Origin of the sequence: Streptomyces sp. NPDC086554, from assembly GCF_040686095.1 — a bacterium.
GTDB lineage: Bacteria > Actinomycetota > Actinomycetes > Streptomycetales > Streptomycetaceae > Streptomyces.
Map to the genome: position 1 here is coordinate 57553 of NZ_JBFBJK010000013.1, position 57159 is coordinate 114711.

The window sequence follows — 57159 nt, forward strand, 5'->3', positions numbered from 1 at the left end:
GATCTTGTCGTCGAGAATCTGGCTGGGGTCCTCGAGTCCGGTCAGCAACCCCGTGCGGTTGTCCGCCCAGCGGTGACCGTGGACGTGGAAGGTGTGGTAGTACTCGCCGTGCGTGATCGAGACGAACTCGACCCGATCGCCCACCGTGGCCTCGAAGTTGGGGCTGTCGTGGCCGGCCTTGTTGTTGATCGTCATGTCGTTGAAGACGATCGTGAAGGTCTTGTCCGGCAGCAGGTCGCCCTTGCGGCGCACGATCAGCGCGCCGTAGAGGCCCTTGCGCACGCCGCCCGTGCCGTGGTCGGTGCCGACCACGTGGTCGTGGTAGTGCCAGTAGCCCGCCGTACCCGGGCGCCACGTGCCGTCCTTGCGGCGGCCCGGGGTGTGCGTGCGCCAGGTGTACGTGCGCTTGCCGCCCGGCTCGACATCACTCTTGGTGTGCTTCGTGCCGTCGCTGGAGATCTCGTAGTCCATGCCGTGGACGTGGAGGCTGGCGTTCACGTCCATCAGGTTCTCGAACTCGATGTGCAGCGTGTCGCCCTCGTTGAGCTCGATCAGCGGGCCGGGGATGGACGCCTTGCCCTTCTCCAGGCCGTAGCCCATCTGCCCGTCCGGCAGCTTCTCGGCGTACATCTTGATACGGCGCACCTCGCCGCCCGCCGGCGCGGTCTTCGGCCCTTCGGCCGTACTCGCCTCGGGCGCGGAGGCCAGCGACAACGATGTCACCCCGGCCGTGGCGGCCACCCCACCCACGAGCATCCGCCGGTTGAAGCTCCGTCTGTCCATGCCGAACTCCCCACTGCGGTACGGATGCTGACGGGGCAGAGGTTGCCCCCGGGACGGCCACACGGTACTGGGGGGATCTTCGTTTATCCACACTCAGGACAAAGTTGGCACTGTTGCGGTCATACCTATTGGCGAGTGACGAAAAGAGGTCTAGCTTCATCGGCGCTGTTGCTGTGACCGACGAGGGGTGGGTGTACTCATGCGGCTCACACCGCATCAAAAACCCTTGAGGGTACGAGGGTTGAGCAGACGCAGGGATCGAGGAAGACGCCGGTCGCACCGGGCCTGGGCCGCCGCCCTGCTCTCCGGAGCGCTGGTCACCGGCGCGCTCTCCGCACAGGCCGCCACCGCGCGGCCCTATCCGGAACCGCCGTTGACAACGATGTCCCTGCCGACCCCGCCCGGCGGGGCGAACGTCCGCGTCCTGGTCTTCCACGGTTCGGCGGCGGGCGGCGACGAGTCCCCCGTCGTCAACGCGGGCATCGAGGCCATCGAGAAGATCGGCCAATCCGGCCCGGCCGCCCAGCGGTTCAGGATCGAGGCAACGGACGACCCGGCGGTCTTCACCAACGAGGCCAAGCTCGGCAAGTTCAACGCGGTCGCCTTCCTGACCGGCGGCGGCGACATCCTCGAACCCGAGCAGGAGGCGGGCCTTGAGGCCTACATGGAGGCCGGCGGCGGCTTCCTCGGCATCCATGACGCGGCCCGCGCCGAGCCGTACTCGACCTGGTTCAGCGGACTGATCGGTGCCCGCCCTGCCGACTCAAGCCCAACGAACGTACAGCGGGCCACAGTTGAGATGGGCGACCGCCAGCATCCCGCCACCAAGGACCTGCCGCTGCAGTGGAAGCGCCCCGACCGGTGGCTGAACTGGACGAAGAACCCGTCGGGCGACGTGCACACCGTGGCGCGCGTGCGCGAGTCGACGTACCAGCCGGGCGAGAGCAAGAACGGCTGGGACCACCCGGTGTCCTGGTGCCGCGACTACGACGGCGGGCGCTCCTTCTACACCGGCATGGGCGGCACGGCGGACTCCTACGACGAGACCGACTTCCGTCAGCATCTGCGCGGCGCCCTGCTGTGGACGACCCGCATCGCGCGCGCCGACTGCAAGTCGACGATCAACGCCAACTACAAGGCCGAGCGCCTGACTCAGGCCAATCAGCCGGGCCAGAACGACCAGATCGGCGAGCCGCACGGCCTGGTCACCGCGCCCGACGGGCGGGTCTTCTACATCGGCCGCGGCGGCGCCGACTCCTCGCAGCCGGTGGTCACCGACTGGAACAACGCCGACATCGGCAAGGGCAAGGGCGAGATCCACGTCTACGACCCCAAGACCAAGAAGGTGACCCTCGCGGGGGCACTCACCGTCTTCGGCAACAAGGGCGGCGGCGATGAGCTGATCAAGGTCGAAGAGGGCCTGCTCGGCATCGAGTTGGACCCCGAGTTCGCGGAGAACGGGTGGGTGTATCTGCACTACACACCCCACTCGAAGATCAACCGCGATACGCACATGGCCGAGCGGTACGTCTCGCGCTTCACCCTCGACCAGGCCACGAACAAGCTGGACCTGGGCAGCGAGAAGGTGCTGCTCAAGTGGCCCGTACAGATCCACAGTTGCTGCCACGCGGGCGGCGGGATGGCCTGGGACTCCAAGGGCAATCTCTACATCGCGACCGGTGACAACAACTCCTCGCGGTTCAGCGACGGTTACTCGGGCAACAACCCGGAGCCGAACTTCAAGGGCGTCTCCTTCGCCGACGCGCGCCGCACCGCGGGCAACACGAACAACCTCAACGGCAAGATCCTGCGCATCCACCCGGAGTCCGACGGGACGTACACGCTCCCCGGTGGCAATCTCTTCACCGGCAAGGAGCCGGACGAGGGCGGCGGCAAGACGCGCGGCGAGATCTATGTGATGGGCGTCAGGAACCCGGCGCGCATCTCGATCGACAAGAAGACCGACACCCTGTACGCGGGCTGGGTCGGGCCCGATGCCGGTCAGCCGTCGACGACTTGGGGCCCGGCGAAGTACGACACGTTCGCCGCGATCACGCACGCCTCCAACCGCGGCTGGCCGTACTGCATGGGCAACAACCAGCCCTACCGCGACCGCAATCTGCCGGACCCGACGAAGCCGCTCGGCTGGTACGACTGCAAGAACCTCAAGAACGAGTCGCCCAACAACGACGGCCTGGTGAACATCCCGCCCGCCGAACCGAACAACATCTGGTACTCGCCGCAGGGCGGCGGCATCGACTACCCGCGCGACGCGAACGGCGTGCCGAGCTACAAGACGGAGGAGCAGAAGCAGCTCCTGCCGTGGCTCAAGGGCGGCGGCCAGGCCACGATGAACGGCCCGGTCTACCGCTTCGACGCGGCGAGCACGAGCGCGGACAAGTGGCCCTCGTACTGGGACGGCAAGTGGTTCGTCGGTGACTTCTACGACGCCGACCAGCCGCGGCACGCGGTGCTCACCGACCCCAGGACGGTCGGCAGCGGCGGCCTTCCGACGCACGCCGAGTCCCTGAAGAAGATCATCCCGATCGGCAACGACGGCATCAAGAACCTCATGGACTGGAAGTTCGCCGCCGACGGTTCGCTGTACGTCCTCGACTACGGCCGCGGCTTCTTCACCTCGGACCCCAAGTCGGCGCTGTGGCACGTCACTTACAAGGGCGGCGAGGCGACTCCGGCCGCCGACGACCTGGCAAGGAGGGCGGGATGAAGCCCGTCGTGCGCAAGCGAAGACTCTGGACGGCGCTGTTCGCGTCGCTCCTGATGGTGCTCGGCCTGACGTCGACGGTGGCCTTCGGGCGCGACGACAACTCGGGCCTGGCCGCCCAGACCTTGACCTGGACGGCGAACAACAGCATCGACAAGTACGCCTCCGCGCCCACCACGGCGGTCGCGGGTGCGACGACGATCGTCTTCGAGAACAGCGTGGCGACCGGCAACGACACCGGCATGCCGCACACGTTGACGTTCGACGTCTCGGACCCCGAGTACAACAACGACGTACCGCTGAACATCCTGGCCAACCCCAACGACGACCAGGGCGGCAAGCACACCGCCGAGGTGAACCTGACGCCCGGCCGTTACCGCTACCACTGCACGATCCCCGGCCACGGGGCGATGCAGGGCATCCTCGTGGTGACCGAAGGCGGCGCGGACACCACGGCTCCGGAGACCTCGGCGAAGGTCGAGGGACAGACCAACTCCGATGGCGCGTACATCGGTTCGGCCAGCGTGGCGGTGACGGCGACCGACGCGGGTTCGGGCGTCGACAAGGTCGAGTACGCGGTCGGCGCGGACGGCGCCTGGCAGCCGTACACGGCCCCCGTCGTCGTCGACCAGGTCGGCACCCACAAGATCCGGTACCGGGCGAGCGACAAGGCGGGCAACGTGGTGGCGGAGAAATCCGTCGACTTCACGGTGGTCGCGCCGCCGACCGACGACAAGACGCCACCGGAGACGTCGGCCACGGTGACCGGTGAGCAGAACGACCAGGGCCAGTACGTCGGGATGGCGACCGTCACGGTGACGGCGTCCGACACCGGCTCCGGCGTCAACAAGATCGAGTACGCGGTCGGGGACGGCGGCGCATGGACGGCGTACACGGCGCCGGTCATGGTCCACGCGGCGGGCGCGCACAAGATCCGCTATCGCGCGTCCGACAAGGCGGGCAACGTGGCGGCGGAGAAGTCCGTCCAGTTCACCGTGGTCACGCCGCCGGTCGAGGACAAGACGCCGCCGGAGACGGCCGCGAAGGTCGAGGGCGACAAGGACTCGGACGGCGCGTACATCGGCAGGGCGAAGGTGACGGTCACGGCGACCGACACCGAATCGGGCGTCGACAAGGTCGAGTACTCCCTGGACGGTGGCCCCTACCTCGCGTACACCGATCCGGTCGTCGTCGACCGGGTGGGCCGCCACACGGTGGCGTACCGCGCGAGCGACAAGGCGGGCAATACGGCGGCGGCGAAGGACGTCTCCTTCACGGTCACCGAGGGCGGCGGGATTCCGGCGCCCAACTGCCCGGAGTACGACGAGCGGTTGACGGTGTTCGTCGGCACCGTCGACACGGGCATCCCGAATCGGGTCACCAACAACCGGTGCCGCATCAACGAGTTGATCGAGGACGAGAAGGAGTGGACGTCGCACGCGCTCTTCCTGAAGCACGTCAAGAGCGTCACCGACAAGCTCCTGAAGGCCGGTGAGATCGACCAGCGCGAGTACAACAAGATCAACCGCGCCGCCAAACAGTCCGGCATCGGCAGGCCGGGCCAGACCGAGGGCTACCGCAAGATCTTCGACGGCACCCAGGACTCCCTGAACAAGTGGGAGCAGGTCGGCGGCGGCAAGTTCGGCCTGGGCGGCGACGGTTCGATCACCAGCTCCACCACCGTCCAGGGCATGGGCATGCTGTGGTTCCCGGAGCGCAAGTACGGCGACTTCTCGCTGAAGCTCCAGTGGCGGGACGACGCACCGGGCAATGGCAACGCCAACGCGGGTGTCTTCGTCCGCTTCCCGCAGGTCCACGACCACCCGGAGGAGCCGCGTCCGGAGTGGGTCGCCATCAAGTACGGGCACGAGGTGCAGGTGCTCGACCGTCCTGACGGCGACATGTACAAGACGAGTTCGATCTACGGCTTCGACCGGGTGGGCCTCGGCGGCGCCGGCGTCACCCCGAAGGGCACGTGGAACGACTACGAGATCCGCGTGGTGGACCAGCACTACTCGGTCTACCGCAACGGCGTCCTGCTCAACGAGCTCGACAACACGGGCGGCCAGGACTTCGTCCCGCCGCGCGGCGACGACCCCGGCACGGACGGGCGGCGGTTCGCGTCCGGCTATGTCGGGCTGCAGGTGCACGGGGTCACTGATGTGATCTCGTACCGGGACATCAGGATCAAGGAGCTGTAGAGCTGTGGAGCTGTAGAGCTGTAGCCACCGCCTGCCCGGACCGGCTTCGGCCCCCGCACCCCGACCTGGGGCGCGGGGGCCGTTGTCAGTGGCGTGCGGCATGCTTCTGATCAACGGAATCGAGCACGGCCGAGCACGATCGGGCACGGGGGAACAGGAATGGCTTTCACGGGGATCGACGACATCGACTGGGCGTCGATGGTGCATGCGTACGGAGACGCGTCGGACGTGCCGCGGCTGCTGCGGGGCCTTGCGTCGGCGGACCCGGCGGAGCGTGACATCGCGCTTGACGGTATGTACGGCGCGGTGCATCACCAGGGTGATGTGTACGACTCGACCGTCGCCTGCCTGCCGTTCCTCTTCGATCTCGTCGCCGACACGTCGGTCGCCGACCGGGGCTCCCTCGTGGGCCTGCTGTGCAGCATCGCGGGCGAGGAGGAACCCGACCCGGAGGAGATCGGCGGCCTCTTCGAGGACGAGGAGGAGGACGCGGACTGGGTCGGGAATTTCCTCGCCGCCAGTGCGACGGTCCGTGGACGTGCCGGGTTCTTCCTGGACCTCCTGGCGGACCCGGATCCGGACCTGCGCGAGGTGCTGCCGCAGGCGGTGGTCCAGCTGCACGACGACCCCGCGCGGGTGCTCGCCGCGCTGCGTGAGCGGATGGCCGTGGAGCAGGCGGATGAGGTCGTACGTTCCCTGGTGCGGGCGATCGGCATGCTGGGCACCCGGCACGCGCAGCTGCTCGGCGGCGAGGTGGGCGCCTGTCTGCGCGAGGTGATCTCGTCCGGCGGCGCCGACCCCGAGCTGCGCCTGACGGTCCTGGCGCAGCTGGCCCGGTGTGCTCCCGAGCTGCTGCCCGACGACTGTGTGGACATCGCCACGGAGGTGATGCGGATCGCGTACGAGTCGAAGAGCGAGCCCGGCGGCGCTTCCGACACCGCCGCCGACGACGAACGGCCGCGCACGAACACGATGTTGTCCCATCTGAGGGACCTGGAGGCTGAGCACCGCGCGAGCATCGACGCGACCCTCGCCGACGACCTCCTGGAGGATCTGCACGACGCGCTCGGCGACTCCACGGACGAGCGGTTCGAGCTGCTCAACGACCAGCTGTGCAGCCCCGACTGGGGACAGCGCATGGCGGCGGTCCGGATGAGCGGACGGCTGCTGACCGGCTGGCGCGCGCCGAACGACCTCACGGTCGCGCTGCTCGCGCGGCAGCTGGTCGAGCACGAGGAGCGGCTTTCCCGGGCCACGCTGCGCGAGTTGGGGTACGTGCATCCCATCGCCCATGTCACGGCGGATGTGCTGGAGGCGGCCCTCGTCGAGTGGGAGGACGAGTGGGAGCCGGAGGACTGGGAGTCCTCCCTCTTCGGCAGGGCGCTCAACGCGCTTGCCCTGCAAGGTGACGAGCGGGTCGTGCCGTATCTAGCGGCGGTCCTGGAGAGCGGCGGCGACATCCCCGAGTACCTGTCCCGGTGGGTCGGGGCGATCGGCCCCGCCGCGGCGCGCCTGGCGCCGGTGCTGCATGGCAGGCTGGCCACCATCGGTCCGAACGACTCACGGTCGGACTCCTCGCGTCTCGTCGCGGCCCTCGGCCGTCTGCACCCGGCCGATTCCCTCCCCCTGATCGTGCGCGTCCTGCGGGACAACCACGGCGCGCAGACCCAGTGGCCCGTGCTGAGGGCACTCGGCCGGTACGGTCGGGCCGCCGCCGACGTCGCGCCGTATCTGCGCGAGCTGGTGTCCGTCGGCTCCCCCACCACGAGCCACCAGCTGAAGGCGGCCGACGCCCTCCGGGCGGTGACGGGCGAGACCGAACTCCTGCTGCCCCTCCTGCGCGAGGCCCTGGCCGCGGACCAGCAGTACAACCGGAACCTCGCGACGCGCATCGCAGGATCGCTCGGTCCGCGGGCCGCCGAACTCGCGCCCCGGCTGCGCGAGCTGATGACCGACGAGGGATCGATGGAGGCGACGATCGCGCTCTGGAAGGTACGGGCCGAGGCGGCGGAAGTCCTGCCGACGCTCCTCGCCCAGTGGACGGCGAAGCCCGTCACCCGTCCGGCAACGGCCGCCTGCCTGGTCGCGATGGGCGCCGATGCGCTGCCCGCCCTCCCCCTGATACGCGCGGAACTGGCCGCCACGCGCCGCCACAACAACACCGGCTCCCGGAGCAATGTCCGCCATGCCTGCGCCGACGACGAGGCCCTGCTGAGGAGGTGCCGCCGCATCGCCGCCGCGCTCGCCCCGCAGGGCACCGGCTGACCTCCCTGTCGGGCAGGGTTCAGTCGTCCGTGTCGGTGACCGCGAGCACCGACACCCGCGTCCGGGACGGATCGAGCACCGCGAAGCCCAGGTCGGCAGCTACTCCTCGTGCCTCGCCCGGCTCGGCTGCACCCGCTTCGGCTCGCCCGGCATCTTCGGGTACTCGGGCGGGTACGGCATGTCGCCGAGGCCGCGGTCGTACTCGTCGCGGTCGGCCTGTTCGAGGAGCGCGTCGAGCGAGAAGGCGTGCTTCTCCATGTCCGCGTGCACATCGCCCACTTGGGCATACCGGTGCGGCATCGAGGCGATGTCGAAGTCCTGCGGGGCGGCGTCGTCGATCTCCTCCCAGCGCAGGGGCGCCGAAACGGGTGCGTTCGGCCGGGGGCGGACCGAGTAGGCGGAGGCGATGGTGCGGTCGCGGGCGGTCTGGTTGAAGTCGACGAAGATCCGCTCGCCCCGTTCCTCCTTCCACCACGCGGTGGTGACCGCGTCCGGCATGCGCCGCTCCAGCTCACGTCCGCAGGCGATCACGGCACGCCGTACGCCGGTGAAGTTCCACCGCGGCTCGATCGGCACGAAGACGTGGATGCCGCGCCCGCCGGACGTCTTGGGCCACCCTTCCAGCCCGAACTCATCAAGAACTGCCCGGAGTTCATGCGCGGCGCGCACCGCATCGGCAAAGTCCGTGCCGGGCTGCGGGTCGAGGTCGATGCGGAGTTCGTCGGGATGGTCGGGGTTGTCGCGGCGTACCGACCAGGGGTGGAAGGTGAGGGTGTTGAACTGCGCGGCCCAGACGACGGCGGCGACCTCCGTGGGGCAGATCTCGTCGGCCGTGCGGCCGCTGGGAAAGGCGATGGTTCCGGTGGGGATCCAGTCGGGGAGGTTCTTGGGGGCGCGCTTCTGGTAGAAGAACTCGCCGGTGACGCCTTCCGGGAATCGCTGGAGCGTCGTGGGCCGGTCCCGCAGGGCGCGCACGATCCCGTCGCCGACCGCGATGAAGTACCGGGCGACGTCCAGCTTGGTGAAGCCCCGCTCCGGAAAGACGATCTTGTCGGGGCTGGAAAGCCGCACCGTCCGCCCGCCCGCGTCGAGCTCCACCGCTTTACCCGCCATGCCGTCACGCTAGGCGCAGCGGGCGAAATTCGCATACCGGGCGGACAAGGGCGTACGGGATCAGAATCGAGCCATGGATCTGCCGGTGATGCCGCCCGTCAAGCCCATGCTCGCCAAGCCCGTGGCGAGGATCCCGCCGGGCATGCAGTACGAGGCCAAGTGGGACGGCTTCCGGGCGATCGTCTTCCGTGACGGTGCGGATCTGGAGATCGGCAGCCGGACGGGCAAGCCCCTCACCCGCTACTTTCCCGAGCTGGTCGAGGCCCTGCGCGAGCGGCTCCCGGAGCGCTGTGTACTCGACGGCGAGGTCGTCATCGCGCTGGACGGCCGGCTCGATTTCGACGCCCTCACCGAGCGCATCCACCCCGCAGAATCCCGCGTGCGGACGCTCGCCGAGCGGACCCCGGCGTCGTTCGTGGCCTTCGACCTGCTCGCCCTGGACGACGAGGCGCTGCTCGACACGCCCCTCACCGACCGGCGCGCCCGTCTGACCGACGTACTCGAAGGTGTCACGGCCCCGGTCCATCTCGCGCCCGCCACCACGGACCCCGGTCTGGCCCAGGAGTGGTTCGAGCGGTACGAGGGCGCGGGCCTCGACGGTGTCATCGCCAAGCCGCTCGACCTGCGCTACCGGCAGAACGAACGCCTCATGTTCAAGATCAAGCACGAGCGCACGGCGGACTGCGTGGTGGCGGGCTACCGCTTCCACAAGAGCGGCCCCGTCGTCGGTTCGCTGCTCCTCGGTCTGTACGACGACGAGGGCGCCCTGCAGCACGTCGGTGTCTGCGCCGCGTTCTCCATGCAGCGGCGCGCTGAGCTGGTGGAGGAGCTGGAGCCGCTGCGGATGGAGTCCGCGGAAGGCCACCCCTGGGCGGCCTGGACGGAGGAGTCCGCGCACCAGACGTCCCGGATGCCGGGCGCCCCGAGCCGCTGGTCGGGCAAGAAGGATCTTTCCTGGGTGCCGCTGCGCCCCGACCGCGTGTGCGAGGTGGCGTACGACCACATGGAGGGCGGGCAGCGCTTCAGGCACACGGCGCGGTTCCGCACCTGGCGACCGGACCGTACCCCTGACAGCTGTACGTTCACCCAGCTGGAGGAGCCGGTCCGGTACGACCTGGCGGATGTGCTGCGGTAGCCGGGTTCCGCCTCAGCGGGCCGGGCGCAGGAGTGTGTCGCGCGCCGCTGCTTGAACCGCCGGGATATTCGCATGGCGTCGAAACTGCCCACGGCACCGAGAGAGGGTCAACTCCCTTGCACCGTCGGCAGCACAATCACGCCAACATTCACGCCCGCCGCCTCGTGCGACTTCCGTGCCGTGGTGCGGTGACCGTATGCTCCTGCGCCTGATACGGGAGTTACCTACGGTAAGGGGGACGGGACATGGGGCGCTCGGGAGTCGGGGGCAGCACGAGGCGTACGTTCGTCGCGGGGGCGGCCGCGGCGGGTGGCGTGGCCGCGCTCGGCGTGGGGGCACTGCCCGCGGTGGCGGACGACCGGGCCTCGAAGGCGCGGCAGTCGGTCGCCGTACTCGGCGGTGGTGTCGCCGGTCTGACGGCGGCCCATGAACTGGCCGAACGCGGCTTCGCGGTCACGGTCTACGAGCGCCGGGCGCTCGGCGGCAAGGCCCGCAGCATGGACGTACCGAACAGCGCGAAGGGCAACCGCAAGCCGCTGCCCGGCGAGCACGGGTTCCGCTTCATACCCGGGATCTATCACAACCTCCCGGACACGATGCGCCGCATCCCGTTCCCGGGGAACGCGAACGGCGTGTGGGACAACCTCGCCGCACCCCGCGAGATGTCGTTCGCGCGCACCGGCCGCGAGGACATCCGGATGCCGATCCCCTGGCCGGGCAGCGAGCCGGAGCAGCTCACCCTCGACGACATCCGGCGGGCGCTGACCGCGCTGCTCGACACCGCCTTCAATCTGCCGGCCCACGAGGCCGCGTACTTCGTGAACCGCGCCCTGGTCTTCCTCACCAGCTGCGACGAACGCCGCGACGACACCTGGGAGTCGACACCCTGGTGGGAGTTCGTGCGCGCCGAGCAGATGTCGAAGGACTATCAGCGCATCCTCGCCATCGGCGTCACCCGCAACATCGTGGCGACCAAGGCCGAGGAGGCGAGCACCCGTACCGTCGGCACGCTCGGTGAGGCCTTCGTCTTCAACGCGCTCGGCCAGGGCGCGGACGGCCCGCCCGACCGGATCCTGAACGCGCCGACCAACGAGGCGTGGATCGACCCGTGGGTGACCCACCTGAAGTCGCTCGGCGTCGAGTTCCGCATGGGCTGGAACGTGCGCGACCTGGGGTTCGCGGGCGGCCGGATCACCAAGACCGTCGTCGAGGATCCGGACGGCGTACGCCACGACATCACCGCCGACCACTACGTCCAGGCCATGCCGGTGGAGCACGCGCGCAAGACGTGGAGCACCGAACTGAAGTCCGCCGACCCCCAGTTGGCGCGCTGCGACAAGCTGGAGACGGACTGGATGACGGGCATCCAGTTCTATCTGACGGAGCACCCGCCCGTCGTCAACGGTCACTTCAACTGCATCGACTCGCCGTGGTCACTCACCGGCATCGCGCAGGCAGGACACTGGCCGGACCGCGACTTTCCCGCGGACTACGGAGACGGCGTCGCGGTCGAGTGCCTCTCCGTGGACATCTCCGAGTGGGACAAGCCGGGGATCCTGTACGGCAAGACGGCCAAGCAGTGCACGCGCGACGAGGTCGCCAAGGAGGTGTGGGCGCAGCTCAAGGCCGCGCTCAACGACACCGGCAAGACCGTCCTGAGCGACGGCAAGCTGCACTCGTGGTTCCTGGACCCGGGCGTCGACGGTCTCGGGACGCCGAACCCGACCAACGAGGACGAGCTGCTCATCCACCCCGTCGGCACCTTCCACAACCGTCCGTCGGCCGAGACGAAGATCCCCAATCTCTATCTGGCGGGCGACTACGTGGCCGTGCCGATCGACCTGGCGACGATGGAGGGCGCCAACACCTCGGCACGCCAGGCGGTGAACGCCATCCTGGAGCGGGTGGGGTCGGACGCCGAACGCTGCACGGTGACTCCGCTGTACCGCGTTCCGGCGGTCGAGGCCCTCAAACGCCACGACCGCACCCGCTACCGGCTCGGCCTGCCGAATGCCCTGGATCTGGGATGAGGTCCTCGACGTAGGCTGAAGGAAGGGCCTGACGGGGTAGGTGGTCCGCATGGGACGGTGGACACACATCCGGCGTACGGCGGTGGCGGCAGCGGCCGTCATCGCCCTCGCGCCAGCCTGCACGTTCGGGGACGACTCCGGAGGCGACGGGACGGCACCGTCGGACGGGTCGGGCGGCGGCCCCGTACTCGCGGTGAAGATCGACAACGTCGGCCCGGCGCGCCCGCAGACCGGGCTCGACGCGGCGGACATCGTCTACGCGGAGCAGGTGGAGGCGGGGCTCAGCCGGCTGATGGCCGTCTACGGCGATCCGGAGCGGCTGCCGTCGGTCGTCGGTCCGGTGCGCAGCGCGCGCGAGACGGACCTGGAGCTCCTGCGCCAGTTCGACGACCCGGCGCTCGCGTTCTCCGGGGCACAGTCGCAGCTGCTTCCGCTGATAGCCGACGCACCGCTGCGGGGCCTGACGCCCGGCAAGGCGCCCGCCGACGCCTACTTCCGCGACGGCAACAGGGCGGCTCCGCACAATCTCTTCGTACGTCCGAAAGCCCTCGACCTGGAGCAGGGTGAAGGCGGCGGCCTGTCGAGCACGGGCTTCGTCTTCGGCCCGCGCCCCAAGGACGGCGGCACCCCGGAGCAGGAGCGCACGGTCCGCTTCCCGGCGGCCCGGTTCACCTTCACCTGGTCGACCGAGCAGGAGCGCTGGCTGATCGCCATGGACGGGGAGCGGGCCATCACGTCCGACGGCAAGGCCCTGGCGGCGTCGACGATCGTCGTGCAGTACACGAAGGTGCGCGAGTCCCGCTTCCAGGACCGCTCGGGGAACAACACCCCCTTCACCGAGACCGTCGGCTCGGGCGAGGCGCGGGTCCTGCGGGACGGGCGTGCGTACGAGGCGCGCTGGGAGCGGTCCGACGCGGAGGACGGCACGGAGTTCACCACGCCGGACGGCGAGCCACTGCCGTTCGCGAAGGGGCAGGTGTGGGTGGTGTACGCGAAGGCGTGACGGCGGCGGGGCGCGGTCAGCCCCTGATCCGCATCAGGCCTTTCCGGCGGCGAGGGGCTCCGCGGGATGGCGGAGGCCCTCCGCCGCGTCCGACACCCGCTGAACCAGATCGAAGAACACGGTCTGCTCGTCGGCGGAGAGCGGGCCGAGGAAGACCTGGTTCATCCGGGCCGTCCGCACGGTCAGCTTCCGGTGCGTGCGCTTGCCCTCGTCGGTGAGGTGCAGCAGATAGCGGCGGCCGTCCTGCGGATCGCGCACCTTGTCGAGCAGCTCGCGGCGGATGAGCCGGCTGATGACCTCCGCGATGGTGGAGCGGTCGAGGCCGACCCGCTCGCCGACGGTGCGCTGGTCCAGGCCGGGCTCGGCGACGAGCGCGTTCAGGACGGCGAACTGCGGAGAGGTGATCTCCTCGGAGACCATCGTGTTCCACAGCAGGTAGTGCGCCTGCTGCAGACGCCGGGCCAGGTGCCCGGGGTGGGTGGTCAGGTCCACCGCGGCCATGTGTGCCTCCATTTTCCGTTGGTGTACTGAACAATACTCGCCCTTGACGGCTTAGAGAGCGAGTGGCAGCGTAAGTTCAACCTCGTAGAAATAGTCAGTGCCCTGATTAATGGGCGGGACATCAAAGGCATCGAAGGCCTGGAAGAGATGGGGCTCGACGGATGGACAAGGTGGTGGCCTCGGCCGCCGATGCGGTGGCCGACTCACGGGACGGAGCGTCGCTCGCCGTGGGCGGGTTCGGCCTCAGCGGAGTGCCGAACGAGCTGATCCGTGCGCTGTACGAGCGGGGCGTCTCGGGCCTGAGCGTGGTGTCCAACAACTGCGGCGCCATGGAGACCGGGCTCGCGGTGCTGCTCTCGGCGGGCCGGATCGCCCGCGTCACCGGGTCGTACATCGGCGCGAACAAGGAGTTCGCCCGCCAGTACCTGGGCGGTGAGCTGGAGGTGGAGATGATCCCGCAGGGCACGCTCGCCGAGCGGCTGCGGGCCGGGGGCACCGGCATCCCCGCGTTCTACACGCCCGCCGGGGTCGGCACACAGGTCGCCGACGGCGGACTGCCCTGGCGTTACGACGGTCAGGGCGGGGTTGCGGTGGCATCGCCTGCCAAGGAGGTCCGGGAGTTCGACGGCGTCTCCTACGTCCTGGAGCACGGCATCCGGACGGACTTCGCACTCGTACGGGCCGCGAAGGGCGACCGGCACGGGAACCTGGTCTTCAACAAGTCCACCCGCAACTTCAACCCCCTGGCGGCCATGGCAGGCCGGGTCACGATCGCCGAGGTGGAGGAGCTGGTGGAGCCGGGCGAGATCGACCCGGACGCCGTGCATCTGCCGGGGATCTTCGTGCAGCGGGTGGTGGCGCTCACCCCGGAACAGGCCGCCGACAAGAGCATCGAACGGCGCACGATGTCCGCGCCTGAGGCACGAGGGACGGTGAGCAACTGATGGCCTGGACGCGTGAAGAGATGGCGGCGCGGGCGGCACGCGAGCTGCGCGACGGTCAGTACGTGAATCTGGGCATCGGCCTGCCGACGCTGATCCCCAACTATCTGCCCCCGGGGGTGGAGGTGGTCCTGGAGTCGGAGAACGGCATCCTGGGCGTCGGCCCCTACCCCGACGAGGAGCAGGTCGACCCCAACCTGATCAACGCGGGCAAGGAGACCGTGACCGTCCTGCCGGGCGCCTCCTACTTCGACTCCTCGCTTTCCTTCGGGATGATCCGCGGCGGTCACATCGACATCGCGGTGCTCGGTGCGATGCAGGTCTCCGCGGGCGGCGACCTGGCCAACTGGGCCATCCCCGGCAAGATGATCACCGGGATCGGCGGGGCGATGGACCTGGTGCACGGGGCGCGGACGGTGATCGTGGCGATGACCCACACCGCCAAGGACGGCTCGCCCAAGATCCTGGAGGAGTGCGCGCTGCCGCTGACCGGCAAGGCCTGCGTCAACCGGATCATCACCGACCTCGGTGTCCTGGACGTCACCGAAACCGGCCTGGAACTGGTCGAGTCGGCCCCCGGCGTCACCCCGGACGAGATCACTGCCAAGACCGCCGCCAAGGTCCACATCCCCGAGGCCATCGCTGAAGCCGCCTCTGAAGGAATCCCCTCATGAGCCTGCGTGACGTCTACATCGTCGACGCCGTACGCACCCCCGTCGGCAAGTACAACGGCGCGCTCGCGGGCGTCCGCCCCGACGACCTGGGCGCGCACGCGATCCGCGAACTCCTCGCCCGTACCCCGGACTTGGACCCGTCCCTGATCGGCGACGTCTACTTCGGCAACGCCAACGGCGCCGGCGAGGAGAACCGCAACGTCGGCCGCATGGCCGCCCTGCTCGCCGGTCTCCCCGTGTCCGTGCCGGGCGTCACCGTCAACCGGCTCTGCGCCTCCGGCCTCGAAGCCGTCATCCAGGCGGCCCGCGCCATCGCGCTCGGCGACGCCTCCATCGCCGTGGCGGGCGGTGTCGAGTCGATGACCCGCGCACCCTACGTACTCCCCAAGAGCGACCGCCCCTTCCCCGCCGGGCACACCGAGCTGTACTCCACCACTCTGGGCTGGCGCATGGTCAACCCGAAGATGGAACCGCAGTGGACGGTGCCGCTGGGCGAGAGCGCCGAACTCATCGCGGACAAGCACCGGATCACCCGCGAGCAGCAGGACGCCTACGCCCTCGCCTCGCACCACAAGGCGGCCGAGGCCCAGAAGGACGGCCTGTTCGATGCCGAGATCGCGCCGGTCGCCATCCCGCAGCGCAAGGGCGATCCCGTGCTCTTCGAGCGCGACGAATGCGTACGCCCCGACGCGTCCCTGGAGGCGATGGCCAAGCTCAAGCCGTCGTTCCGTACCCCGGACGGCACGGTCACGCCCGGCAACGCATCGCCGCTCAACGACGGCGCCGCCGCACTGCTCCTCGTCGACGAGGAGGGCCTGAAGGCGACCGGCCGCGAGCCGCTGGCCCGCGTATCGGCGACCGGCGTCTCCGCGGTCGAGCCGCACTACTTCGGTCTGGCGCCGGTCGAGGCCGTCAACCGCGCGCTCGCGAAGGCGGGCAAGGGCTTCGGCGATCTGTCCGTGCTTGAGCTCAACGAGGCTTTTGCCGCACAGGTGTTGGGGTGCGCGGCCGAGTGGCCCGATCTCGACCCGGACGTCCTCAACCCGCAGGGCGGCGCCATCGCGCTCGGGCATCCGCTCGGTGCGTCCGGCGCGCGACTCGCCGGAACCGTCGCCCACCAGCTCGCCCGGCACGGCTCGGGCACGGGCGTCGCGACCCTCTGCATCGGCGTCGGACAGGGGCTCGCCCTCGTCCTCGAACGCTGATCCATCGCCCGTCACCCGTTCCGCCCATCACCCGTTCCACGCCGAACTCACGCTCACGGAGCCGAGAGACATGACCCTCACCGAACCCCTGCCCGACGGGCTGAGCCAGCGGGAGATGGACACGGAGGTCGCCAAGGCGCAGGCCTCGGCTGCGCCCGCCGACCACCCGCCGCGCGACTATCCCCCCTACCGCAGCAGCCACTTCCGCCACCCGAAGCAGCCGCTGATCCCGCTGCGCGACCCGGAGGCGGTGGAGCTGAGCGGGCCCGCGTTCGGCGTCTCCGACATCACGGCGCTCGACCGCGATCTGACCCGCAAGGGCCAGGGCGAGCCGCTGGGCGAGCGGATCACCGTGTCCGGCCGGGTACTCGACCGCGAAGGGCGCCCGGTACGCGGCCAGTTGGTCGAGCTGTGGCAGGCCAACGCATCGGGGCGGTACGCCCACCAGCTCGACCAGCACCCGGCGCCGCTCGACCCGAACTTCACGGGCTTCGGCCGCTGTCTGACGGATGACGACGGGGCGTACTCCTTCACGACCGTCAAGCCGGGCGCGTACCCGTGGCGCAATCACGTCAACGCGTGGCGCCCCGCGCACATCCACTTCTCGCTCTTCGGCACGGCGTTCACGCAGCGTCTGGTGACGCAGATGTACTTCCCGGGCGATCCGCTGTTCCCCTACGACCCCGTGCTGCGGTCGGTGACGGACGAGGCGGCACGGCAGCGCCTGGTGTCGACGTACGACCACGATCTCTCCACCCCCGAGTGGTCGCTCGGCTACCGCTGGGACATCGTCCTCGACGGCCCGTCCGCGACGCTCTTCGAGGAAGGCGACCACCACTGATGTCGTACGCTCCGACGCCCTCCCAGACGGTCGGCCCGTTCTACGGCTATGCGCTGCCCTTCCCGCGGGGCGGCGAGGTCGCGCCGGCCGGACACCCCGACACGATCACCCTGCACGGGTACGTGTACGACGGCGCGGGAAACCCCGTGCCCGACGCCCTGATCGAGACCTGGCAGCCCGCGCCCGACGGCTCCCGCACGGGAGCTCCGGGATCGCTGCGGCACGACCCGGTCACGGGCGAGGTGATCGGCCGCGACGGCGTCGCGTTCACCGGGTTCGGCCGCGTGCCGACCGACGCGGACGGCCACTGGGCGATCCGTACGCTCCCGCCGGGCGGTGTCTCGTACATCGCAGTCGCGGTCTTCGCGCGCGGCCTGCTCCACCACCTGTACACGCGCGCCTACTTGACCGACGAGCCGGGCGATCCGCTCCTCGGCTCGCTCGACGCGCGGCGGCGCGCGACGCTGGTCGCGCGCCCCGAGGCGCACCGCACGTACCGTTTCGACATCCGCCTTCAGGGCGAGGGCGAAACGGTGTTCCTGGAGTTCGAGTGAGTTCAGCGGAGTACGACAACGGCCTGCTCGCCCCGGGGCGGGCGGGCTCCCCCGCCGAGGCGGCCACCTCCGACACGGCCTTCCTGCAGGCGATGCTCGACGCGGAGGCGGCGCTGACCCGCGCCCAGGCGGATGCGGGCCTCGCCCCTACGGATGCGGCCTCCGCGATCGGCGCCGCGGCGGACGCCGCCCGCTTCGACGTACGCGACATCGCGCTCCGCGCGCGGGCCGGAGGCAATCCGGTGATCCCGCTGGTGGCGGACCTGACGGCGGCGGTGCCCGAAGCGGCGGCGCCCTATGTCCACCGGGGCGCGACGAGCCAGGACATCATGGACACGGCGATGATGCTGATCGCCGGGCAGGTCCTGGACCTGGTCCTCGACGACCTGGCCCGCACGGAACGGGCACTGGCCCGCCTCGCCGCCGAACACCGGAACACCGTGATGCCGGGCCGCACACTGACCCAGCACGCGGTCCCGACGACCTTCGGCCTGAAGGCGGCGGGCTGGCGCTCGCTGGTCCTCGACGCACGGGACAGGGTGGCGGCGGTACGCGAGTCGCTGCCGGCCCAACTCGGCGGCGCGGCAGGGACATGGGCGGCCTTCGAGGCGTACGGAGGGAGCGCAGGGCTCGTCGCGGCCTATGCCCGGCAGTTGGCGCTCGCCGAACCCGCGCTGCCCTGGCACACCCTGCGCACCCCGATCGCCGATCTCGCATCGGCCCTCGCCTTCACCGCGGGGGCCTTGGGAAAGGTGGCGGTGGACGTCCTCACGCTCGGGCGCACGGAGATCGCCGAGGTCTCCGAAGGTGCCGGCGGCGGCTCCTCCGCCATGCCCCACAAGGCAAACCCGGTACGTTCCACCCTGATGGCAGCAGCGGCGCGCCGTGCGCCCGCCCTCGCGGCCACGCTCTACGCCTCGATGGCCGCCGAGGACGAACGCCCTGCGGGCGCGTGGCACGCGGAGTGGGAGGCCCTGCGCGACCTCCTGCGCACGGTGGGCGGGGCGAGCCGGGACGCGGCGGAGCTCACCGAGAACCTCCGGGTGCACGCGGACACCATGCGCCAACACCTCGGCCTCACCCACGGGTTGATCGTCTCCGAGCGCCTGACGGCTGAGCTGACGCCGGTCGTCGGCCGGGCGCGCGCGAAGGAACTCCTGACGTCGGCGGCACACCGTACCCGGGACGATGGCCGGTCCCTCGCGGATGTGCTGGCCGAGGAGGCGCGGCTCAAGGACGTGGACCTCGCGGGCATCGACCTCGCCGAACTCACCGACCCCACCCGATACACCGGCTCCGCCGACGCCCTCACCGACCGAGCCCTGGAGCGACGTTGAGCACCAAGCTGCCGCACCACACCATCGAGGGCGCCCCGACCGCGCCCGCCCTTCTCCTCGGCCCGTCCCTGGGCACCTCCACCACCCTGTGGGACGCCGTGGCGCCCGAACTCTCCACCGCTCACCGGGTCGTGCGCTGGGACCTGCCCGGCCACGGAAGGTCGCAGGCCGATCTGATCGGCCCGGGGGCGACCGTCGCCGACCTGGCGGATCTCGTCCTGGCGCTCGCCGATTCCCTCGGCATCGACCGTTTCGCGTACGCGGGTGTCTCGCTCGGCGGCGCCATAGGTCTGCATCTCGCGGTGCACCACCCGGAGCGGGTGGAGAGCCTCGCCGTGATCTGTTCGTCGGCGCACTTCGGCGGGTCCGCGCCGTGGCAGGAGCGCGCGGCACTCGTACGCCGCGAGGGCCTCGCCGCGCTCGCGGAGACCGCGCCGCAGCGCTGGTTCACTCCCGGGTTCACAGTCCCCGGCCTGGTGGACGACCACCGGAACACCGACCCCGGCGCGTACGCCGCGTGCTGCGACGCGCTCGCGGCGTACGACCTCAGGGGCGCGCTGTCGCAGGTCGGCGTGGTCACGCTGGTCATCGCGGGACGCGAGGATCCGGCGACACCTCCGGCCCACGCGCGCGAGATCGCCGACGCGGTGCCGGGCGCGTCCCTCACCGAGCTGGCCGGGGCCTCGCATCTGGCCCCTGCGGAACGTCCCGACGCGGTGGTCGCCGCGCTGCGGGGGCACTTCGGCAAGGCGGCGGCGAGCGGGATGGCGGTGCGGCGTGAGGTACTCGGGGGCGCGCACGTGGACCGTGCGCAGGGGAACACCACGCCCTTCACGGCGCGCTTCCAGGACTTCATCTCCCGCTACGCGTGGGGCGAGATCTGGACCGATCCCACGCTGGCGCGCCGCGAACGCAGCATGATCACGCTGACGGCGCTGGTCGCACACGGCCACTACGAGGAACTGGCCATGCATGTACGAGCGGCACGCCGCAACGGCCTTACACCCGAGGAGATCGGGGCGGTGCTGATGCAGACCGCGGTCTACTGCGGGGTCCCTGCGGCGAATTCGGCGTTCGCGGTGGCACAGAGGGTGCTGGCGGAGGAGAGCAACGCATAGCCCCCCTACGCCCTCCTACGCCCTCCTACGCCCTCCGACTTCCTACGTCGCACTGCGCTCGCTCGCTTCGCGATACCTCCGCTCCAGCTCCCCCACAAACGCCTCCTCCCCCGGCCGGCCCGCCCGCAGCAACTGCCGCCACCGCTCCGCGCTCCAGTCGGCGGGCGCCGTCTCCCGGACGAACTCCTCCACAAGACCCACAAACCGCGCGGGATCAGAGTGAAAGGGAAAGTGCCCCGCGCCTCCGAAGATCTCCAGGCGGCTGCCCGGCATCGCCTGATGCGCGGTGAACGCGTGGTCGACCGGCAGCACGCTGTCCCGGTCGCCCCACACGAGCATCGTCGGCATCCCCTCGGCCAGGTAGCAGCGGTCCAGCATCGTCACCACCTGCCCCCGCCAGTCGACGACCGACCGCAGTGTCCTGATGAACGCGGTCCGCGCCCAGACGTCCGGCAACGCCTCGACCAGGCCCATCAGTTCGGGTGCGTCCTGCCCGAGGCCGGTGTCGAGGAGCCGCAGCAGCCCGACGACCGCCCGCACGGGCAGGTCAGCGCCGGGCAGTTCGAGCAGCGAGAGGAGCAGCGCGGCACCGGGCAGCGAGACGCCCCGCAGCACGGGGCTGACCTGCGGCCCCACTCCTCCCGTGCTGACCAGGACGAGCCGGTCGACCCGCTCGGGAAACTGGTAGGCGAACTGCATCGTGACGCCACCGCCGAACGAGTGCCCGACGAGCGTGACCCGCTCGATGCCGAGTACGCCGAGCAGATCGCGGATTCCGTTGGCGTACGCCGCCACGGAGTAGTCGGCGCGCGGCTTCTCGGACGCGCCGTGACCGAGCAGATCCGGGGCGATGACGGTGTGCGTACGGGCCAGTGGGGCGATCAGCGGTGCCCAGGTCGCCGATGACGCGCCGATGCCATGGATCAGCAGGATCGCGGGCCCCTCGCCCGCGATGCGGTACGCACGCCGGTAGCCGTGCACCGTACGGAACCTCAGCGTGCCCCCGCCCTCGTCGTCGGTGGGAAGCAGCCGGGACTGGAAGGGCAGGATCCGCGCCATGGGCCGGAGTGTAGGCAGGCGGGACGTTGGGGTGGTTTCGGATGGGTTTCAGGTGGCGTAACTCGGGTGCTGATCGGCGCCGTAGCACCCCAGGAACATGTCGACACCGGCGACGATCAGGCGCTCCGTCAGATCGTCACTGATGTCGGTGCCGTACGAACCGAAGACCAAGTGCGGGAAGACGAGGAGGGCGTACAGCTGGATGACCGCGGCCTCCATGTCCGGGACGACGAGGCGGCCTTGGTCGGCGAGTTCGCGCAACGCGCCCGCGATCGCGGGGTGATGCCCCTCCGGGCCGTGGTGCTCCCACGCCGTGCCCAGCGAGGGGAAGCGGTGGATCTCCCTGGCGACCAGCTGGCGCAGCGCCTTCATCTCCTGGTCGCCGCGGACCGCGTCGACCCAGATGCGGGCGGCGTTCAGGAAGGCCCCGCGCAGGTCGTCCGCCGCGGTGAGACCGTCGAGGGCGGCCACCGACGAGGACGCCGCGAGGGGTTCGTCGAGCGCGCCCGCGATGACCGCGGTGAACAGCGCTTCCTTGTTGCCGAAGTGGTTGTAGACGGTCACCTTGGACACGCCCGCCTCGGCGGCGATGGCGTCCATGCCGACGCCGAACCCGTCACGGAGGAACAGTGCGCGGGCCGCCCGGACGATGGCCTCGCGCTTGCGTTCCGCGCGCGGCCCGGTGGGCCTCTCACCCCGACCCGTGCTTCTTCCCTTCCTGACCTGTAGGCGTGACTAGGCATGACTAAGTGGTTCGACTAGGCGTGGCTTGACGCGGCTGAACTGTATCGCCATGACGCATCCTCACCCGCCCCCGGCCGCCGAGCACCATGCGGCATCCCCGCCACCGACGGGCCGCCGCCCCTGGGTGGCGCTCACCCTCCTCTGCCTGGCCCAGTTCATGCTGGTGCTCGACGTCACCGTCGTGAACGTCGCGCTGCCGAGCATGGCCGCCGACCTCGACCTCGACCGGACGGCCCTGACCTGGGTCGTCACGACGTACACCCTGTGCTTCGGCGGCCTGATGCTGCTCGGCGGGCGGCTAGCCGACGTCCTCGGGGCACGCCGCACGCTGCTCGCCGGGCTCGCCCTCTTCACGGTCGCCTCGCTCGTCACCGGGCTCGCGTCGGACGCGACGACGCTCCTCGCGGGACGCACCGCCCAGGGCATCGGCGCCGCGCTGCTCTCCCCTGCCGCCCTCGCGATCGTCACCACGTCCTTCCACGGTCGCGACCGCCATCGCGCGCTCGGCGTATGGGCGTCGATCGGCGGCGCGGGCGCGGCGTTCGGCGTCCTGCTCGGCGGGGTCCTGACCGACGGCCCGGGCTGGGAGTGGATCTTCTACGTCAACGTGCCCATCGGCGCGGCCCTGCTGGTCACCGCCGGTACGGGCGCGCTCATCCAGGGTCTGGTGGCGGCGGGCGACACCGGCTGGTCGGATCTCCGGACGCTGGTGCCGGTGGCGGTCGCGGTGGCGGCGTACGGCGCGTTCGTCGCCGTCGAGCGCGCGCAGCGCACACCGCTGATCGACCTGGCGGTGCTGCGACGCCGTCCGGTCGTCGTGGGCTCGTATCTGATGCTGGTCGCCACGGCGTTGCTCATCTCGCTGTTCTTCCTGGGGTCGGTGTTCCTTCAGGAGGTACGCGGATACAGCGCCCTGCGGACCGGGGTGCTGTTCCTGCCGGTGGCCGTCGCAACGGCGGTCGGAGCGCATCTGGGCGGCCAGTTCGTGGGCCGGCTCGGGGCGCGGACCACGGCCGCGGTGGGGCTCGGGCTCGCGGGCATCGGCACCGGCCTGCTCACCGGCGTCGGCCCTGACGGCAGTCCGTGGGCGGTGGTGGCGCCGGGCATGTCCGTGGCGGCGCTGGGGCTCGGTTCGGTGTTCGTGGCGGCCACGACCACCGCCCTGGGGGTCATCGCCCCCGAGGAGGCGGGCGTCGCCTCCGGTGTGGTCAACACCTTCCACGAAGTGGGTGGCTCGGTGGGCGTCGCCGTGGTCTCCACCGTGGCCGCGGCCGGCATCGAGGGCGGGGCGAGCGGCGGGTTCACGGACGCGTTCCTGGTGTGCGCCGTCGCGGCCGCGGTCGGAGCCGCCGCCACCTGGGCGCTCGTGCCGCGCGGGAAGCCGCGGTTGACGGGTGGGCCACACGCGCACTGACCGTCGCCGGGCGTGAACCAACGCCGAGCTTGAATCATTGGCCACGCCCGGCACAAATGCGCCACGTACGCATAAGCGAAGGGCGACTATCGAGTCATGTCACCACCCGGTCACTCGGGTGACACATTCGGGCGGTTAAGTTACTTGGTGACCATGGGAGTTACGCAGCCACGTGAGGACCACACCACTGTGACGCGAGCAGGAGTGCGCCGAGGGGCGCTGTTCGCTGCGCTCGTCGCAGTGGTCCTCATGGTTGTCCAGTTCTTCGCGAACGGGGTCAACGAACCCGCGTCCGGCGCGGAGTCCCGTACGGCACCGACCACGGCTCCGTACGCGCACTGCGACGACGACGCGAGCCCGGAGGAGACCTCCGAGCACTTCCGGGCCCGTGGCCGTCCCAACTGCCGTGACCTCTCCCCCGACTCCGTCCCGCGCCCCGACTCCGGAACCGTCACACCCCTGGACGCCGCCACACGCGCGTACCACCCGGTCGCCTCCACCCACCGCGAGACAAGACCCGCGGGCCGCGGCCTGCCCGCACTCCTCCAGGTCTTCCGCTGCTGATCGGCCTCTCCGGCACGAAGACGTCCGCGCACGCGGACCGTCCGGGCGCCACGCGCGCGTGAACCATCCGCACGTCGTCGCCCTCGCCGGAACCGATACGTCCGCGTCACACCGATGCGCCCCCCACGGCGCTCAGGAGTCATCGACATGCAGCATTCCCCTGCCTCCCCACTCGATCGCGCCCGCTCGCTCTTCCGGTTCCCGGGCGGCGCGCGGCACGATTTCGCCGCCTCCGTAGTCGTCTTCCTCGTCGCACTTCCTCTGTGTGTCGGCGTGGCCGTCGCCTCCGGGGTGCCCGCCGAACTCGGCCTGATCACCGGCATCGTCGGCGGCCTGGTCACCGGCCTCCTTCCCGGCAGCAGCCTCCAGGTCAGCGGCCCCGCCGCCGGACTCACCGTCCTCGTCTACGAAGCCGTCCAGGAGTACGGCATCGCGGCGCTCGGCGCCCTCGTGCTCGCCGCAGGAATCCTCCAGCTCGCCATGGGTGCGCTGCGGCTCGGCCGCTTCTTCCGTGCCATCTCCGTGGCCGTCGTCGAGGGCATGCTCGCCGGCATCGGACTCGTCCTGATCGCCGGGCAGTTGTACGCCATGGCGGACCTCGAAGCACCCGCGAGCGGGCTCGGCAAGATCGCCGGTCTTCCCGGGCTGCTCGCCGACACCTTCGGCTCGGGGCGCGCGCTGACCGCCTTCGGTCTCGGCGCGGGCACCATCGCCGTCCTCGTGCTGTGGCGCAGGCTCCCCGCGAAGGTCCGCGTGGTGCCCGCCCCGCTCGCCGCCGTCGCGCTCGCCACGGGTGCCTCGCTGCTCTTCTCGCTGCCCGTGGCCACGGTCGAGGTGCAGGGGCTCGTAGAGGCGGTCCAGGTGCCGGACGCCGCAGCCTTCGAGGAACTGGCCGGAGTCGGCGCCATCGGCACCGTGCTCGCCTTCGCCCTGATCGCCTCCGCGGAGAGCCTGTTCAGCGCGGCCGCGGTGGACCGGCTGCACGACGGTCCGCGTACGTCGTACGACAAGGAACTGATCGCCCAGGGCGCGGGCAACACCGTGTGCGGGCTGCTCGGCGCGCTGCCGATGACCGCCGTCATCGTCCGCAGCGCGGCCAATGTGCAGGCGGGGGCGCGGACCAAGGCGTCCCGCGTCCTGCACGGCGTGTGGCTCCTGCTCTTCGCCGCGCTGCTGCCCGCCGCGCTCGGCATCATCCCGGTCGCCGCGCTCGCCGGTGTCCTCGTGCACGCGGGCTGCAAGCTGGTTCCCGTACGGCAGTTGGCGCAGCTGTGGCGTGAGCACCGCGGCGAGGCGGTCGTGCTGGCCGTGACGGCCGCGGCGATCGTCTCGGTCAGCATGTTCGAGGGCGTCCTCATCGGTCTCGCCCTCGCCGTGATCAAGACGGCCTGGGAGACGTCCCACGTGCATGTGGACGTCGTCGACAAGGGAGCCGGGCCGATCCGGGCGCACCTGTCCGGCAACGCGACGTTCCTGCGGCTGCCGAAGCTGCTCGACGCGCTGGAGGCGCTGCCCCAGGACCGGCCGATCGAGCTGGACCTCACGGGGCTGCGGCATCTGGATCACGCGTGCCGGACGTCCCTGGAGAACTGGGCTGCGCGGCACAGTTCCGATGGCACTGAGCCGGTGAAGGTCGCCTCGGGCGGGTAGCCGCACCTGGCGGTCGTACCCTGCGGCCTCAAACGCCGGCCGGGCTGGAAAATCCAGCCTGTCCGGCGTTTGAGGACGAGCTCGGCGGAGCCGGTGAGCCCCTACCTCGCCCCATACACCGGCTGAGGAACCTCCGCCCGCGAGAGCAACTTCCGCGTCGCCTCCCCCGCCTCCGCCGGACTCCACCGCGCCCCCTTGTCCGCGCTGGGCCCCGGCCGCCACCCCTCCATCACGGTGATGCGCCCCGCCTCGGCCTCGAACACCCGCCCAGTGACACCGTCCGACACCTCGGAGCCGAGCCAGACCACGAGCGGTGACACGTTCTCCGGGGCCATCTCGTCGAAGCCCCCGTCCTCGGGCGCGGCCATGGTCTCGGCGAAGGTCTGCTCCGTCATCCGCGTCCGCGCGGCCGGCGCGATCGCGTTCACCCGTACTCCGTAGGAGGCGAATTCGGCGGAGGCGACCATGGTGAGGCCGAGTATCCCGGCCTTGGCCGCGCTGTAGTTCCCCTGGCCGACGCTGCCCGACAGGCCCGCCCCGGAGCTGGTGTTGACCACGCACGCGTGCCGCGCACGCCCGGCCTTCGCCTCGGCGCGCCAGTACGCCGCCGCATGCTTCAGCGGCAGGAAGTGGCCCTTCAGATGGACGCGCATGACGGCGTCCCAGTCGTCCTCATCCAGGTTCACCAGCATCCGGTCACGCAGGAACCCCGCGTTGTTCACCAGGGTGTCGAGCCGCCCGTACGTGTCGACGGCGGCCGCGACCAGGGACGCCGCCCCCTCGGACGTGGCGATGTCCCCGCCGTGCGCGACGGCCACGCCGCCCGCCGCGCGGATCTCCGCTACGACGTCGTGCGCGGGCCCGCCGGACGCCCCGGAGCCGTCAGGCCCCACACCGAGGTCGTTCACGACGACCCTCGCGCCCTCGGCGGCGTACGCGCGCGCGTGCGCCCGCCCAAGGCCGCGCCCCGCACCCGTGACGATCACGACACGGCCCTCGCAGATTCCGTTCCTGGCAGTCATGGGGGGAACCCTTTCCCTTGCCGGTGGCTACTTGCTGGTGGCTACTTGTTCGCGGACGCCGCGTCGAGGAACGCCGGGCGCTCACCGCCCCCGTGCAGATGCAGCGCCGCGCCGCTGATGTAGCGCGCGCCCTCGGAGGCGAGGAACACGCACGCGTCCCCGGCGTCCGACGGGTCGGCGAGCCGTCCCAGCGGGACCGTGCGGGCGACCTCCGCGATGCCTGCCTCGTCGCCGTAGTGCAGATGGGCGCTCTCGGTCCGGGCAAGGCCGAGGACGACGGTGTTCACCCGCACCGTGGGGGCCCATTCGACGGCCATCGTCCTGGCCAGGTTCTCCAGGCCCGCCTTGGCCGCGCCGTAGGCGCCCGTGCCGGGAGACGGCCGGGTGCCGCTCACGCTTCCGATCATGGTGATGCTGCCGCCCGCGGGACGCTGCGCGCGCATCACCTCGTACGCCGCGAGCGACGCGTACAACGGGGCCAGCAGGTTGAGTTCGACGATCTTGGCCTGGCGGGTCGGGGACGCGTCGGCGAGCAGCCCGAAGGGCGATCCTCCCGCGTTGTTCACCAGCACGTCCAACCGGCCGTGATCGGCGGCCACATCGGCGAAGAAGGTGCGCGCGGATTCCGGGTCGCGCAGATCGAGGGGGCGGAACTCGGCCGCCGCGCCGTCCACTTCGACCGGGCTCTCCGGCGGCCGGCGGGCGCAGACGACGACGTGCGCGCCGGCGGCGAGGAAGCTGCGCGCGATGCCGGCGCCGACGCCCCGGGTGCCGCCGGTGACGACGACCACCTGCCCCGCGCCCCGCTGCCCGGCCGGTCGCACGCCCTGTCGCGTGTCAGTCATCGCTGCTACCTTTCCAACTAACAAATGTTTGGTTGAAAGTGCCTGGTTGAAAGGTAGCGGATCCTCTGATGTCTGTCTCCACCTCGAGCCCGGACAAGGGCGTGGCTGTCGTCACCGTCGACTTCCCGCCCGTCAACGCCCTGCCTGTGCGCGGTTGGTACGACCTGGCGGCCGCGGTGCGCGCGGCAGGCCGGGATTCCGGGACACGCTGTGTCGTCCTCGCCGCGGAGGGCCGCGGCTTCAACGCGGGCGTGGACATCAAGGAGATGCAGCGCGACAGCGGGCACAGCGCCCTGATAGGCGCCAACCGCGGGTGCTACGAAGCGTTTTCCGCGGTGTACGAGTGCGAGGTGCCGGTCGTCGCCGCGGTGCACGGCTTCTGCCTGGGCGGCGGCATCGGACTCGTGGGCAACGCGGACGCGATCGTGGCGAGCGACGACGCCAGGTTCGGCCTGCCCGAGCTCGACCGGGGCGCGCTCGGCGCGGCAACCCACCTCGCCCGTCTGGTGCCGCAGCACCTGATGCGCGCCCTGTACTACACCTCGCGCACGGCGACCGCCGCCGAACTGCACGCGCACGGCTCCGTGTGGCGGGTCGTCGCGCGCGCGGAACTGCGCGACGCGGCCCTGGAGTTGGCGCGGGAGATCGCCCGTAAGGACGGGACGCTGCTGCGCTTCGCCAAGGCCGCGATCAACGGCATCGACCCGGTCGACGTGCACCGGAGCTACCGCTTCGAGCAGGGCTTCACCTTCGAGGCGAACTTGAGCGGCCTGGCCGACCGCGTCCGCGACGGCTTCGGGACGAAGGACGAGACGGAAGAGAAGACGGAAGAGAAGACCGCAGAGAAGGGCAGGGCATGACGGACAAGACCATGACGCCCGACGAGATCGTGGGGCGGCTGCGGAGCGGGATGACGCTCGGCATCGGCGGCTGGGGTTCGCGCCGCAAGCCGATGGCACTGGTGCGGGCGCTGCTGCGGTCCGAGGTCACGGACCTCACCGTCGTCGCGTACGGCGGCCCGGACATCGGCCTGCTCGCCGCGGCCGGGCGGATCCGCAAGCTGGTGACGGCGTTCACGACACTCGACTCGATCCCCCTGGAGCCGCATTTCCGGGCGGCACGCGAGCGTGGCGCCTTCGAACTCGTCGAGCTGGACGAGGCGATGTTCATGCAGGGCCTTACGGCGGGCGCCCAGCGGCTGCCGTTCCTGCCGATCCGCGCGGGCCTCGGCTCGGACGTGCTGCGGGTCAACCCCCAGCTGCGTAAGGTCACTTCGCCGTACGAGGACGGGGAGGATCTGGTGGCGGTGCCCGCCCTGCGGATGGACGCGGCGCTGGTGCACATGAACCGCGCGGACCGCCTGGGCAACGCCCAGTATCTGGGTCCCGATCCGTACTTCGACGACCTGTTCTGCGAGGCGGCCGACACCGCGTATGTGGCCTGCGAGCGGATCGTCGAGTCGGCCGCGCTCACCGAGCACGCGGCGCCGCAGACGATGCTGATCTCACGGCACGCGGTGACGGGGGTGACCGAGACGCCGAAGGGGGCGCACTTCACGTCGTGCGTGCCGGACTACGGCCGGGACGAGCCCTTCCAGAAGGCGTACGCCACCGCGGCGGGCGACCCTGACGCCTGGCGGGCGTTCCAGGACCGCTTCCTCTCCGGAACCGAGCAGGACTACCGGACGGCCGTCCAGACCTGGCACAAGGAGCAGCGATGACGCAGACAGAATCGGCGGCGCCCACCGCGGCCGCCGTCACCCGCGCCGAGTACTGCGTGATCGCCTGCGCCGAGGCCTGGCGGGACGCGGGCGAGGTCCTCGCATCCCCGATGGGCACGGTGCCGTCGATCGGGGCCCGTCTGGCGAAGCTGACGTTCTCGCCGGATCTGCTGCTCACGGACGGGGAGGCGCTCCTGATCGGCGACGTTCCCGCTGTGGGGGCGCCGTCGGCGGTGACGGAGGGCTGGCTGCCGTACCGCAAGCACCTGACGATGGTCATGGGCGGTCGGCGTCACGTGATGATGGGCGCGAGCCAGATCGACCGCTTCGGCAATCAGAACATCTCGTGCATCGGCGACTGGGAGCGACCGAAGCGCCAGCTGCTCGGCGTGCGCGGGGCCCCCGTCAACACCCTGAACAATCCGGTGAGTTACTGGATCCCGCGCCACTCGACGCGCGTCTTCGTCGAGAAGGTCGACATGATCAGCGGCGTGGGCCACGACAGCGCGGCGGCGGCAGGACCCTCCGCGACGCGCTTCCACGATCTGCGCCGAGTCGTGTCGGACCTGGGCGTCTTCGACTTCGCGACGGCGGACCACACGATGCGCCTTGCCTCGCTGCACCCGGGGGTGACACTCGATCAGGTCCGGGAGGCGACGGGCTTCGCCCTGTCCACTCCGGACGACGTCCCGTACACGCGCGAGCCGTCGGCGGAGGAACTGCGGCTGATCCGGGACGTGGTGGACCCGCGCGGCCTGCGGGACCGCGAGGTGCGCGCATGACGCCGGGACCGGCCACCATGGAGACGGCGCTGACCAGACTCGTCGGCGTCCGCCATCCGATCGTGCAGACCGGCATGGGGTGGGTGGCAGGCCCCCGCCTGGTCTCCGCGACGGCGAACGCGGGCGCCCTGGGCATCCTGGCCTCCGCCACGATGACCGTCGACGAGCTACGCTCCGCCGTCCGGGAGGTCAAGTCCCGTACGGACGAGCCCTTCGGGGTCAATCTGCGCGCCGACGCGGCCGACGCACGGGACCGCGTACGCATCATCGTCGAAGAGGGCGTACGGGTCGCGTCCTTCGCCCTGGCCCCCTCGAAGGAACTGATCGCCGAGCTGAAGGACGCCGGGGTGGTCGTCATCCCGTCCATCGGCGCGCGGCGGCACGCGGAGAAGGTCGCCGCGTGGGGCGCGGACGCGGTCGTCGTGCAGGGCGGCGAGGGCGGCGGACACACCGGGGAAGTCGCCTCCACGGTGCTGCTGCCGCAGGTCGTGGACGCGGTGGACATCCCGGTGATCGCCGCGGGTGGCTTCTACGACGGACGGGGGCTCATCGCCGCACTCGCGTACGGCGCGGCGGGCGTCGCGATGGGCACGCGCTTCCTGCTGACCTCGGACTCGACGGTCCCGGACGCGGTGAAGGCGCGCTACTTGGCGGCATCGGTCAAGGACGTCACGGTGACGACCCGGGTGGACGGCCTCCCCCATCGCATGCTGCGCACGGACCTGGTGGCCGCCCTCGAGAAGTCCGGCCGCCTGTCGTCCCTCACACGCGCGGTGCGCCACGCGGCGGCGTTCCGCAAGCTGTCCGGCATGAGCCGGCGTGACATGGCCAGGGACGGCCTGACGATGCGGCACGGCAAGGACCTGACGTGGAGCCAGATCCTGCTGGCGGCGAATACGCCGATGATGCTGAAGACAGCCATGGTGGACGGCCACCCGGAGGCGGGCGTCATGGCCTCCGGCCAGGTGGCAGGCCTCATCGAAGACCTGCCCTCGTGCGAGGAGTTGATCGCGCGCATATTGGAGGAGGCGGCGGAGGTGACGAGACACCTGGGACATCTCAGCCCGTCGAGGGGGTCCCTCCCTGCTCCTTGAGAGCTTGGGGGGGAGTTTGAGGACGGACTCGGCGGAGCCGGTGATCTACGGCCACCCGTAGCCGCCGGCCCGCTCACACCCCGGCCACCTCCAACGACGCCCGCGCCCGGGCGGCCAGGCCGTCCGCCCCGCACGCGTCGGCCAAGGCAAGACCCCGCGCCAACTCGCCGGCGGCCCCCGCCGCGATCCCGTACTCGACCCGAGCCACCGCGTGTTCGTACGCGCACGGCGAAGCCTCAAGGCAGGCGACCGCTCGCGCGTACAGGTCGACCGCACGCTGCCCGCTCTCCAGGGACGCCGCGCACCGCAGCGCCTCACCGATGGCCGTCTCCGTGCCGAACAGCTCCGCCTGGACCCGCGCGTCCGCGGCCAGTTCGGCGGCCCGCCGCGGATCCTCCGAGGCCAGCGCGCGGGCCAGATCGTGCGCCCAGGGCGCGACGATCGTGTTGTAGCGGCCGCGTGCGTTGGACGCCTTCGCGGCGACCTCCAGTTCGTTGACGCCTTCGGTCCGCTGTCCCATGGCGATCAGCAGACGGCCGCGTACGGAGTGGATGTCGGGCACGAAGATCGTGGACGGGTAGGGCGGCGCGATGCCGTAGCGTTCGGCGACTTCCTGTGCCTCGTCGACCTTGCCGCGCGCGAGCAGTGTGTCGATGAGCATGCACGCGGCGTCCCAGTGCATCGGGAGGCCGCTGCCCACGCGGTCGGCGAGACGCAGGCTGTCCCGCAGCGAGTCCTCCGCTTCTGTGAGGCGTCCGCGCCTGCGGTGCACCAGGCCGACCCAGGCCTTGGCAAGCGCCAGGTGGCCGCCGCTCCAGCCCGCCGTCTCATAGGCGCGGACCGCCTCCGCGAAGAGGCTCTCGGCGCGGTCGAGCCGGTCGGTGAAGATGTAGGCGCTGCCCAGCATCATCAGGAGCTCGAAGCCCCACTCGGTGTCGGTCCAGCCGAGGCCGGGCGCGAGCCGGCCGTTGACCAGGGCTCGGTCGCAGAGTTCGACGATCTCCTCAGCGTTCTCCCCACGGGTCATCGCGTCGAAGGCGCGCAGGATCAGCAGGGCGCGCTCGGAGTTGTCGCGTCCCGGCAGCGGTCCGGCGAGCGCGGCAAGGCGGCGTGAGCGGCCCGTCGCGTCCTCCTCGCCGGCGTGGATGCCCTCCCACATGTAGTGGACACCCTGCAGCCGCATCCGGTCCGGGCCCGGCTCGAGGCGCGCGGCCTCGGCGTCGACGACGCGCAGGGCCTCCTCCAACTGGTCGTTGTGCACCAGGGCTTGGGACAGGCGGCAGACCGCGTCCACTCTCAGCGTGCGGTCGAGCCCCGGTGTGTGGAGCGCCTCACTGAGATGGCGGATGGTGGTGGCGGGCGAGGTGAGGAGGGTGGCGCAGCCCAGTTCGTAGAGCACGCGCGCGTGGTTCTCGGGGAGCGGCGGTTCCCGCAGGGCCCGCTCCAGACAGCGGCGGGCCGCGTCCGGTGCGCCGACCGCGAGATGCTCGGCCGCGGCCTGGCGCAACTGCTCGACCAGCTCGGGGTCGTCGTCCGGGTGGACTTCGAGGAGGTGCCGGGACGCGGCCGCCGCGCCTCGCCCCGACAGCGTGACGGCCCAGGCGGCCTGGCCGTGCATCGCGGTGCGCGTCGCGGTCGGGATCGAGCGGTAGACGGCGCTGGCGATCAGCGGGTGGACGAACTCCATGCCCCGGTCGTCGCCGAGCAGGATGCGCGCGGTGCGCAGTCGCTCGGCGCACCGCTCGGCCGTCTCTCGCGTCATCCCGGCGAGCGAGGCGGCGAGGTCGAGGGGGATCGCCTCGCCGAGGATCGCTGCCGCCCACGCGAACCGTGTGACATCTGTGCCGAGTCCTTCGAGGCGGGCGACGAGGCCGCGGCCGCGCGCCGATCGGTTCAGGGCGCGCAGTTCGTCCGCGGAGCCCTCCACCGGCTCGAGCTCGCTGTCCTGCACCTTGGCCAGCAGTTCCACGGACTCGTACGGATTGCCGCCGGTGACCGCCCACACCTCGCGGCAGAACGGGGCGTCGGCGTGCTCGCCGAGCGTGGCGCGGGTGAGTCCGGCCGCGGCGTCCGGGGTGAGCGCCCGCAGGACGGTCGAGGGGCCGGACGCCGCGCCGACCGCCGCGAGGTGCCGCGCGCTGTCTCCCTTGGCCTCGTCCGGTCGGTGGGCGACCACGACGAGGACCGGCAGTTCGGCAAGGCGCTGGGCGAACGCGGCGAGCCAGTGCAGGGTCTCCTGGTCGGCCCAGTGCGCGTCGTCGATGATCAGGACGAGCGGCCAGTGCAGCCCCGCCAGGCGTGCGACCGCCTCGACCAGGCCGTCGCACACGCCCTGCGGGTCGGCCTGGACGCCGCCCGGCTCGGCTATGCCGAGCGCGGGTCCCGCGATCTCGTACCAGTCGCCGAGATACTCCCGGGCCTCGTCGGGCGTGAGGGAGACAAGGGCCGGCTGCAGCAGTTGTCGTACGACGTTGAAAGGGACGGAGGTGACGGTCTCGCCGCCGCGCGCGGACCAGACCGTGGCCCGTCCCTCGGCGATCCGGCGCACCTCGGTCAGCAGCGCCGTCTTGCCGATGCCCGCCTCGCCGCGGAAGACGAGCAGACCGCCGGCCGTCATCGAGTCGGAGCACAGCTCGTCCACGGCCCGTGCGGCCGCAGCGAGTTCCGCGTCGCGCTCCCACAGCGGGGCCCAGGTGGCTCCTCCGGGCCGTCCCTGCGTCATCGCGCTACCTCCTGAGGTCGCTCAATCGACGTACAGACCTCGAGACTAGCGGGGTAGAGGCTTCCGCGGTGCGGGGTCCGGGCAGCAACCGCCGCAAGGGGTGAGGGACGGGGCCGGGGCTGGACGCCGTCAGAGGCGTTCGATGATCGTCACGTTCGCCTGGCCGCCGCCTTCGCACATGGTCTGGAGGCCGAACCGGCCGCCGGTTCGCTCCAGTTCGTGCAGGAGTGTCGTCATCAGTTTGACGCCCGTCGCGCCGAGAGGGTGGCCGAGTGCTATCGCGCCGCCGTTGACATTGACCTTGTCCGGGTCGGCCCCGGTCTCCTTCAACCAGGCGAGGACGACCGGCGCGAACGCTTCGTTGATCTCGACGAGGTCGATGTCGTCGATGCTCATGCCGGTCTTCTTGAGCGCGTACGCCGTGGCGGGGATCGGCGCGGACAGCATGCGGATGGGGTCCTCGCCGCGCACGGAGAGGTGGTGGACGCGGGCCCGGGGCGTCAACCTGTGTTCCCGCACGGCCCGTTCACCGGCGATGAGCATCGCGGCGGCACCGTCCGAGACCTGCGAGGAGCAGGCGGCGGTGATGGTGCCGTCGTCCAGGACGGGCTTGAGGCCCGCCATCTTCTCCAGGGTCGTGTCGCGGCGCGGGCCCTCGTCGGTGGTCACGTCTCCATGGGCGGCGAGTTCGCGGTCGAAGCGGCCCTCGTCGATCGCGCGGATCGCCCGCTGGTGCGAGCGGAGCGCGAACTCCTCCATGTCGCGGCGGGATATGCCCCACTTCTCGGCGATCAGCTGGGCGCCGTGGAACTGGTTGACGGGCCGGTCGCCGTAGCGGGCGCGCCAGCCCTCGCTGCCCGCGTAGGGGCCTTCGGTGAGGCCGAGCGGCTCGGCGGCCTGCCGGGAGGCGAAGGCGATGGGGATCATCGACATGTTCTGGGTGCCGCCGGCGACGACGAGGTCCTGGGTGCCGGACAGGACGCCCTGCGCCGCGAAGTGCACGGCCTGCTGCGAGGAGCCGCACTGGCGGTCGATCGTCACGCCGGGCACCTCTTCGGGCAGTCCGGCCGCGAGCCAGCTGGTGCGGGCGATGTCGCCGGCCTGCGGGCCGACCGTGTCCAGGCAGCCGAAGACGACGTCCTCGACGGCGGCCGGGTCGATGCCCGTGCGCTCGACAAGTGCCTTCAGGACATGGGCTCCCAGGTCGGCGGGGTGGACGGCCGAGAGGCCTCCCTTGCGCCTGCCGACGGGGGTGCGGACCGCTTCGACGATGTAGGCCTCGGCCATGACTGCGTACTCCTCGTGCTCCTCGGTCGGTGCGGCCGCCGGGCGACGACGCGCGCTCTACGTGCTTACGGAGATGCCGTCCAGGACCATCGAGAGGTACTGGCGGGCGATCTCCTCGGGGCTGTGGCCTCCGCCGGGGCGGTACCAGGACGCGGCGACCCAGACGGTGTCGCGTACGAAGCGGTAGGCGAGCCGGATGTCCAGGTCGTCACGGAAGACGTGCTCCGCGACGCCCCGTTCCAGGGTCGTCAGCCATGCCTTCTCGAAGCGCTGCTGCGAGTCGGCCAGGTACTGGAAGCGCGCCTGCGCGACCAGGTGCTTGGACTCCTTCTGGTAGATGGCGACGGCGGAGCGGTGCCGGTCGATCTCGCGGAAGGACTCGGTGACGAGCGCCTCGAGGGTCTCGCGGGGGCCGAGCTGCGACTGGAGCACGGTGTCGTACCCGTCCCACAGCTCGGTGAGGAAGGTGGAGAGGATCTCTTCGAGCATCGACTCCTTGGAGTCGAAGTGGTAATAGAGGCTGCCGGCGAGCATGCCGGCGGCGTCCGCGATCTTGCGGACCGTGGTCGCGTTGTACCCCTGTTCGGCGAAGACGTCGGCTGCGATGGCGAGGAGCTCGCTACGACGCTCGGGCGAGGGGCTCACCGGGGCCTTCTTCTTTGTGGTGCTGCTCTGCTTCGGTTTCGACACACGGTCATTCTCCGCCTAAGCGTGCTGGTTGCTGACCGAGACCGTCTCCCCCGTCATGTACGAGGAGTACTCACTGGCCAGGAAGACGATGACGTTGGCTATCTCCCAGGGCTCGGCATAGCGCCCGAACGCCTCGCGCGCGGTGAGCTCTTCGAGCAGCTCGGGAGAGGTGACCTTCGCGAGGTGCGGGTGCATGGCAAGGCTGGGCGAGACCGCGTTGATCCGTATCCCGTGGGGTGCGGCCTCGACGGCCGCGCAGCGGGTGAGCGCCATGACGCCGGCCTTCGCCGCGGCGTAGTGCGCCTGGCCCGCCTGGGCGCGCCAGCCGAGCACCGACGCGTTGTTCACGATCACGCCGCCCCGGTCGGCGGCCCGCATGCGGCGCAGGGCGGCCCTGGTGGAGCGGAAGGTGCCGTTCAACGTCACGTCGATGACCTTGTCCCACTGCTCGTCGGTCATCTCGGTCAGCTCGGCGGTGCCCCCGAGCCCCGCGTTGTTCACGACGATGTCCAGACCGCCGTGGCGCTGCTCGGCCAGGTCGTAGAGGGCCTGCACCTGGGCCTCGTCCGTGACGTCGCAGGGCATGCCGTCGACGCGGTCGGCGCCGAACTCCCCGGCGAGCGCCGCCACCGCCTCCTTCGTGCGGCGCGGGTGGGCGTCGCCCAGGACGACGCGCGCGCCCTCCTCAAGGAAGCGGCGGGCGGTGGCGCCGCCGATGCCCGCTCCGGCCGCGGCGGTGATGACGGCCGTGCGGCCCGCGAGCAGACCGTGCCCCGGCACGTACTCGGGCGCGTCCATGCGCGGCCCCCTCTTCTTCACTCTCGACGACTCTCGACAGCTCTCGACGGCTGACTCCCTTCAAGGTAATCTACCAAACACTTGTTAGGGAAGAGTGCCGGGAAAGATCCGACCGAAGAGGTGGGCCACTGATGGACCTCGACTTCACTGCCGGAGAAGAGGATTTCAGGCAGCGGGCACGGGCCTGGCTCGGCGCGCATGTGCCTGCCGAGCCGTTGCCGTCGCTGGAGACGGAGGAGGGCTTCGCCGCGCACCGCGTCTGGGAGCACGAGCTCGCGGCCGACCGCTGGTCGGTGGTCTCCTGGCCCGCGGAGTACGGCGGGCAGGGCGTCGACATCGTCAAGTGGCTGATCTTCGAGGAGGAGTACTTCGCGGCGGGCGGCCCCGGCCGCGTCTCGCAGAACGGCATCAACCTCCTCGCGCCGACCCTCTTCGACTTCGGGACGCTTGAGCAGCGCGCCCGGATCCTGCCGCCGATGGCGAGCGGCGAGGTGATCTGGGCACAGGCCTGGTCGGAGCCCGACTCCGGCTCCGACCTCGCGTCGCTGCGCTCCACCGCCCGTCGCACGGACGGCGGTTGGCTGATCAGCGGGCAGAAGACCTGGTCGTCGCGGGCCGCGTTCGCCGACCGCGCGTTCGGCCTGTTCCGCAGTGATCCGTCCGGGAACGAAGAGGGCAAGCCGCACCGGGGCCTGACGTATCTGATGTTCCCGCTCGACGCGGACGGCGTGACCGTGCGCCCCATCGGCCGCCTGGACGGCAAGCCCGCGTTCGCCGAGCTCTTCCTCGACGACGTCTTCGTACCGGACGAGGATGTGATCGGGGAGCCGGGCCAGGGCTGGCGCATCGCCATGTCGACGACCGGCAACGAACGCGGTCTGACACTGCGCTCCCCCGGCCGCTTCGTCGCCGCGGCCGAGCGCCTGGTGCGCGAGTGGCGCGCGCACGGCGACCCGGCGGACACGGCACTGCGCGACCGGGTGGCCGACGCCGTGATCGGCGCCCGCGCCTACCGGCTCTTCACATGGGCCAACGCCTCGCGCTTCGCGGCGGGCGAGACGATCGGCGCCGAGTCGAGCCTGAACAAGGTCTTCTGGTCCGAGTACGACATCGCGCTGCACGAGACGGCGCTGGATCTCCTGGGCGCGGAGGGCGAGTTGACGGAGGGCGGCGAGCGGGCGGAGAGCCGCGAGTGGGCGGAGGGATATGTCTTCTCGCTCGCCGGGCCGATCTACGCGGGCACGAACGAGATCCAGCGCGACATCATCGCCGAGCGGCTGCTCGGCCTGCCGAAGGGACGCCGCTGATGAGGTTCCTCCTCGACGCCGAGCAGCGCGAGTTCGCGTGCTCGCTGGACGCGATGCTTACGGCCGCCGGCACACCGGCGGCCGCGCGGGCCTGGGCCGCCGGGGACCATGCTCCGGGGCGCGCCGTATGGGGGCGGCTCGCGGACGCGGGCGTGTTCGCGCTCGCCGTCCCCGAGGAGTACGAGGGGGTGGGCCCGCTCCCCGTGGAAGTGGCCGTGGCGTTCGTCGAGTTAGGCCGGCATGCCGTGCCGGGACCCGTGGTCGAGACGGTGGCGGCGGCCGCGCTCCTCGCCCGTCTTGCCGACCTCGGCGACGGGGAGCCCGCCAAGCGGCTGCTTCCGCCCCTGGCATCGGGAGACGCCATGGCGACGCTCACGCTCCCCGAGGGCGGTCCTTTCGCGCTGGACGCGGACGCGGCGACGGCGGCGCTGATCGTCTCCGGGGACGAACTCCGCCTCGCGTCGGGGCACGCGCGCGTGGGCCGCTCCTTGGACCCGGCACGCCGTCTCGGCCGCCTCCACCGCACCGGTGAACTCCTCGCCTCGGGCCCCTCGGTGACCTCCGCCGCCCGGCACGCGGCAGACTGGGCCTCGCTCGCCACGGCCGCACAGGCGCTCGGCGTGGGGCTCGCGCTCCTCGACAAGACCGTCGCGTACGTCAAGCAGCGCACCCAGTTCGGCACGCCGATCGGCGGCTTCCAGGCCGTCAAGCACCGCCTCGCGGACGTCCTGACAGGCCTCGAGTTCGCGCGCCCGCTGCTGTACGGGGCGGCGCTGTCCATGGACACCGCCGATGTGGCCGCCGCGAAGGTCACGGCGGGCGAAGCCGCGTACGCCGCTGCCCGCGCGGCGCTCCAACTGCACGGAGCGATCGGCTACACGGCGGAGTACGACCTCTCCCTGTGGCTGACCAAGGCCCGTGCACTGCGCACCGCGTGGGGCGATCCCGCCGCCTGCCGGGAACGGGTGCTGGCATCGGACGGGTGAGATCCGGCCGCCGACGTGGGCCCCGTCCGCCGAACTGGATCGTACGTACGAGTGCGCACACTGCGTCGCACTGCGATGATCAAACGCACGGGTGAGGAGAGCGAGAGGGGCAGCACGTGCGCGTAATCGGGCTGATGTCGGGGACTTCGTACGACGCCATCGACGCCGCTGCGGCCGACCTGACGATCGAAGGCGATCGTCTGGTGCTCACCCCGCTGGGGCTCATCACCCGCGGTTACGACGAAGGGCTGCGGGCGGCGCTCGCCGCCGCGCTGCCGCCCGCCGCGACCACGCTGGCCGAGGTCTGCCGCCTGGACACCCGCATCGGCCAGGCGTTCGCCGCCGCCGCGGCCGAGGCGGACCGCGAGCTGTGCGACGGACAGGCCGAGTTGGTCGCCTCGCACGGGCAGACGGTCTACCACTGGGTCGAGGACGGCCGGGTGCACGGCACGCTGCAGATCGGGCAGCCCGCGTGGATCGCCGAGGCGACCGGGCTCCCCGTGGTCGCCGACTTCCGCCCCCGCGACATCGCCGCGGGCGGCCAGGGCGCGCCCCTGGTCAGCCTCGTCGACCAGATGTGGCTGCGCGGCCGACCGGGCGCCCCAACTGCGCTGAACCTGGGCGGCATCGCCAACATCACCGCCCCGGACGGCACCGCGTACGACACAGGCCCCGCCAACGCCCTCATCGACGCGGCGGTGCGTGACCTCACGCGGGAACGGCTGGGCTGCGACCTCGACGGCGAGATGGCCGCACGTGGCACGGTCGACGAGAAGCTCCTCACGGAGCTGCTCGCCGAGCCCTACTACTCCCGGCCCGCCCCGAAGACCACCGGCAAGGAGCTCTTCCATCTGCCCTATCTGCGGGCGGCGCTCTCCGGGTACGAGGCGCTCACCCCCGAGGACGTCATCGCGACCCTCACCCTGCTGACCGCCCGCACGGTCGCCGACGCCGTGCGTTCGGTCCGCGCCTCCGAGGTCATCGCCTCCGGCGGCGGCACGCCCAATCCGACACTGATGGCGTTCCTGCGGGCAGAGTTGGGCGACGGCATCCCCGTGCGCACCTCGGACGAACTCGGCCTGCCGTCCGCGGCGAAGGAGGCGTACGCCTTCGCCGTGCTGGGCTTCCTGACCGCGCACGGCCTCGCGGGGACGGTTGCGGAGAGCACGGGGGCGCGGCACGCGAGCGTACTGGGGTCGATCACTCCGGGGCGGCGCGGCCTGTACCTTCCCGAAGCGGTTGAGGTGGGGCCGGTGCGACTGGTGGTGGACGGGGTAACTCGCTGAGCGGCAGGGGCACTTGCGGCCACGCGACGTCACCGCGTCCTGGGTCCCGGACGCCCTGAACGGCAGTACTTTAGGCACATGCCGCAGACACCACCCACCGTGGCCGTGCTCACCGCTCTCCCGCTGGAGTACGCCGCTGTGCGGAGCCATCTCCCCCAGGTCGAGAAGCTCGTCCACGCGCGTTACGGCACCCGTGCGGTGCGCGGGCCACTGCCCGGAAGCCCTTGGCACATCGCCCTGTTGGAGATCGGCGAGGGGACGCTGACCGCGGCCGCGCTCACCGAACGTGTGGCCACATGGCTGGAGCCGCGGGCGGTCATCTTCGCAGGCGTGGCGGGCGGCCTGAAGGACGACATCGGGATCGGGGATGTGGTCGTGGCGACGAAGGTGTACGGCATCCACGGCGGCAAGCAGACCCCGGAGGGTTTCCTCGTACGCCCTGAGGCATGGCGGGCGCCGCACGACCTTGATCAGACGGCGCGCGAAGCGCTGCGCGGCAAGGCGCACTTCAAACCGATCGCCGTGGGGGACGTGGTCCTCGCCGATGCGTCGTCGGCGATCGCCGAGCATCTGCGGACCCACTACAACGACGCCGTCGCCATCGAGATGGAAGGCAGCGGGGTCGCTCACGCGGCGCATCTCACCGGGGAGTTGGGGGCGCTGATCATCCGCGGGATCAGCGACAGGGCCAACCCTGACAAGGCCGCCGATGACGCCTCCGGAAGCCAGGGGCTCGCCGCCGGCAACGCGGCCGCGGCGGCCGTCGCGGTCGTCCGGGAGATGGTGGCCCCGGAGGTGGATGCTCCGGATCTCACGCCCGGAGAGGCGCCGCTCCCGAGGCAGTACGGCGGTGACCACATCGACTTCAGCCGCGGCACCTTTCACGGGCCCGTGACCGGGAAGACCGTGAACGGTCCGGGGGCGTGATCCGGTGACCACGGCGTATGGCGGGGACCATGCCGACTTCAGCGAAGGGACCTTCAACGACCGCGTCATCGGCAAGGTCGAGGGCGACCTGCACGAGCACCATCACCACGGGCCCGTACCGACGGCGACCGCCTCGCTTCCCGCGCCGCCTGCCGGATTCACCGGCCGTGAAGGGGACTTGGAACGGCTGCTGCCGGTTCTGGACCCCGGAGCCCGTTCCGAGCTGCCCGTCGTCATCTGCGCCGTCTCGGGGCTCGGCGGCATCGGCAAGACATCGCTGGCTCTGTATGCGGCGCAACTGGCGGACGCCAGGAGCTGGTTCCCGGGCGGCATGCTCTTCGTCGACCTTCGAGGGTACGACGACAATCCGGTCACCGCGGATCAGGCCGTACTGGCGCTCCTGGACGCCCTGGGCGTACGGGGCGCGCAGCTGCCCCAGACGACGACGGCTCAGTACGCGCTGTACCGGACACTCCTCGCCAGAGAACCGCGCCCCATGCTGCTCCTGCTGGACAACGCATCCGCCCCGGAGCAACTCACGCGTCTTCTGCCCGGAGTCGGCGCGGGCCACCATCGCGTACTCGTCACCTCGCGGGACCGGCTGACCGACCTTCCCGCACGGCTCATCGATCTGGACGCGCTCTCTCCGGGCGACGCCGCGGAGCTCGTCACCCTTGCTCTGCACCTGAGCGACGACCGGGACGATCGCGCCGCCCGGGAACCCGATGCGCTGCGGGACCTCGCCGAAACGTGCGGCCACCATCCCCTTGCTCTTCAGATGGCCTCCGCCATGCTGCGCAGACGCCGCCACCGCAGCATCCGGTCTCTTGTCGACGACATCCGGGACGCCGCCGATCCGACGGACGTACTCTCCTTGCGTCCGGTCTTCGACGTTTCCTATGCCCGACTGCCGGGCCCACAGGCTCGGTTGCTGCGGCTTCTCGCTCAGGCGCCGACGGCCGAGGTCGGGACCGACGCGGCCGCGGCGTTGGCCGATCTGTCCGATGGCGCGACTCTCCGTCTGCTGGAGGAGTTGGCCGGCACCCACTTCGTCACCGCTGTGCCAGGAACGGGCCCACTGCGGTGGCGATTGCACGACTTGGTGCGGGCCTACGGGGTGGGCCTGGGCGCCGAGGATCCAGGTTCTGTGGAGGAGACGCACGCCGCTCGCGGGCGGCTGCTGGCCTTCTACCGGCGGTGGGTGAGTGCCGCCGATGACCATCTGCGATGGCTGCTGGGCGAACCGGTTCCGGAATTGTTCGAGGGGCGTGCCGACGCATTGGCATGGCTGGACACGGAACGGGCCAATCTCGTTGCCGCCGCGCAGTGGGCCGCGTACGACGACCACGCGGCGACAGCCACCGCCGTCGCACTGAATCTGTGGAGCTACCTGGACTGGCGACGGTACTTCGACGACTTGATCACCGTGAGCAGGGCCGCTCAGCAGGCCTCTGAGCGCTCCGGCGACGCCGAGCAAGAAGCCTCCGCCTGGAACTGCCTGGGCCTCACCCTGTGGGAAGTCGAGCGAGTACCGGAAGCAGTCGACGCCTGCACTCGCTCCCGCGATCTCTACCGCTCGGTGGGCAACAGCAACGGTGAAGCCATGGCGTGGAACAGCCTCGGCACTGCGTTGGCACAAGGCGGCGTGCTGGACGAAGCCATCGATGCGTTGCATTGCGCCCGTGACCTGCACCATGCCGCGGGCGACCGCCAGGGCGAGGCCACGAGCTGGGGCAATCTCGCCAGCGCATTGCGGGACGCCGGGCGGACCGAAGAGGCCATCACGGCCGGCACCGGCGCCTTGAGGGCGCACCAGGAGACCGGAAGCCGCAACGGCGAACGTCTGGCCTGGCACACTCTCGGCACCGCCCTGTATGACGCGGGAAGGACGAGCGAGGCGGCAACGGCCTTCGAGAAAGCACTCGGCATCTGCCGGGCGTTGGAGGACTGGTACGGCGCGGGCCTGACGTTGTCCTCCCTCGCTCATACCCACACAGCCGCCGAGCTCCCGGCCCGAGCCCGCGACAGCTGGCTCCGGGCCGCCGAGGCCTTCGACCGCGGCGAAGCCCCCGGCGAGGCCGCCGAGGCCCGTCACAACGCCGGCCAATAGCCCACGGACAGCCCCCTCTCATCCCCCTCTAACCAAACCCTCATACCCTGACGCCCATGACCCAGGTAACCCCTCCCGGCTGGTACCCCGACCCCGGACAGTCAGCTGACGGTCCCCGCACCGAGCGTTGGTGGGACGGAAACGTATGGACGGACCAGGTACGCGCGGTGGGAGCCGCCTACCCGGCCTACCCGGGGCAGACCGGCCCCCGCCGGGGCGTCCGCACGGCGATAGCCATAGGCATCGCCGTCGTCGTCCTCGCGGGCATCGGCGGCGGCGTGTACTTCCTCACCTCCGACGACGGCGGCGGCGGGGACAGTGACAGCGCCGCCAAGTCGCCCTCGTCCGCCGCCCCTTCGGAGCCCGGCGCGCCCCAGGAGCCGCAGGACCCGGAGTCGTCGGAGCCCCCGGGCGGGCCGTCCCCAGCGCCGCCCACTGAGGAGGAGGGGTACGCCACCGACGTCATGAGCGGCATCAGTCTTCCGGTGCCCGACTCCTGGACCGGCGTGTCCGGGGGCGGCGGTGCCTCGGTGACGACGGGGCCCTATCCCTGCCCCAGGGAGACCTCCAAGACCTGCACCCGGGGCGGCGCGTACTCGGGGCCCGCCGAACGGTTCAAGGTCGAGGCCAAGACGGCGGAGGCGGCCGCCAAGGCCGACATCGCGGTGAACGCCAGGGAGTCGTACGGCGGCAAGACGTACGGAAAGGTCACCTCGCACAAGGAGTTGGCCTCGAAGGCCGTCACCGTCGCGGGCCAGAAGGGCTATCTCGTCCGCTGGAAGGCGGTCACGGAGAAGAGCGACGACGGGTACGTCCAGTCGCTCGCGTTCCCCTCGCCCACCGACAAATCCACGCTCGTCATCGTGCGCTTCGGCATCGACGTCAACGACAAGTCCCCGAAGCTGTCCGTCATGGACGAAATCACCGAGGGGATCAAGGCCGCGTCCGGCGGCGGAGGCGGCAGCGGCCAGGAAGTGTGACGCGCGGGGCGCCGCCCCGGCGGAGTCTTGGCCGGGGCGGGCCGGAACCACGCATGGTTCCGGCCCGCCCCGGCGAGGGCCACGCCACCCCCGTCCCCACGGTGCGGCGCGGCGCAGGCAGATCGGGGCCCGTCATCCATCGGGCCCCGGTCCACGATCAGTCGGGGTCGGTCAGACCCAGGGCGGGGAGCAGGCACGCCTCCACGAAGCGGGCCAGATACTCCTCGTCCGCGTACTTGCCCTCCAGGACCGGGCGGGCCCGGACCACGCCCATGAGCTGGGCCGTGATGAACCGCGTCGCCGGGTGGTCCGCGGCGATCTCGCCCCGTGCCACTCCGCGGGCGACCAGCTCGTCCAGGGCCTGTGTCTCGGGCTCGACCAGCGCTTCCCGCAGCGCGTCGCGCAGGTCCTCGTCCTGCAGGACCGCGTGGCTGAGCGCCTGCACCAGCATCGAGTCGCGGCTTGACCACTCCCCCGCGGCCCGCGCCGCCTCACGCAGATCACCGGCGAGCGTGCCGGTGTCGATGCCCGCGAAACGGACACAGCGGTTGGCGCGCAGCGCGGCGGCCACGAACTGGGGCTTGGTCTTCCACTGGCGGTAGAGCGTGGACTTGCTGCAGCGGGTGCTTGCGGCCACGCCCTCCATGGTCACGGCGTCGTAGCCGCACTCACGGAGCTGGTCGAGGACGGCGTCGTAGAACTCCTGCTCACGCTCGGGCGTGATCTTGGAGCGGCGCGGCGAGCCCCCGGGGTCCGCTGTCGCTGCGTCTGCTGCCTGGTCCCGCGACGTCATGACTCTTCTCCTCGATGCGGCGTCTTCACCGGCCTGCGGCTTCGTCGACCCTATCGATACGCCAGTGTACCGGTACGCCGTCGTATCGGTACACTCGCGTATCGGTACACTGGCGTATCGGTACACTGGCGTATCGATGAGTGGGGCGATCCCTCACTCACTACCCGCACCACCCAGTCATCACGTAAAGGGGCCGGGGGATGGAATCCCGAACCGAGCCTGCCGAAAGGGAACCGGACATAGCCGTCCGGGAGTCAGACATAGCCGTCGGAAAACCAGACACATCTGCCCGACCGCCCCTCGTCCGCGAGCTCCTCCTCGTCGTAGGACTCTTTCTCGTCTACAAATTCGGCAGGCAGCTGGCCAACGGCCACACCGGTGAGGCCTTCCGCAACGCCCATCACGTATGGGACGCCGAGCGCACCCTGCACCTGCCCGGCGAGGGCGCCGTCCAGGACGTGCTGCTCGGCAGCGACACCCTGGTGCACATCGCGAACACCTATTACGCGACAGTGCACTTCCCGGCCACCGCGCTGTTCCTGGTCTGGCTCTATCTGCGGCGGCCCCGGCACTACATATGGAGCCGGCGGGTGCTCGCCGCGCTGACCGCGGCCGCGCTCGTGCTGCACCTCACCTTCCCGCTCGCGCCGCCCCGGATGCTGGCCGCGACGGGGCTCGTGGACACCGGGCAGGTGTACGGGCCGACGGTGTACGGCGCGGCCCCGCAGACGGACTCGATGGCCAACCAGTTCGCGGCGATGCCGTCCCTGCACTTCGGATGGGCGCTGATGCTCGCCGTCGGTCTTGTCGCCGCGACGTCATCGAGGTGGCGGTGGCTGTGGCTGCTGCATCCGCTGATCACCCTGCTCGTGGTCGTCGGGACCGCCAATCACTACTGGCTCGACGCCATCGCGGCGACCGCGCTCCTCGGCATCGCACTCGCCGTGATCAAGCTGCCGGGTCCCGGCCGCTCGCTGGTCGTACGACGGCACGCACCCGCGCGTGAACCGGCCGCTTCGGGGGTCGGGCGGTGAACGCCACGCTCATCGCCGTCGCGCTCTCGCTCATCTCCGCCGCCGCGTACGCCACCGCCGCCGTGGCCCAGGAGCGCCTCGCATCCCGCATCGCGGACACCGGCAACGGCGGCCTGCGGCTGCTCGCCAGCGGCCCCTGGTGGTCGTCGGTCGGCCTCAACGCCTCCGCGGCACTCCTGCACGTGGCGGCCCTGAAGTACGGGCCGCTCACCCTGGTCCAGCCGCTCGGCGCGCTCACCCTGGTCGCGGCCGTGCCGCTGGGCGCGCGGCTCGCGGGCCGGCGGGTCACCCGCCTGGAGTGGCGCGGCACCGGGCTCACGCTCATCGGGCTCGGCGCACTGCTCCTGACCGCGTCCGGGCCCGCCCCCGACGACACCCTGAAGCTGCCGGAGGCGCTGGCCGTCGCGGGGGTGACGATGGCGGTCATCGGCGTGCTCTCCCGTCCGGGTACGCGACCGGGGCTGCGGCACGCGACTGCTTCCGGGTTCGCGTCGGGCGTTGCTTCGGCGCTCACCCAGACCGTGACGGTCGCCGCGACGGACCGCTCGGGGCCGCTGCTCGGCCCGCAGGTGATCGTCGTGGCGCTGCTCGTCGCCGCGTTCGCCGTGAGCGGCCTCTTCCTCTCCCAGACCGCCTACCGCGGAGGCCTGGGCGCACCGCTCGCGGTGGTCACCCTGGCCAATCCACTGGCCGCCGCGGCGATCGGCCTGACGCTGCTCGGCGAACGCCTGCAGGGCGGCGTGGCCGGTCTGTTCCTCGCGGCGGGGGGCGCGGCGCTCGCGGCGTACGGAGTGGTCGTACTCACACGCTCACCGCAGGCGGCCGAGGCCACCCCGCAAACGCGTGCGGAGGACTTCCTCCCGTCCATTCCGGCCCAGGCGGAGACCTCCGCGGTGAAGCTCTAGCGTCCCCTCAGGGGTGCTTACCCAAAGCCGCGCGAGTCCTGCTTCAGGGCGGTGTCAACAGTGAGGGCCGTCGCCACGACGAGGCTCAGGAGCGGCTCGGGCAGCTGGTAGTGGATCTGCAGGACGTAGTTGTCCGCAGTCGTGAACATCGTCTTGGCGAGGCCTTCCCAGGTCTTGGTGATCCGGGCGACCTCGTTGTCGGCGTGGTCGACGATCGAGAAGTTCCAGGCGCGCCAGTTCTCGGCCTTGATCGCGCCGGCCTGCTGGCCGTTGACCATGATCGCGAAGTTGATCTTCCCGATCATGTTCTGCTGGACGATCTCGCCGATCGGCTGGCCGTCCGGGCGCTCGACGATGACGCGCGACTTCATGAACTTGCGGGGGCGCGTCAGCTGGAGCACCGGCTGGCCGTAGGCATCGCGGATCTCGAGCTTGTGCGTCATGAACTGGTCGATGCTGGAGACGAAGCGCGCGACCTTCTTCAGCGTGCTCTGGCCGACCTGGACGACCGAGCCGAGCGCGTTGCCCGACTGGTCCATCACGCTGTACTCGTTCGTCAGCTCGATGAGCTTGGCCTTCTGGTTCACCACGAGGACCGGCTCGGTGAAGAGCGTGCCGCCACCCTGCGCACTGGGCGCGACGCCCGCCTGCTGCTGGACCTGACGCTGCACCTTGGCCGGGTCGGCCTGCGGGGCCGCCTGCTGGGGGTGACCGTACTGGCCCTGCTGGGGCGCCTGCTGCTGGCCGAACTGCCCTTGCGGCTGGCCGTATTGCGCCTGCGCCTGCTGCTGGGCCGGTTGCGGCTGCGCCGGCTGAGCCTGCTGCGGGACCTGCTGGCCCTGCGGCTGCCCGCCGCCGGCCTGCTGGTCCGGGCTGGTGTGCTGGGTCCACTGGGAACCGTCCCACCAGCGCAGCAGCTGGGGCGCGCCCTGGGGGTCGGGATACCAGCCTGCAGGAGTGTTCGAATGCGTTGTCACCCCGGCACAGTACCCCCATGGGCGGGGCGGTCCGCCAGCCCTTCGCGGGCGCTGTGACGTCGGACTCACCGCCCCGCCGCACGGGGACCGGATTTACGTCAGGCCGAGACGATCGCGGGGTCGCTGACGCCTGCCTCGCCGTTCTCCACATGTCCCGCGAGGCGCCGCAGGAACGTGCCGTCCGTGTCGGACTTCACCGTGACGTCGTACCAGCGCTTGCTCGCCCGCAGATCGACGGTGTGCTCGACGGTGCCGCCCGCCTTCACCTTGAACGTCTCGGCCGCGCCGCCGTAGGCGTTGGTGAGGGTGAGGTTGACGTCGGCGCCGCCCGCGTTCTTCAGGGTCAGCTTGAGGTTGCCGCTCGCCTTGTCGTGACGGGCGGTCACCTCCGGGCCCGCCGTCTTGCCGGGGCCCTGGAAGACCCGCAGGAAACCGTTCGGGCCGAACACCGACAGGTCGTACGCACCCTTCGAGTACGCGGTGTTCCAGGTGTCGGAGATCTTCTTGCCTGCCTCCGTCGTGTACGTCCAGGGGCCGTCCGTGCGGTTCTGCGACCGGACGTGGAAGCACGCGCCCGCCGCGTCGCCCCCGCTGAACGTCAGCGTGAACTTGCCGTCGGCGGGTGCGCCCGCGCCGTCCACCAGCGGGGCGTACGGCAGCGGGCGCGCGGGCCGGGAGCCGGACTCCTGCTTGGGCAGCTCACCCTTCGCGGGCGCCTTGGGCACGTAGTCGGGGTGGCGCTCGTGGTCCGGCGGCTCGTAGGCGCCGGTGTCGGGCAGCTTCGCCGGGTCGGTGTCCTTGACGGCGAAGTCGAAGGCGGAGGTGAGGTCGCCGCAGATCGCACGCCGCCACGGCGAGATGTTGGGCTCCTTGACGCCGAACCGCTTCTCCATGAACTGGAGGATCGAGGTGTGGTCGAACACCTCGGAGTTCACGAAGCCGCCGGTGCTCCACGGAGAGGCGACGATCATCGGCACGCGCTGGCCCAGGCCGTAGTGTCCGGCGGCGTACTGCGCGTTGCCCGGGAAGTAGTCGAGAGTCGTGTCCACGGTGGACAGGCCCTGGTCGGCGGACGACGGGACGTACGGCGGGACGATGTGATCGAAGTAGCCGTCGTTCTCGTCGTACGTGATGAACAGCGCCGTCTTGGCCCACACCTCGGGGTTGGAGGTGAGCGCGTCCAGGACCTGCGCGATGTACCAGGCACCGTAGTTCGTGGGGAAGTTGGGGTGCTCGGTGAAGGCCTCGGGCGCCGCGATCCACGAGATCTTCGGGAGCCTGTCGGCCAACACGTCGGCCGTGAGCACGTCGAAGTAGCCGTCGCCCGCCTTGACGTTCGTGCCGGTGCGGGCCTTGTCGTAGAGCGGGTCGCCGGGCTTGGCGTTGCGGTACTTGTTGAAGTAGAGGAGCGAGTTGTCGCCGTAGTTGCCGCGGTAGGCGTCGTCGATCCAGCCCCACTTGCCGGCCGCGTCCAGACCGTCGCCGATGTCCTGGTAGACCTTCCAGGAGACCCCGGCCTGCTCGAGGCGCTCGGCGTACGTCGTCCAGTCGTAGCCCAGTTCCTGGTTGCCGAGGACCGGGCCGCCGCCCTTGCCGTCGTTGCCGACGTGGCCGGAGAGCATGTAGTAGCGGTTGGGGTCGGTGGCCCCGATGAACGAACAGTGGTAGTCGTCACAGACGGTGAAGGCGTCGGCGAGCGCGTAGTGGAACGGGATGTCCTCGCGGGTCAGATACGCCATCGAGCGCTCGGACTTGGCGGCGATCCAGTTGTCGTACTTGCCGTTGCTGAAGGCACTGTGGCCGCCGGCCCAGTCGTGGTCGAGTCCGGCGATGAACTGCATGCCGAGGTTCTCGGCGTCCGGGTGGAAGGGCAGTGTCTCCTTGCCGCCGCCGGACTGGTTCCACACCGGTTTGCCGCTGGGCAGCGTCACCGGGCGCGGGTCGCCGAAGCCGCGTACGCCCTTCATGGTGCCGAAGTAGTGGTCGAAGGACCGGTTCTCCTGCATCAGCACGACGATGTGCTCGACGTCCTCGATGGAGCCGGAGCGGCGCTGGGCGGGCAGCGCGGCGGCGCGGGCGATGCTCTGCGAGAGCGTCGCGAAGGCCGCTGTGCCGCCGGCGAATTGCATGAAGCGGCGGCGATTGATTTCAGGCATGGGTGTGTTCGACCTCGTGTGGTGTGGGGGACGCGGGCGGGTGAAGTGTGTCAAGGGGAGCAAGCGCGGGGGAAGGGCCTGTGACCTGGATGTGAAGAGAAGTCCAACCTCTGGTGCGCGGGACACGAATGCCGCCTCGCGGCCGGTGATCGCACTGCCCCCTTCACAGGACTAGGTGCTGGGGGCAACCATGCGCGAGGATGTCCCGGGTCGGGGGACACAGCGACCGAGGAGAGTCATGACCGTGCGCGTCCATGGCACCTGCGCCCCAGGATTCGAGGGCGTACGCGAGGAGTTCGAGCGCAACTTCACCGAGCGCGGCGAGCTGGGGGCGGCAGTCGCCGCGACGGTCGACGGGGAGTTCATCGTCGACCTGTGGGGCGGAGACGCGGACAAGACCGGCACGCGCGCGTGGCAGCGCGATTCACTGGTGAACGTGTACTCCACGACCAAGGGAATGACCGCGCTGTGCGCGCATCTCCTGGTCGACCGGGGCGAACTGGACCTGGACGCACCGGTCGCCCGCTACTGGCCGGAGTTCGCACAAGAGGGCAAGGCGGACATCCCGGTGCGCTGGCTGCTCAGCCACCGCTCCGGGGTGATCGCGCCGCGCGAGCCGATGGCGTCGGACGACCTCTACGACTGGGAGAAGGTGTGCGACGCGCTGGCCGCGACGCCCCCGTGGTGGAAGCCGGGCACGGCGCAGGGGTACCACGCCGTGAGTTTCGGCTATCTGGTGGGCGAGGTGGTGCGCCGGATCACCGGGGTCTCGCTCGGCACGTTCCTGCGGAGCGAGGTGACGGAGCGGCTCGGCGCCGATGTCTTCGTCGGCACCCCGGTGAGCGAGCACGGCCGGTGCGCGGACATGGCGAGGCCGGTAGCCGCGTCCGGCACGCAGAGCGGCTTCAAGACCCCGCCCGAGCCGCCGGTGCGCTCGCTCGACGCCGACCCACTGGCCGCCGTCACCCTGTCCCTCCAGTACCTGCCGGTCGGCCATGTGAACGGCGCCGCCTATCGCAGCGCAGAGATCCCCGCGGCCAACGGCCACGCCTCCGCGCGGGGTCTCACGACGGTGTACGCGGCACTCGGCGCCGGCGAACTCGTCGGCGAGACGACGCTTGAACAGCTGCGCACCCGCCAAGGGGAGCCCGACGAACGGGACCTGGTCCTCGCGGCGGGCACGGCCTGGGGCGAGAAGTGGGAGTGGGGGCTCGGCTACATGCTGAACCTGTACGGCCAGGCAGGTCCCAACCCGCGGGCCTTCGGCCACGGGGGCATGGGCGGCTCGTACGCGTTCGCCGATCCGGAGAACCGGGTGGCGTACGCGTACGTGATGAACCGGATGGGCTCGGGGACGTCCGGGGACGACTTGAGGAGCGTGCATCTGGTGGGGGCGTTGTACAGGGGGCTCAAGGGGTAGGCCCGTGGCGGCTAACCTCTCCCGATGGAGCACAGCCCCCGTCACCGCCCCACCGGGCAGTACGCCGCCGCGGACGCCCGTCGGGCGGGCATCATCGACGCCGCCCTCGTTCTCTTCGCGGAGTCCGGCTATCTGAACTCCTCCCTTGCGAAGATCGCCGTCGAGGCCGACACGTCCGCCACCGTCATCGCCCATCACTTCGGCTCGAAGCAGCGCCTCCTGATGGCGGTCCTCGAAGCCCGCGACGAACGCACCGTGCGGACCTTCGGGCGGCTGCACCCGGACTCCGGTGGCGACGACGTCCGGGCGCTCTTCCGTGAGGTGCTCGCCCTCGCGGAGTACAACCTCACCCAGCCGGGTCTCATCCAGCTCTACACCCGGCTCTCCGCCGAGGCCGGCGATCCCGCGCACCCGGCGCACTCGTACTTCCAGGAGCGGTACGAACGCGTCGTCGGCTCGCTCGCTGCCGTGCTCCAACGTGCCCTGGACAAAGGACAGTTGAGGCCCGGCACCGATCCCGAAGGTGTCGCCCGCGAAATTCTCGCCATGTCGGACGGGCTCCAGGTGCAGTGGGCGATCACCGAAGGCCGCCTCGACTTCGTGGAGTTGTACCGCGCGCACCTGGACCGGCTCACCCGTGCCCTCACCGTGGACGGCGTGGGTCTGGACGATCGGAAGGCCGCGGGTAGGGACCCGGCCTGAAGTGCTCGTAGCGCGCGGCCGTCGTCGGATCGGCGTGCCGCGCCTCCGCGTTGAGCGCGGCCGGTGACGTGTCGCCCCAGCGGCCGGTCGTGACCCGGCGCTCCGTCGTGTGCACGGCGGCGAGCTGCTCGGCGGGGCTGAAGGTGCAGTGGCCCGCGTTCTCGACGTACGCCTGACGCAGCAGTGGTGTGCGGCCCGCCGCGGTGACCGTGTCGCGGTAGGCGCTCTCGGCGCGGACCGGGATGAGGGCGTCGCCCGTGGTGTGGATGTTCAGCTGGGGCTTGGTGAGGCGGCCGGTGAAGGCGACGTTGCGCTTCATGTAGCGGACGGCGGACGGGTCGGCCTTGATGCGGGGTGCGGCGGCGAGGGCGTTCAGGTCGGCGCTCAGGGAGCGGCCCGCGGACTTGTAGAGGGCCTTGACCTCCTTGTACTGGGAGGAGCGCGCGAGCATCGCCGTGTAGTCGACGCCCGTGTTCCAGGACATGCTGCCGCCCGCGCGCTGTTCGGCCTCCTGGCGCCAGGAGAAGGCGGGCGCCTGGACCAGGCCGGTCAACGCCGCGTACTGGTTGGCCTGTTGGGCGGCATGGTCATGGGGTGCTGGGAGCGGCTGCTTGGGGTCGTTCCAGCCGGGCACGGAGTGCAGGGCCGCCGCGAGGGCGATGCGGGCGCGGCCCGAAGGAGTCGACTGGGCCCGGGTAAGGACCCCGCCGAGGCGGTCCGCCGCGTCCTTCGCGTCCAACTGGCCGGTGAATCGGGTCAGTTGGATGCCGGAGTCCGGGGCGAGCAGCGTCCGCAGGGCGAAGACGGGGTCGAGGGTGGAGTTCCAGTTGGCGATGCCGCCCTGGACGAGGCCGCACATCGAGAGGGAGCCGTCGATGCGCTCGGCGTGCCGTTCGGCGATCGTGGTGGTGACGAGGCCGCCGTACGACTCGCCCCAGGCGAGGGTGCGGCGTGCCGTGCCGACCTCGGCGGTGAAGGTGTCCAGGGCGGCGAGCTGGTCGGGCACGGCCTGTTCGACCGCCCAGCCGGTGGTGGCGTAGGAGGAGCCGACGAGCGCGTAGCCCTCCCCCAGGAGCTTCTTCTTGACCTCGTCGTCGGGGGCGTTCTGCGCCGGGTTCGGGGATCCTGCGGGACGGTAGCCGTGGCTGAACAGGAGCACGGTGCCGTTCCAGTGCTCGGGGGTGTCGATGACGTAGGCGGCGCCGGAGGGCAGGGTGCCTTCGATGTGGCCGACTGCCGTGCGGGCCACGGCAGTTGACGGTGTCGCGGCCACGATGAGGAGCAGGGTGGCGAGGCCCGTCGCGGTTCTCATCGGCGTACGGATCTTCTGCATCAGGAGGGGACACCTTCCGTGGGGCGGACCTGCGCGGGTTCCGCGGCGAGTGTGGTGCCGCTCGTCTCCCGGATCCGCCAGACGGTGAGCGCCGTGACGGCGGCACCGGCGGTGAGCAGGAGGGCGACGGGGGCGCTTGTGTCGTACGAGGCGAGCAGGCTGCTCGCGATGAGCGGGGAGAAGCCGGCGCCGAGGAGCGTCGCGGTCTGGTAGCCGAGGGACGCGCCCGTGTAGCGCACACGGGTGCCGAACATCTCGGTGAGCAGGGCGCCGAGCGGGCCGTACATCGTGGACTGGGCGATGCCGTGGCCGATGACGCACGCCAGGATCAGCAGTCCCGGCCTGCCGGAGTCGGCGAGGGCGAAGACGGGGAAGGCCGTGGCCGCCGAGAGGAGCGCGCCGGTGAGTACCACGGGGCGGCGGCCGACCCGGTCGGAGAGGATGCTGGCCAGCGGCATCACGACCAGGGCCGTACAGGAGGCGACGGTGACTCCGGTGAGGACCTGCGATCGGGAGTACCCGGAGTCCACGGCGTACGAGATCATGAAGCTGGTCATCAGCGACTGGGCGGTGAACGGGCCGATGCCGACGCAGGCGGCGAGCAGTACGGAGCGCGGCTTGCGCAGCACGTCGAGCAACGGCATCCGCGCTGTCGTCTTCTCGCGCCGGGCGGCGGTGAACAGGGGGCTCTCCTCCACCTTCAGGCGGATGTAGAGCCCGGCGCCCAGGAGCACCAGGCTGAGCAGGAACGGCACCCGCCAGCCCCACGCCCGGAACTGGTCGTCGGGCAGGGTGCTGACCAGGGTGACGACGGCCGTCGAGAGCACGGTGCCGAGCGGCGCGCCCAGCTGAGTGAAGCTGGTCCACAGGCCGCGCGGCCGCTCCCCCGCGTGCTCGGCGACCATCAGCGTGGCGCCGCCCCATTCGCCGCCGATCGCGATGCCCTGCACGACGCGCAGCAGGACGAGAAGGACGGGGGCCCACACGCCGATGGTGTCGTACGTCGGCAGGCAACCGATGAGGAAGCTGCCCGCGCCCATCAGGACCATGGTCAGGAGCATCATCGACTTGCGTCCGAGCCGGTCGCCGAAGTGGCCGAAGACGATGCCGCCGAGCGGCCGTGCGACGTATCCGGCGGCGAAGGTGCCGAACGCCGCGATGGTGCCGACGGACGAGTCGGCCTCGGGGAAGAACAGGTCGCCGAAGACGAGGGCTGCGACGGTTCCGTACACCAGGAAGTCGTAGAACTCCACCGCCGTGCCGAGCAGGCCGGAGAGTGCGACTCTGCGCAACTGGCATGTGCCGTGCGCTGGTTGGGCGTCAGGCATGGTGGGCCCCTCGCGGTCAGACGTAGAAGCGGGACAGGCTGCGCAGGACGCAGGCGGGCTTGGCGGCGCCCTCGATCTCGACGGTGCCGTCCACGGCGATCTGCACGCCGCCGCTCACCTCGTCGACGGAGGCGAGGCGGGCGACGAGCCTGATGCGCGATCCTGCGGGCACGGGAGCGGGGAAACGCACCTTGTCCAGGCCGTAGTTGACCTTCGTGGTGACGCCCTGGACGTCCAGGAGCTCGGTGAAGAAGGGGATGAAGAGGGAGAGCGTGAGATAGCCGTGCGCGATCGGGGCGCCGAAGGGGCCCTGCGCCGCGCGCTCGGGGTCGGTGTGGATCCACTGGTGGTCGCCGGTGGCGTCGGCGAAGGTGTTGATCCGCTCCTGGGTGATCTCGATCCAGGAGCTGGCACCGAGGTCGCTTCCTGCGAGCTTCTTGAGCTCGTCGAGGCCGTTGACGGTGGTCGTGGTGGTGGTCGCGGTGGTGGTCGCGGTGCTGCTCGTGGTGCTGCTCATATGGCGTTCTCCTGTGGTGAGTTGGCGGGCGTGGAGCCGTAGAGGCGGCGCAGCGCGGGCTTGAGGAGCTTCCCGGAGGCGGTGCGCGGCAGTTCGGCGACGACGACCAGGGATTTCGGGATCTTGTACTTGGCGAGGTGACCGGCGAGCGAGGCGAGCAGCGCGTCCGGATCGGGTACGGAGCCCTCGCGGACGACGACCACGGCGCGCGGCACCTCGCCCCACCTCGGGTCGGGCACGCCGATGACGGCGCACTCCACGACATCCGGGTGGGCGAGCAGGGCGCTCTCGACCTCGGCCGGGTAGATGTTCTCGCCGCCGGAGATGATCATGTCTTTGAGGCGGTCGGCGATGGTGACGTACCCGTCGGCGTCGCGGCGCGCGGCGTCGCCGGTGCGCAGCCAGCCGTCGGCGAAGGCCGCCGCGCTGTCCTGCGGCAACCCCCAGTAGCCGGGCATGACATGGGGCCCGCGCACAAGGACCTCGCCCGCTTCACCGTCGTCGGCTTCCGTGAGGTCGGGGCGGACCACGCGGACGTCGGTGAAGAAGTGGGGTACGCCGGCCGAGCCCGCCTTGCTGACAGCGTGCTCGGCGTCCAGATACAGCACTCCGGGTGCGGCCTCCGTCATGCCGTAGCCCTGCTGGAAGGCGAGTCCGCGCTCGGCGTACGCGGCGATGAGCGGGGCGGGCACGGGGGCTCCGCCGCACATCAGGACGCGCAGCGAGGTGAGATCGGCCGAGTGCCAGCGCGGGCGGCGCGCCATCTGCTCGTACATCGTCGGCACGCCGAACATCGCTGTGACGCCGTGCCGTTCGACGAGGCCGAGTGACGCGTCGGCGTCGAAGGACTCCACGAGGACGCAGGTGCCGCCCTTGAGGAGGACGGGCAGGGTCAGCATGTTGAGGCCGGCCGTGTGGAACAGCGGGGCGGTGACGAGCGCGGTGGTGTCGGAGGTGAGGTCGGCGTCGACGAGGACGTTGACGGCGTTCCAGGTGAGGTTGGCGTGGGTGAGCATGGCGCCCTTGGGGCGGCCGGTCGTGCCCGAGGTGTACATGATGATGCTGATGTCGTCGCCGGTGACCGGCTCATCGAGCGGTTCGATGCTCGCCCCGGACAACAACTCCTCGTAGTACGGGCCTACTTCGATACAGGTACGCAGGGCGGGTGCGAGCTCGGTGAGGCGTTCCGCCGCCGTGATGAACGTGGGGGCATGGATTAGGGTGGCCGCACCCGAGTCGTCGATTTGGTGGGCGAGTTCGGGGACGGCAAGGCGGGTGTTGAGCGGCACGAAGACCGCGCCGAGCACGCCCGCCGCGAAGAACGTCTCCAGGAAGGCGGGGTGGTTGGCGCCGAGGTAGGCGATCCGGTCGCCGCGCCGCACCCCGGACTCCCGTAGAGAGCGGGCCAGTTGAGTGGTGCGGGCATAGAGCTCGGCGTACGAAGTGGTGGTGTCCTCGTACCGGAAGGCGGTGCGGTGCGGGGTCTTACGGGCCCTGCGAGCGGGCCAGGAGCCGATTCCCTCGTTGCGCATGGGTGGTGACCCCTTTCGGTGGATGGTCGGCGTCGTCCGCTCAGGCGGG

Annotated in this window: 49 protein-coding genes (2 of these 49 cut by a window edge); 30 read left to right on the forward strand and 19 right to left on the reverse strand. The window is 70.9% G+C overall.

Annotation, left to right across the window (positions count from 1 at the left end; all coding sequences use genetic code 11):
• Window positions 1–783: the 5' portion of a multicopper oxidase domain-containing protein gene (locus tag AB0O76_RS22460; protein WP_365493978.1), read on the reverse strand. It extends 222 nt beyond the left edge of the window; 783 of the gene's 1005 nt are visible here — the first part of the coding sequence; its start codon is at window positions 781–783; its stop codon lies off the left edge, out of view.
• 199 nt (window positions 784–982) lie between these two features.
• On the opposite strand from AB0O76_RS22460, the gene AB0O76_RS22465 reads away from it, so the two are divergent.
• The 3 genes from AB0O76_RS22465 (at window position 983) to AB0O76_RS22475 (ending at window position 7974) form a co-directional block, all read left to right on the forward strand.
• Window positions 983–3511 carry a ThuA domain-containing protein gene (locus tag AB0O76_RS22465; protein ID WP_365493981.1) on the forward strand — a complete coding sequence of 843 codons (2529 nt, stop codon included), beginning with the start codon at window positions 983–985 and terminating at the stop codon, window positions 3509–3511.
• A complete protein-coding gene (locus AB0O76_RS22470) occupies window positions 3508–5709 on the forward strand; it encodes a family 16 glycoside hydrolase (RefSeq protein WP_365493984.1) in 2202 nt (733 codons plus the stop codon). Before AB0O76_RS22465 ends, AB0O76_RS22470 begins: the two co-directional genes overlap by 4 nt.
• 159 nt (window positions 5710–5868) lie before the next feature.
• Window positions 5869–7974, forward strand: a complete 2106-nt coding sequence (locus AB0O76_RS22475) for a HEAT repeat domain-containing protein (protein WP_365493987.1) — start codon at window positions 5869–5871, stop codon at window positions 7972–7974.
• Window positions 7975–8073: 99 nt separating this feature from the next.
• On the opposite strand, the gene ligD is transcribed toward AB0O76_RS22475, so the two are convergent.
• Window positions 8074–9087 carry a non-homologous end-joining DNA ligase gene (gene ligD, locus AB0O76_RS22480; RefSeq protein ID WP_365493990.1) on the reverse strand — a complete coding sequence of 338 codons (1014 nt, stop codon included), beginning with the start codon at window positions 9085–9087 and terminating at the stop codon, window positions 8074–8076.
• 73 nt (window positions 9088–9160) lie between these two features.
• Between ligD and AB0O76_RS22485 the strand changes: the two genes are divergently transcribed.
• From AB0O76_RS22485 to AB0O76_RS22495, 3 genes are all read left to right on the forward strand, one after another.
• Entirely contained in the window at window positions 9161–10222 is a 1062-nt protein-coding gene (locus tag AB0O76_RS22485) for an ATP-dependent DNA ligase (RefSeq protein WP_365493993.1), read from the forward strand.
• Between the two features lie 245 nt (window positions 10223–10467).
• Window positions 10468–12252, forward strand: coding sequence for an FAD-dependent oxidoreductase (locus tag AB0O76_RS22490; RefSeq protein WP_365493996.1), 1785 nt, complete (start codon window positions 10468–10470; stop codon window positions 12250–12252).
• Between the two features lie 49 nt (window positions 12253–12301).
• Window positions 12302–13255, forward strand: coding sequence for a DUF3048 domain-containing protein (locus AB0O76_RS22495; protein WP_365493999.1), 954 nt, complete (start codon window positions 12302–12304; stop codon window positions 13253–13255).
• 33 nt (window positions 13256–13288) lie between these two features.
• Here the strand turns inward: AB0O76_RS22495 and AB0O76_RS22500 are convergent, their stop codons facing one another.
• Window positions 13289–13756, reverse strand: coding sequence for a MarR family transcriptional regulator (locus AB0O76_RS22500; RefSeq protein WP_365494002.1), 468 nt, complete (start codon window positions 13754–13756; stop codon window positions 13289–13291).
• A gap of 161 nt (window positions 13757–13917) precedes the next feature.
• On the opposite strand from AB0O76_RS22500, the gene AB0O76_RS22505 reads away from it, so the two are divergent.
• The 7 genes from AB0O76_RS22505 to pcaD all read left to right on the forward strand — a co-directional run bounded on the left by AB0O76_RS22505 (window position 13918) and on the right by pcaD (window position 20426).
• Window positions 13918–14700, forward strand: a complete 783-nt coding sequence (locus AB0O76_RS22505) for a CoA transferase subunit A (RefSeq protein ID WP_365494005.1) — start codon at window positions 13918–13920, stop codon at window positions 14698–14700.
• A complete protein-coding gene (locus tag AB0O76_RS22510; protein WP_365494007.1) occupies window positions 14700–15371 on the forward strand; it encodes a CoA transferase subunit B in 672 nt (223 codons plus the stop codon). The genes AB0O76_RS22505 and AB0O76_RS22510 overlap by 1 nt, the downstream gene beginning before the upstream one ends.
• A gap of 2 nt (window positions 15372–15373) precedes the next feature.
• Window positions 15374–16576 carry a thiolase family protein gene (locus AB0O76_RS22515; protein ID WP_365494429.1) on the forward strand — a complete coding sequence of 401 codons (1203 nt, stop codon included), beginning with the start codon at window positions 15374–15376 and terminating at the stop codon, window positions 16574–16576.
• A 115-nt stretch (window positions 16577–16691) separates the two neighbouring features.
• A complete protein-coding gene (gene pcaH, locus AB0O76_RS22520) occupies window positions 16692–17417 on the forward strand; it encodes a protocatechuate 3,4-dioxygenase subunit beta (RefSeq protein WP_365494432.1) in 726 nt (241 codons plus the stop codon).
• Window positions 17417–17971 (forward strand): protocatechuate 3,4-dioxygenase subunit alpha, encoded by a 555-nt coding sequence (gene pcaG, locus AB0O76_RS22525; protein WP_365494010.1) that lies wholly within the window; start codon window positions 17417–17419, stop codon window positions 17969–17971. Before pcaH ends, pcaG begins: the two co-directional genes overlap by 1 nt.
• Window positions 17968–19308: a 3-carboxy-cis,cis-muconate cycloisomerase gene (pcaB, locus tag AB0O76_RS22530; protein WP_365494013.1), complete on the forward strand. Its 1341-nt coding sequence runs from the start codon at window positions 17968–17970 to the stop codon at window positions 19306–19308. The genes pcaG and pcaB overlap by 4 nt, the downstream gene beginning before the upstream one ends.
• Entirely contained in the window at window positions 19305–20426 is a 1122-nt protein-coding gene (gene pcaD, locus AB0O76_RS22535) for a 3-oxoadipate enol-lactonase (protein ID WP_365494016.1), read from the forward strand. The genes pcaB and pcaD overlap by 4 nt, the downstream gene beginning before the upstream one ends.
• A 42-nt stretch (window positions 20427–20468) precedes the next feature.
• Here the strand turns inward: pcaD and AB0O76_RS22540 are convergent, their stop codons facing one another.
• The gene (locus AB0O76_RS22540) at window positions 20469–21485 is read right to left on the reverse strand and encodes an alpha/beta fold hydrolase (RefSeq protein WP_365494019.1); all 1017 of its coding nucleotides are present in this window, start codon (window positions 21483–21485) and stop codon (window positions 20469–20471) included.
• A gap of 48 nt (window positions 21486–21533) precedes the next feature.
• On the reverse strand, window positions 21534–22136 hold the full coding sequence (locus tag AB0O76_RS22545; RefSeq protein ID WP_365494435.1) for a TetR/AcrR family transcriptional regulator: 603 nt from the start codon (window positions 22134–22136) through the stop codon (window positions 21534–21536).
• 142 nt (window positions 22137–22278) lie between these two features.
• On the opposite strand from AB0O76_RS22545, the gene AB0O76_RS22550 reads away from it, so the two are divergent.
• The 3 genes from AB0O76_RS22550 (at window position 22279) to AB0O76_RS22560 (ending at window position 25857) form a co-directional block, all read left to right on the forward strand.
• Entirely contained in the window at window positions 22279–23643 is a 1365-nt protein-coding gene (locus AB0O76_RS22550) for an MFS transporter (RefSeq protein WP_365494022.1), read from the forward strand.
• A gap of 189 nt (window positions 23644–23832) precedes the next feature.
• Complete coding sequence (locus AB0O76_RS22555; protein WP_365494025.1) at window positions 23833–24207, forward strand: hypothetical protein; 375 nt, start codon at window positions 23833–23835, stop codon at window positions 24205–24207.
• A 147-nt stretch (window positions 24208–24354) separates the two neighbouring features.
• Window positions 24355–25857: a SulP family inorganic anion transporter gene (locus tag AB0O76_RS22560; RefSeq protein WP_365494028.1), complete on the forward strand. Its 1503-nt coding sequence runs from the start codon at window positions 24355–24357 to the stop codon at window positions 25855–25857.
• A gap of 101 nt (window positions 25858–25958) precedes the next feature.
• On the opposite strand, the gene AB0O76_RS22565 is transcribed toward AB0O76_RS22560, so the two are convergent.
• Window positions 25959–26879, reverse strand: coding sequence for an SDR family oxidoreductase (locus tag AB0O76_RS22565; protein ID WP_365494031.1), 921 nt, complete (start codon window positions 26877–26879; stop codon window positions 25959–25961).
• Between the two features lie 41 nt (window positions 26880–26920).
• Window positions 26921–27724: an SDR family oxidoreductase gene (locus tag AB0O76_RS22570; RefSeq protein WP_365494034.1), complete on the reverse strand. Its 804-nt coding sequence runs from the start codon at window positions 27722–27724 to the stop codon at window positions 26921–26923.
• Window positions 27725–27792: 68 nt separating this feature from the next.
• Between AB0O76_RS22570 and AB0O76_RS22575 the strand changes: the two genes are divergently transcribed.
• From AB0O76_RS22575 to AB0O76_RS22590, 4 genes are read left to right on the forward strand one after another with little or no spacing between them, the layout of a single operon-like run.
• Window positions 27793–28584, forward strand: coding sequence for an enoyl-CoA hydratase family protein (locus tag AB0O76_RS22575; RefSeq protein WP_365494037.1), 792 nt, complete (start codon window positions 27793–27795; stop codon window positions 28582–28584).
• Window positions 28581–29444: a CoA-transferase gene (locus AB0O76_RS22580; protein WP_365494040.1), complete on the forward strand. Its 864-nt coding sequence runs from the start codon at window positions 28581–28583 to the stop codon at window positions 29442–29444. Before AB0O76_RS22575 ends, AB0O76_RS22580 begins: the two co-directional genes overlap by 4 nt.
• Complete coding sequence (locus AB0O76_RS22585) at window positions 29441–30226, forward strand: CoA-transferase (protein WP_365494043.1); 786 nt, start codon at window positions 29441–29443, stop codon at window positions 30224–30226. Before AB0O76_RS22580 ends, AB0O76_RS22585 begins: the two co-directional genes overlap by 4 nt.
• Before the next feature lie 17 nt (window positions 30227–30243).
• A complete protein-coding gene (locus tag AB0O76_RS22590) occupies window positions 30244–31320 on the forward strand; it encodes a nitronate monooxygenase (protein ID WP_365494438.1) in 1077 nt (358 codons plus the stop codon).
• 73 nt (window positions 31321–31393) lie between these two features.
• On the opposite strand, the gene AB0O76_RS22595 is transcribed toward AB0O76_RS22590, so the two are convergent.
• From AB0O76_RS22595 to AB0O76_RS22610, 4 genes are all read right to left on the reverse strand, one after another.
• Window positions 31394–34042 carry an AAA family ATPase gene (locus AB0O76_RS22595; RefSeq protein ID WP_365494045.1) on the reverse strand — a complete coding sequence of 883 codons (2649 nt, stop codon included), beginning with the start codon at window positions 34040–34042 and terminating at the stop codon, window positions 31394–31396.
• Window positions 34043–34171: 129 nt separating this feature from the next.
• Complete coding sequence (locus tag AB0O76_RS22600; protein WP_365494048.1) at window positions 34172–35329, reverse strand: acetyl-CoA C-acetyltransferase; 1158 nt, start codon at window positions 35327–35329, stop codon at window positions 34172–34174.
• 57 nt (window positions 35330–35386) lie between these two features.
• Window positions 35387–36019 (reverse strand): TetR/AcrR family transcriptional regulator, encoded by a 633-nt coding sequence (locus AB0O76_RS22605; RefSeq protein WP_365494051.1) that lies wholly within the window; start codon window positions 36017–36019, stop codon window positions 35387–35389.
• Window positions 36020–36034: 15 nt separating this feature from the next.
• Window positions 36035–36817, reverse strand: a complete 783-nt coding sequence (locus tag AB0O76_RS22610; protein WP_365494054.1) for an SDR family oxidoreductase — start codon at window positions 36815–36817, stop codon at window positions 36035–36037.
• Between the two features lie 131 nt (window positions 36818–36948).
• Between AB0O76_RS22610 and AB0O76_RS22615 the strand changes: the two genes are divergently transcribed.
• The 6 genes from AB0O76_RS22615 to AB0O76_RS22640 all read left to right on the forward strand — a co-directional run bounded on the left by AB0O76_RS22615 (window position 36949) and on the right by AB0O76_RS22640 (window position 44413).
• Window positions 36949–38124, forward strand: coding sequence for an acyl-CoA dehydrogenase family protein (locus tag AB0O76_RS22615; protein ID WP_365494056.1), 1176 nt, complete (start codon window positions 36949–36951; stop codon window positions 38122–38124).
• Entirely contained in the window at window positions 38124–39110 is a 987-nt protein-coding gene (locus AB0O76_RS22620) for an acyl-CoA dehydrogenase family protein (RefSeq protein WP_365494059.1), read from the forward strand. Before AB0O76_RS22615 ends, AB0O76_RS22620 begins: the two co-directional genes overlap by 1 nt.
• A 116-nt stretch (window positions 39111–39226) precedes the next feature.
• Window positions 39227–40396, forward strand: a complete 1170-nt coding sequence (locus tag AB0O76_RS22625) for an anhydro-N-acetylmuramic acid kinase (protein WP_365494062.1) — start codon at window positions 39227–39229, stop codon at window positions 40394–40396.
• 78 nt (window positions 40397–40474) lie between these two features.
• Window positions 40475–41323: a 5'-methylthioadenosine/S-adenosylhomocysteine nucleosidase gene (locus tag AB0O76_RS22630; RefSeq protein ID WP_365494065.1), complete on the forward strand. Its 849-nt coding sequence runs from the start codon at window positions 40475–40477 to the stop codon at window positions 41321–41323.
• 4 nt (window positions 41324–41327) lie between these two features.
• On the forward strand, window positions 41328–43433 hold the full coding sequence (locus AB0O76_RS22635; RefSeq protein ID WP_365494068.1) for a tetratricopeptide repeat protein: 2106 nt from the start codon (window positions 41328–41330) through the stop codon (window positions 43431–43433).
• Between the two features lie 56 nt (window positions 43434–43489).
• The gene (locus AB0O76_RS22640) at window positions 43490–44413 is read left to right on the forward strand and encodes a DUF2510 domain-containing protein (RefSeq protein WP_365494071.1); all 924 of its coding nucleotides are present in this window, start codon (window positions 43490–43492) and stop codon (window positions 44411–44413) included.
• Between the two features lie 157 nt (window positions 44414–44570).
• Here AB0O76_RS22640 and AB0O76_RS22645 read toward each other — a convergent pair whose 3' ends face one another.
• Window positions 44571–45206 (reverse strand): TetR/AcrR family transcriptional regulator, encoded by a 636-nt coding sequence (locus AB0O76_RS22645; protein WP_365494074.1) that lies wholly within the window; start codon window positions 45204–45206, stop codon window positions 44571–44573.
• Between the two features lie 200 nt (window positions 45207–45406).
• On the opposite strand from AB0O76_RS22645, the gene AB0O76_RS22650 reads away from it, so the two are divergent.
• Together AB0O76_RS22650 and AB0O76_RS22655 are read left to right on the forward strand one after the other, a co-directional pair.
• Complete coding sequence (locus AB0O76_RS22650) at window positions 45407–46240, forward strand: phosphatase PAP2 family protein (protein WP_365494077.1); 834 nt, start codon at window positions 45407–45409, stop codon at window positions 46238–46240.
• On the forward strand, window positions 46237–47145 hold the full coding sequence (locus AB0O76_RS22655; protein WP_365494080.1) for a DMT family transporter: 909 nt from the start codon (window positions 46237–46239) through the stop codon (window positions 47143–47145). Before AB0O76_RS22650 ends, AB0O76_RS22655 begins: the two co-directional genes overlap by 4 nt.
• 17 nt (window positions 47146–47162) lie before the next feature.
• On the opposite strand, the gene AB0O76_RS22660 is transcribed toward AB0O76_RS22655, so the two are convergent.
• Both AB0O76_RS22660 and AB0O76_RS22665 read right to left on the reverse strand, forming a co-directional pair.
• Window positions 47163–48122, reverse strand: a complete 960-nt coding sequence (locus AB0O76_RS22660; protein WP_365494083.1) for a phospholipid scramblase-related protein — start codon at window positions 48120–48122, stop codon at window positions 47163–47165.
• Window positions 48123–48220: 98 nt separating this feature from the next.
• On the reverse strand, window positions 48221–50278 hold the full coding sequence (locus tag AB0O76_RS22665) for a phosphocholine-specific phospholipase C (RefSeq protein ID WP_365494086.1): 2058 nt from the start codon (window positions 50276–50278) through the stop codon (window positions 48221–48223).
• A 238-nt stretch (window positions 50279–50516) separates the two neighbouring features.
• Here AB0O76_RS22665 and AB0O76_RS22670 point away from each other — a divergent pair, with 238 nt between their 5' ends.
• Together AB0O76_RS22670 and AB0O76_RS22675 are read left to right on the forward strand one after the other, a co-directional pair.
• Window positions 50517–51698 (forward strand): serine hydrolase domain-containing protein, encoded by a 1182-nt coding sequence (locus AB0O76_RS22670; RefSeq protein ID WP_365494089.1) that lies wholly within the window; start codon window positions 50517–50519, stop codon window positions 51696–51698.
• Window positions 51699–51722: 24 nt separating this feature from the next.
• Window positions 51723–52400 carry a TetR/AcrR family transcriptional regulator gene (locus tag AB0O76_RS22675; protein WP_365494092.1) on the forward strand — a complete coding sequence of 226 codons (678 nt, stop codon included), beginning with the start codon at window positions 51723–51725 and terminating at the stop codon, window positions 52398–52400.
• Here the strand turns inward: AB0O76_RS22675 and AB0O76_RS22680 are convergent.
• The 5 genes in view from AB0O76_RS22680 to AB0O76_RS22700 are tightly spaced (at most 40 nt apart) and all read right to left on the reverse strand, a layout consistent with a single transcriptional unit that may run on beyond the window.
• Complete coding sequence (locus AB0O76_RS22680) at window positions 52342–53733, reverse strand: hypothetical protein (protein ID WP_365494095.1); 1392 nt, start codon at window positions 53731–53733, stop codon at window positions 52342–52344. The genes AB0O76_RS22675 and AB0O76_RS22680 overlap by 59 nt on opposite strands.
• The gene (locus AB0O76_RS22685) at window positions 53733–55061 is read right to left on the reverse strand and encodes an MFS transporter (protein ID WP_365494098.1); all 1329 of its coding nucleotides are present in this window, start codon (window positions 55059–55061) and stop codon (window positions 53733–53735) included. The genes AB0O76_RS22680 and AB0O76_RS22685 overlap by 1 nt, the downstream gene beginning before the upstream one ends.
• A gap of 16 nt (window positions 55062–55077) precedes the next feature.
• Window positions 55078–55578 carry a MaoC family dehydratase gene (locus AB0O76_RS22690; protein ID WP_365494101.1) on the reverse strand — a complete coding sequence of 167 codons (501 nt, stop codon included), beginning with the start codon at window positions 55576–55578 and terminating at the stop codon, window positions 55078–55080.
• Window positions 55575–57110 carry a long-chain fatty acid--CoA ligase gene (locus tag AB0O76_RS22695; RefSeq protein ID WP_365494104.1) on the reverse strand — a complete coding sequence of 512 codons (1536 nt, stop codon included), beginning with the start codon at window positions 57108–57110 and terminating at the stop codon, window positions 55575–55577. Before AB0O76_RS22695 ends, AB0O76_RS22690 begins: the two co-directional genes overlap by 4 nt.
• A gap of 40 nt (window positions 57111–57150) precedes the next feature.
• Window positions 57151–57159 carry the final stretch of an amidohydrolase family protein gene (locus tag AB0O76_RS22700; protein WP_365494441.1) on the reverse strand. It continues 867 nt past the right edge of the window, so 9 of the gene's 876 nt are visible here — the last part of the coding sequence; the start codon falls outside the window, past its right edge; the stop codon is at window positions 57151–57153.

Bases quoted from the DNA above. Each gene is read 5' to 3' on its own strand.
- pcaH (WP_365494432.1), top strand. From the start codon at position 16,692: ATGGACACGGAGGTCGCCAAGGCGCAGGCCTCGGCTGCGCCCGCCGAC.
- AB0O76_RS22485 (WP_365493993.1), top strand. From the start codon at position 9,161: ATGGATCTGCCGGTGATGCCGCCCGTCAAGCCCATGCTCGCCAAGCCC.
- AB0O76_RS22690 (WP_365494101.1), bottom strand. From the start codon at position 55,578: ATGAGCAGCACCACGAGCAGCACCGCGACCACCACCGCGACCACCACC.
- AB0O76_RS22670 (WP_365494089.1), top strand. From the start codon at position 50,517: ATGACCGTGCGCGTCCATGGCACCTGCGCCCCAGGATTCGAGGGCGTA.
- AB0O76_RS22590 (WP_365494438.1), top strand. From the start codon at position 30,244: ATGGAGACGGCGCTGACCAGACTCGTCGGCGTCCGCCATCCGATCGTG.
- AB0O76_RS22500 (WP_365494002.1), bottom strand. From the start codon at position 13,756: ATGGCCGCGGTGGACCTGACCACCCACCCCGGGCACCTGGCCCGGCGT.
- AB0O76_RS22505 (WP_365494005.1), top strand. From the start codon at position 13,918: ATGGACAAGGTGGTGGCCTCGGCCGCCGATGCGGTGGCCGACTCACGG.
- AB0O76_RS22645 (WP_365494074.1), bottom strand. From the start codon at position 45,206: ATGACGTCGCGGGACCAGGCAGCAGACGCAGCGACAGCGGACCCCGGG.
- AB0O76_RS22580 (WP_365494040.1), top strand. From the start codon at position 28,581: ATGACGGACAAGACCATGACGCCCGACGAGATCGTGGGGCGGCTGCGG.
- AB0O76_RS22640 (WP_365494071.1), top strand. From the start codon at position 43,490: ATGACCCAGGTAACCCCTCCCGGCTGGTACCCCGACCCCGGACAGTCA.
- pcaG (WP_365494010.1), top strand. From the start codon at position 17,417: ATGTCGTACGCTCCGACGCCCTCCCAGACGGTCGGCCCGTTCTACGGC.
- AB0O76_RS22470 (WP_365493984.1), top strand. From the start codon at position 3,508: ATGAAGCCCGTCGTGCGCAAGCGAAGACTCTGGACGGCGCTGTTCGCG.
- AB0O76_RS22565 (WP_365494031.1), bottom strand. From the start codon at position 26,879: ATGACTGCCAGGAACGGAATCTGCGAGGGCCGTGTCGTGATCGTCACG.
- AB0O76_RS22675 (WP_365494092.1), top strand. From the start codon at position 51,723: ATGGAGCACAGCCCCCGTCACCGCCCCACCGGGCAGTACGCCGCCGCG.
- AB0O76_RS22650 (WP_365494077.1), top strand. From the start codon at position 45,407: ATGGAATCCCGAACCGAGCCTGCCGAAAGGGAACCGGACATAGCCGTC.
- AB0O76_RS22495 (WP_365493999.1), top strand. From the start codon at position 12,302: ATGGGACGGTGGACACACATCCGGCGTACGGCGGTGGCGGCAGCGGCC.
- AB0O76_RS22630 (WP_365494065.1), top strand. From the start codon at position 40,475: ATGCCGCAGACACCACCCACCGTGGCCGTGCTCACCGCTCTCCCGCTG.
- AB0O76_RS22615 (WP_365494056.1), top strand. From the start codon at position 36,949: ATGGACCTCGACTTCACTGCCGGAGAAGAGGATTTCAGGCAGCGGGCA.
- AB0O76_RS22620 (WP_365494059.1), top strand. From the start codon at position 38,124: ATGAGGTTCCTCCTCGACGCCGAGCAGCGCGAGTTCGCGTGCTCGCTG.
- AB0O76_RS22600 (WP_365494048.1), bottom strand. From the start codon at position 35,329: ATGGCCGAGGCCTACATCGTCGAAGCGGTCCGCACCCCCGTCGGCAGG.
- AB0O76_RS22570 (WP_365494034.1), bottom strand. From the start codon at position 27,724: ATGACTGACACGCGACAGGGCGTGCGACCGGCCGGGCAGCGGGGCGCG.
- AB0O76_RS22510 (WP_365494007.1), top strand. From the start codon at position 14,700: ATGGCCTGGACGCGTGAAGAGATGGCGGCGCGGGCGGCACGCGAGCTG.
- AB0O76_RS22465 (WP_365493981.1), top strand. From the start codon at position 983: ATGCGGCTCACACCGCATCAAAAACCCTTGAGGGTACGAGGGTTGAGC.
- AB0O76_RS22585 (WP_365494043.1), top strand. From the start codon at position 29,441: ATGACGCAGACAGAATCGGCGGCGCCCACCGCGGCCGCCGTCACCCGC.
- ligD (WP_365493990.1), bottom strand. From the start codon at position 9,087: ATGGCGGGTAAAGCGGTGGAGCTCGACGCGGGCGGGCGGACGGTGCGG.
- AB0O76_RS22685 (WP_365494098.1), bottom strand. From the start codon at position 55,061: ATGCCTGACGCCCAACCAGCGCACGGCACATGCCAGTTGCGCAGAGTC.
- AB0O76_RS22490 (WP_365493996.1), top strand. From the start codon at position 10,468: ATGGGGCGCTCGGGAGTCGGGGGCAGCACGAGGCGTACGTTCGTCGCG.
- AB0O76_RS22610 (WP_365494054.1), bottom strand. From the start codon at position 36,817: ATGGACGCGCCCGAGTACGTGCCGGGGCACGGTCTGCTCGCGGGCCGC.
- AB0O76_RS22560 (WP_365494028.1), top strand. From the start codon at position 24,355: ATGCAGCATTCCCCTGCCTCCCCACTCGATCGCGCCCGCTCGCTCTTC.
- AB0O76_RS22540 (WP_365494019.1), bottom strand. From the start codon at position 21,485: ATGGCGCGGATCCTGCCCTTCCAGTCCCGGCTGCTTCCCACCGACGAC.
- AB0O76_RS22550 (WP_365494022.1), top strand. From the start codon at position 22,279: ATGACGCATCCTCACCCGCCCCCGGCCGCCGAGCACCATGCGGCATCC.
- AB0O76_RS22695 (WP_365494104.1), bottom strand. From the start codon at position 57,110: ATGCGCAACGAGGGAATCGGCTCCTGGCCCGCTCGCAGGGCCCGTAAG.
- AB0O76_RS22680 (WP_365494095.1), bottom strand. From the start codon at position 53,733: ATGCAGAAGATCCGTACGCCGATGAGAACCGCGACGGGCCTCGCCACC.
- AB0O76_RS22575 (WP_365494037.1), top strand. From the start codon at position 27,793: ATGTCTGTCTCCACCTCGAGCCCGGACAAGGGCGTGGCTGTCGTCACC.
- AB0O76_RS22475 (WP_365493987.1), top strand. From the start codon at position 5,869: ATGGCTTTCACGGGGATCGACGACATCGACTGGGCGTCGATGGTGCAT.
- AB0O76_RS22595 (WP_365494045.1), bottom strand. From the start codon at position 34,042: ATGACGCAGGGACGGCCCGGAGGAGCCACCTGGGCCCCGCTGTGGGAG.
- AB0O76_RS22665 (WP_365494086.1), bottom strand. From the start codon at position 50,278: ATGCCTGAAATCAATCGCCGCCGCTTCATGCAATTCGCCGGCGGCACA.